General features: G+C 57.5%; 58 protein-coding genes and 1 tRNA gene (2 of these 59 cut by a window edge). 32 read left to right on the top strand and 27 right to left on the bottom strand.

Annotated features, from left to right (window positions below; all coding sequences use genetic code 11):
* The 3 genes in view from ACR0KM_RS03620 to ACR0KM_RS03610 are tightly spaced (at most 12 nt apart) and all read left to right on the top strand, a layout consistent with a single transcriptional unit that may run on beyond the window.
* Window positions 1–683: the 3' portion of an amino acid ABC transporter permease gene (locus ACR0KM_RS03620; RefSeq protein ID WP_480819108.1), read on the top strand. 550 nt of this gene lie to the left of the window's left edge; the window shows 683 of its 1233 coding nt (coding positions 551–1233); the start codon falls outside the window, past its left edge; the stop codon is at window positions 681–683.
* Between the two features lie 3 nt (window positions 684–686).
* The gene (locus ACR0KM_RS03615; RefSeq protein WP_480819109.1) at window positions 687–1985 is read left to right on the top strand and encodes an amino acid ABC transporter permease; all 1299 of its coding nucleotides are present in this window, start codon (window positions 687–689) and stop codon (window positions 1983–1985) included.
* Window positions 1986–1997: 12 nt separating this feature from the next.
* A complete protein-coding gene (locus ACR0KM_RS03610) occupies window positions 1998–2789 on the top strand; it encodes an amino acid ABC transporter ATP-binding protein (RefSeq protein WP_269149813.1) in 792 nt (263 codons plus the stop codon).
* A 156-nt stretch (window positions 2790–2945) separates the two neighbouring features.
* Here the strand turns inward: ACR0KM_RS03610 and ACR0KM_RS03605 are convergent, their stop codons facing one another.
* The 12 genes from ACR0KM_RS03605 to rpmH all read right to left on the bottom strand — a co-directional run bounded on the left by ACR0KM_RS03605 (window position 2946) and on the right by rpmH (window position 12425).
* Complete coding sequence (locus ACR0KM_RS03605; RefSeq protein ID WP_480856539.1) at window positions 2946–3365, bottom strand: hypothetical protein; 420 nt, start codon at window positions 3363–3365, stop codon at window positions 2946–2948.
* A 276-nt stretch (window positions 3366–3641) separates the two neighbouring features.
* Window positions 3642–4139, bottom strand: a complete 498-nt coding sequence (locus ACR0KM_RS03600) for a SixA phosphatase family protein (RefSeq protein ID WP_480856540.1) — start codon at window positions 4137–4139, stop codon at window positions 3642–3644.
* Window positions 4136–4804 carry a ferredoxin gene (locus ACR0KM_RS03595; protein WP_480856542.1) on the bottom strand — a complete coding sequence of 223 codons (669 nt, stop codon included), beginning with the start codon at window positions 4802–4804 and terminating at the stop codon, window positions 4136–4138. Before ACR0KM_RS03595 ends, ACR0KM_RS03600 begins: the two co-directional genes overlap by 4 nt.
* Before the next feature lie 18 nt (window positions 4805–4822).
* A complete protein-coding gene (gene argB / locus ACR0KM_RS03590) occupies window positions 4823–5686 on the bottom strand; it encodes an acetylglutamate kinase (protein ID WP_480856544.1) in 864 nt (287 codons plus the stop codon).
* Between the two features lie 61 nt (window positions 5687–5747).
* Window positions 5748–6401 carry a ribosome biogenesis GTP-binding protein YihA/YsxC gene (gene yihA, locus ACR0KM_RS03585; RefSeq protein WP_480856546.1) on the bottom strand — a complete coding sequence of 218 codons (654 nt, stop codon included), beginning with the start codon at window positions 6399–6401 and terminating at the stop codon, window positions 5748–5750.
* Window positions 6398–7135 (bottom strand): MOSC domain-containing protein, encoded by a 738-nt coding sequence (locus ACR0KM_RS03580; RefSeq protein ID WP_480856548.1) that lies wholly within the window; start codon window positions 7133–7135, stop codon window positions 6398–6400. Before ACR0KM_RS03580 ends, yihA begins: the two co-directional genes overlap by 4 nt.
* On the bottom strand, window positions 7132–8955 hold the full coding sequence (gene yidC, locus ACR0KM_RS03575) for a membrane protein insertase YidC (protein WP_480856549.1): 1824 nt from the start codon (window positions 8953–8955) through the stop codon (window positions 7132–7134). Before yidC ends, ACR0KM_RS03580 begins: the two co-directional genes overlap by 4 nt.
* A 126-nt stretch (window positions 8956–9081) precedes the next feature.
* On the bottom strand, window positions 9082–10623 hold the full coding sequence (locus ACR0KM_RS03570) for a putative bifunctional diguanylate cyclase/phosphodiesterase (protein ID WP_480856551.1): 1542 nt from the start codon (window positions 10621–10623) through the stop codon (window positions 9082–9084).
* 71 nt (window positions 10624–10694) lie between these two features.
* Window positions 10695–11576, bottom strand: a complete 882-nt coding sequence (ttcA, locus tag ACR0KM_RS03565; protein WP_480856553.1) for a tRNA 2-thiocytidine(32) synthetase TtcA — start codon at window positions 11574–11576, stop codon at window positions 10695–10697.
* Window positions 11577–11620: 44 nt separating this feature from the next.
* Window positions 11621–11845, bottom strand: coding sequence for a membrane protein insertion efficiency factor YidD (yidD, locus tag ACR0KM_RS03560; protein ID WP_480532580.1), 225 nt, complete (start codon window positions 11843–11845; stop codon window positions 11621–11623).
* On the bottom strand, window positions 11842–12264 hold the full coding sequence (gene rnpA / locus ACR0KM_RS03555; RefSeq protein ID WP_480856555.1) for a ribonuclease P protein component: 423 nt from the start codon (window positions 12262–12264) through the stop codon (window positions 11842–11844). The genes yidD and rnpA overlap by 4 nt, the downstream gene beginning before the upstream one ends.
* A 26-nt stretch (window positions 12265–12290) precedes the next feature.
* The gene (rpmH, locus tag ACR0KM_RS03550; protein WP_005980833.1) at window positions 12291–12425 is read right to left on the bottom strand and encodes a 50S ribosomal protein L34; all 135 of its coding nucleotides are present in this window, start codon (window positions 12423–12425) and stop codon (window positions 12291–12293) included.
* Window positions 12426–12720: 295 nt separating this feature from the next.
* Between rpmH and ACR0KM_RS03545 the strand changes: the two genes are divergently transcribed.
* The 6 genes from ACR0KM_RS03545 (at window position 12721) to ACR0KM_RS03520 (ending at window position 18079) form a co-directional block, all read left to right on the top strand.
* On the top strand, window positions 12721–13452 hold the full coding sequence (locus ACR0KM_RS03545; RefSeq protein ID WP_480856558.1) for a TVP38/TMEM64 family protein: 732 nt from the start codon (window positions 12721–12723) through the stop codon (window positions 13450–13452).
* A 3-nt stretch (window positions 13453–13455) separates the two neighbouring features.
* Window positions 13456–14874, top strand: a complete 1419-nt coding sequence (locus ACR0KM_RS03540) for a dihydrolipoyl dehydrogenase family protein (protein WP_480856560.1) — start codon at window positions 13456–13458, stop codon at window positions 14872–14874.
* An 18-nt stretch (window positions 14875–14892) separates the two neighbouring features.
* The gene (locus tag ACR0KM_RS03535) at window positions 14893–16275 is read left to right on the top strand and encodes a sensor histidine kinase (RefSeq protein ID WP_480856561.1); all 1383 of its coding nucleotides are present in this window, start codon (window positions 14893–14895) and stop codon (window positions 16273–16275) included.
* Between the two features lie 64 nt (window positions 16276–16339).
* Window positions 16340–16416 (top strand) — tRNA-Arg (locus tag ACR0KM_RS03530).
* Window positions 16417–16717: 301 nt separating this feature from the next.
* Window positions 16718–16927, top strand: coding sequence for a hypothetical protein (locus tag ACR0KM_RS03525; protein ID WP_480819122.1), 210 nt, complete (start codon window positions 16718–16720; stop codon window positions 16925–16927).
* Window positions 16928–17161: 234 nt separating this feature from the next.
* On the top strand, window positions 17162–18079 hold the full coding sequence (locus tag ACR0KM_RS03520) for a class I SAM-dependent methyltransferase (protein WP_480856563.1): 918 nt from the start codon (window positions 17162–17164) through the stop codon (window positions 18077–18079).
* 119 nt (window positions 18080–18198) lie between these two features.
* On the opposite strand, the gene ACR0KM_RS03515 is transcribed toward ACR0KM_RS03520, so the two are convergent.
* From ACR0KM_RS03515 to ACR0KM_RS03505, 3 genes are all read right to left on the bottom strand, one after another.
* On the bottom strand, window positions 18199–21327 hold the full coding sequence (locus tag ACR0KM_RS03515) for an efflux RND transporter permease subunit (RefSeq protein WP_480856565.1): 3129 nt from the start codon (window positions 21325–21327) through the stop codon (window positions 18199–18201).
* A gap of 8 nt (window positions 21328–21335) precedes the next feature.
* Entirely contained in the window at window positions 21336–22439 is a 1104-nt protein-coding gene (locus ACR0KM_RS03510; RefSeq protein ID WP_480856567.1) for an efflux RND transporter periplasmic adaptor subunit, read from the bottom strand.
* 109 nt (window positions 22440–22548) lie between these two features.
* Entirely contained in the window at window positions 22549–23028 is a 480-nt protein-coding gene (locus tag ACR0KM_RS03505) for a hypothetical protein (protein WP_480819126.1), read from the bottom strand.
* Window positions 23029–23150: 122 nt separating this feature from the next.
* Between ACR0KM_RS03505 and ACR0KM_RS03500 the strand changes: the two genes are divergently transcribed.
* Both ACR0KM_RS03500 and ACR0KM_RS03495 read left to right on the top strand, forming a co-directional pair.
* Complete coding sequence (locus ACR0KM_RS03500) at window positions 23151–23783, top strand: hypothetical protein (RefSeq protein ID WP_480856569.1); 633 nt, start codon at window positions 23151–23153, stop codon at window positions 23781–23783.
* Between the two features lie 181 nt (window positions 23784–23964).
* The gene (locus tag ACR0KM_RS03495; RefSeq protein WP_480856571.1) at window positions 23965–24525 is read left to right on the top strand and encodes a hypothetical protein; all 561 of its coding nucleotides are present in this window, start codon (window positions 23965–23967) and stop codon (window positions 24523–24525) included.
* A gap of 123 nt (window positions 24526–24648) precedes the next feature.
* Here the strand turns inward: ACR0KM_RS03495 and ACR0KM_RS03490 are convergent, their stop codons facing one another.
* From ACR0KM_RS03490 to ACR0KM_RS03470, 5 genes are all read right to left on the bottom strand, one after another.
* The gene (locus ACR0KM_RS03490; protein ID WP_480856573.1) at window positions 24649–25644 is read right to left on the bottom strand and encodes a hypothetical protein; all 996 of its coding nucleotides are present in this window, start codon (window positions 25642–25644) and stop codon (window positions 24649–24651) included.
* Window positions 25645–25742: 98 nt separating this feature from the next.
* Window positions 25743–26012, bottom strand: a complete 270-nt coding sequence (locus tag ACR0KM_RS03485) for a hypothetical protein (RefSeq protein ID WP_480819130.1) — start codon at window positions 26010–26012, stop codon at window positions 25743–25745.
* A 449-nt stretch (window positions 26013–26461) separates the two neighbouring features.
* Window positions 26462–26947, bottom strand: a complete 486-nt coding sequence (locus tag ACR0KM_RS03480) for a hypothetical protein (protein WP_480856574.1) — start codon at window positions 26945–26947, stop codon at window positions 26462–26464.
* Window positions 26948–27436: 489 nt separating this feature from the next.
* Window positions 27437–27916, bottom strand: a complete 480-nt coding sequence (locus ACR0KM_RS03475) for a hypothetical protein (protein WP_480819132.1) — start codon at window positions 27914–27916, stop codon at window positions 27437–27439.
* A 392-nt stretch (window positions 27917–28308) separates the two neighbouring features.
* On the bottom strand, window positions 28309–29070 hold the full coding sequence (locus ACR0KM_RS03470) for a helix-turn-helix domain-containing protein (RefSeq protein ID WP_480856575.1): 762 nt from the start codon (window positions 29068–29070) through the stop codon (window positions 28309–28311).
* Between the two features lie 107 nt (window positions 29071–29177).
* On the opposite strand from ACR0KM_RS03470, the gene ACR0KM_RS03465 reads away from it, so the two are divergent.
* The 5 genes from ACR0KM_RS03465 to ACR0KM_RS03445 all read left to right on the top strand — a co-directional run bounded on the left by ACR0KM_RS03465 (window position 29178) and on the right by ACR0KM_RS03445 (window position 35943).
* On the top strand, window positions 29178–29609 hold the full coding sequence (locus tag ACR0KM_RS03465) for a hypothetical protein (RefSeq protein ID WP_480819134.1): 432 nt from the start codon (window positions 29178–29180) through the stop codon (window positions 29607–29609).
* Window positions 29610–29769: 160 nt separating this feature from the next.
* Complete coding sequence (locus ACR0KM_RS03460; protein ID WP_480856577.1) at window positions 29770–30405, top strand: DsbA family oxidoreductase; 636 nt, start codon at window positions 29770–29772, stop codon at window positions 30403–30405.
* An 87-nt stretch (window positions 30406–30492) separates the two neighbouring features.
* Window positions 30493–31389 (top strand): LysR family transcriptional regulator, encoded by an 897-nt coding sequence (locus ACR0KM_RS03455; RefSeq protein ID WP_480856579.1) that lies wholly within the window; start codon window positions 30493–30495, stop codon window positions 31387–31389.
* 142 nt (window positions 31390–31531) lie between these two features.
* Window positions 31532–32731, top strand: a complete 1200-nt coding sequence (locus tag ACR0KM_RS03450) for an efflux RND transporter periplasmic adaptor subunit (RefSeq protein ID WP_480856581.1) — start codon at window positions 31532–31534, stop codon at window positions 32729–32731.
* A gap of 32 nt (window positions 32732–32763) precedes the next feature.
* Window positions 32764–35943 carry an efflux RND transporter permease subunit gene (locus tag ACR0KM_RS03445; RefSeq protein ID WP_480856582.1) on the top strand — a complete coding sequence of 1060 codons (3180 nt, stop codon included), beginning with the start codon at window positions 32764–32766 and terminating at the stop codon, window positions 35941–35943.
* 256 nt (window positions 35944–36199) lie between these two features.
* On the opposite strand, the gene ACR0KM_RS03440 is transcribed toward ACR0KM_RS03445, so the two are convergent.
* Window positions 36200–37399, bottom strand: a complete 1200-nt coding sequence (locus ACR0KM_RS03440) for an ROK family transcriptional regulator (RefSeq protein ID WP_480820043.1) — start codon at window positions 37397–37399, stop codon at window positions 36200–36202.
* 183 nt (window positions 37400–37582) lie between these two features.
* Here ACR0KM_RS03440 and ACR0KM_RS03435 point away from each other — a divergent pair, with 183 nt between their 5' ends.
* The 5 genes from ACR0KM_RS03435 (at window position 37583) to ACR0KM_RS03415 (ending at window position 42008) form a co-directional block, all read left to right on the top strand.
* A complete protein-coding gene (locus ACR0KM_RS03435; RefSeq protein ID WP_480819139.1) occupies window positions 37583–38602 on the top strand; it encodes a substrate-binding domain-containing protein in 1020 nt (339 codons plus the stop codon).
* Between the two features lie 119 nt (window positions 38603–38721).
* Window positions 38722–39792, top strand: a complete 1071-nt coding sequence (locus tag ACR0KM_RS03430; RefSeq protein WP_480819140.1) for an ABC transporter permease — start codon at window positions 38722–38724, stop codon at window positions 39790–39792.
* Complete coding sequence (locus tag ACR0KM_RS03425) at window positions 39792–40574, top strand: ATP-binding cassette domain-containing protein (protein WP_480819141.1); 783 nt, start codon at window positions 39792–39794, stop codon at window positions 40572–40574. Before ACR0KM_RS03430 ends, ACR0KM_RS03425 begins: the two co-directional genes overlap by 1 nt.
* A gap of 223 nt (window positions 40575–40797) precedes the next feature.
* The gene (locus ACR0KM_RS03420; RefSeq protein ID WP_480856583.1) at window positions 40798–41139 is read left to right on the top strand and encodes a copper resistance CopC family protein; all 342 of its coding nucleotides are present in this window, start codon (window positions 40798–40800) and stop codon (window positions 41137–41139) included.
* Window positions 41140–41141: 2 nt separating this feature from the next.
* Window positions 41142–42008 (top strand): copper resistance D family protein, encoded by an 867-nt coding sequence (locus ACR0KM_RS03415; RefSeq protein ID WP_480856584.1) that lies wholly within the window; start codon window positions 41142–41144, stop codon window positions 42006–42008.
* A gap of 168 nt (window positions 42009–42176) precedes the next feature.
* Here the strand turns inward: ACR0KM_RS03415 and ACR0KM_RS03410 are convergent, their stop codons facing one another.
* Window positions 42177–43211: a LacI family DNA-binding transcriptional regulator gene (locus tag ACR0KM_RS03410; RefSeq protein ID WP_480856586.1), complete on the bottom strand. Its 1035-nt coding sequence runs from the start codon at window positions 43209–43211 to the stop codon at window positions 42177–42179.
* A gap of 171 nt (window positions 43212–43382) precedes the next feature.
* Here ACR0KM_RS03410 and ACR0KM_RS03405 point away from each other — a divergent pair, with 171 nt between their 5' ends.
* From ACR0KM_RS03405 to ACR0KM_RS03355, 11 genes are all read left to right on the top strand, one after another.
* Window positions 43383–43574 carry a hypothetical protein gene (locus tag ACR0KM_RS03405; protein ID WP_480819145.1) on the top strand — a complete coding sequence of 64 codons (192 nt, stop codon included), beginning with the start codon at window positions 43383–43385 and terminating at the stop codon, window positions 43572–43574.
* Window positions 43575–43606: 32 nt separating this feature from the next.
* Window positions 43607–44752 (top strand): TRAP transporter substrate-binding protein, encoded by a 1146-nt coding sequence (locus ACR0KM_RS03400; protein WP_480819146.1) that lies wholly within the window; start codon window positions 43607–43609, stop codon window positions 44750–44752.
* 104 nt (window positions 44753–44856) lie between these two features.
* Window positions 44857–45372, top strand: a complete 516-nt coding sequence (locus ACR0KM_RS03395; RefSeq protein ID WP_480819147.1) for a TRAP transporter small permease — start codon at window positions 44857–44859, stop codon at window positions 45370–45372.
* A gap of 15 nt (window positions 45373–45387) precedes the next feature.
* Window positions 45388–46719, top strand: coding sequence for a TRAP transporter large permease (locus ACR0KM_RS03390; protein ID WP_480819148.1), 1332 nt, complete (start codon window positions 45388–45390; stop codon window positions 46717–46719).
* A 37-nt stretch (window positions 46720–46756) separates the two neighbouring features.
* The gene (hisD, locus tag ACR0KM_RS03385; protein WP_480819149.1) at window positions 46757–48064 is read left to right on the top strand and encodes a histidinol dehydrogenase; all 1308 of its coding nucleotides are present in this window, start codon (window positions 46757–46759) and stop codon (window positions 48062–48064) included.
* A gap of 8 nt (window positions 48065–48072) precedes the next feature.
* Window positions 48073–48810, top strand: a complete 738-nt coding sequence (locus ACR0KM_RS03380; RefSeq protein WP_480856588.1) for an SDR family NAD(P)-dependent oxidoreductase — start codon at window positions 48073–48075, stop codon at window positions 48808–48810.
* Window positions 48807–49769, top strand: coding sequence for an alcohol dehydrogenase catalytic domain-containing protein (locus tag ACR0KM_RS03375; protein WP_480856590.1), 963 nt, complete (start codon window positions 48807–48809; stop codon window positions 49767–49769). Before ACR0KM_RS03380 ends, ACR0KM_RS03375 begins: the two co-directional genes overlap by 4 nt.
* A 17-nt stretch (window positions 49770–49786) precedes the next feature.
* Window positions 49787–50092 (top strand): UxaA family hydrolase, encoded by a 306-nt coding sequence (locus tag ACR0KM_RS03370; protein ID WP_480819152.1) that lies wholly within the window; start codon window positions 49787–49789, stop codon window positions 50090–50092.
* 12 nt (window positions 50093–50104) lie between these two features.
* Complete coding sequence (locus ACR0KM_RS03365; protein WP_480856592.1) at window positions 50105–51283, top strand: UxaA family hydrolase; 1179 nt, start codon at window positions 50105–50107, stop codon at window positions 51281–51283.
* Between the two features lie 57 nt (window positions 51284–51340).
* Window positions 51341–52363, top strand: coding sequence for an Ldh family oxidoreductase (locus tag ACR0KM_RS03360; protein WP_480856594.1), 1023 nt, complete (start codon window positions 51341–51343; stop codon window positions 52361–52363).
* Between the two features lie 140 nt (window positions 52364–52503).
* The gene (locus ACR0KM_RS03355) at window positions 52504–52929 is read left to right on the top strand and encodes a universal stress protein (protein ID WP_480856596.1); all 426 of its coding nucleotides are present in this window, start codon (window positions 52504–52506) and stop codon (window positions 52927–52929) included.
* A 148-nt stretch (window positions 52930–53077) separates the two neighbouring features.
* Here the strand turns inward: ACR0KM_RS03355 and rplT are convergent, their stop codons facing one another.
* The 5 genes from rplT to pyk all read right to left on the bottom strand — a co-directional run.
* Window positions 53078–53443 carry a 50S ribosomal protein L20 gene (gene rplT / locus ACR0KM_RS03350; protein ID WP_152457001.1) on the bottom strand — a complete coding sequence of 122 codons (366 nt, stop codon included), beginning with the start codon at window positions 53441–53443 and terminating at the stop codon, window positions 53078–53080.
* Window positions 53444–53457: 14 nt separating this feature from the next.
* Complete coding sequence (rpmI, locus tag ACR0KM_RS03345; RefSeq protein ID WP_010443552.1) at window positions 53458–53658, bottom strand: 50S ribosomal protein L35; 201 nt, start codon at window positions 53656–53658, stop codon at window positions 53458–53460.
* Window positions 53659–53840: 182 nt separating this feature from the next.
* Window positions 53841–55391: an alanine/glycine:cation symporter family protein gene (locus tag ACR0KM_RS03340; protein ID WP_480856598.1), complete on the bottom strand. Its 1551-nt coding sequence runs from the start codon at window positions 55389–55391 to the stop codon at window positions 53841–53843.
* Between the two features lie 14 nt (window positions 55392–55405).
* Window positions 55406–55843, bottom strand: a complete 438-nt coding sequence (locus tag ACR0KM_RS03335) for a universal stress protein (RefSeq protein ID WP_480819157.1) — start codon at window positions 55841–55843, stop codon at window positions 55406–55408.
* Between the two features lie 245 nt (window positions 55844–56088).
* Window positions 56089–56431, bottom strand: the 3' portion of a protein-coding gene (gene pyk, locus ACR0KM_RS03330) for a pyruvate kinase (protein ID WP_480819158.1). Its footprint extends 1103 nt past the window's final position; 343 of the gene's 1446 nt are visible here — the last part of the coding sequence; the start codon falls outside the window, past its right edge; its stop codon occupies window positions 56089–56091.

The raw sequence follows: 56431 nt of genomic DNA, 5'->3' as shown, positions 1-56431 counted from the left end.
TACCGTTTCCGTACTTTACCGGCGGTTTTGGCGGCGTCGCGAATTGGTTGCTGGTAATCGCCGTGTTGGTTGCGTCCTATTTCTCGACGCGGGTTGTGAATAAAAACGCACAGCTAAAGCAAGAGAAAACAGGCGACAGGCCGAATACGTTGCTTTTGAATGCAGCGATCTGGTTCGTGCCGCTGATCATTGTTCTGTTTTTGCTGGGACTTTCCTGGGACCTGCCTGATCCTTTGGCAAACCGCTTCAATCTGCGCGGGGGTCTTCAGATCGGTGCGCCCCTGATCGCGCTATGGTTTGCTCTGTCGATCTACACAGGCGCCTTTATCGCGGAAAACGTCCGCGCGGGTATTCAGGCGATCAGCAAAGGCCAGACCGAGGCGGCCGCTGCGCTGGGTTTACGCCCCGGTCGGATCATGAATCTGGTGATCCTGCCGCAGGCTTTGCGCGTGATCATCCCGCCGCTGATTTCGCAATACCTGAACATCACCAAGAACTCGTCGCTGGCGATTGCTGTGGGATACGCGGACATCACCGCGACCTTGGGCGGCATCACGCTGAACCAGACCGGTCGTGCGATCGAATGTGTTCTGTTGCTGATGCTGTTCTACCTGACGGCCTCGCTGCTGATTTCGCTGGTGATGAACGTCTACAACGCATCCGTCAAGTTGAAGGAGCGCTGAGCCATGAGTGATCAAACGACAAATTCGATCGCCTTCGTGGCAGAAGGTACGATCCCTCCCTCACCGCCCCCGGCAAACGAGGTCGGTGTGGTCAAATGGATGCGCGAGAACCTGTTCTCGGGCGTGACCAACACGATCTTGACGATCCTCTCGCTGATCCTGATCTACCTCATCTTGAAGAATTCGCTGCCGTGGATTCTGAATGGGGTTTGGAATGCCAACTCGCTGGCCGAATGCCGCGAGATACTGGCAGGAAAAACAGGGGCCTGCTTTGCAGTTCTGACCGAACGTTGGCCACAGCTGATCTATGGATTCAAATATCCAACGGATGCCTATTGGCGGCCCAATCTTGCCTTCGTGCTGATGCTGGTTGCTTTTGCTCCGGTCCTGTTCTTCGACCTGCCGCGCAAGATGCTGATCTTTACCGGACTATACCCGTTTATTGCCTTTTGGCTGATCTGGGGCGGCACGATCCTTGCGCCATTGGTTGCTCTGGTGGGTTGTATCGCTGCGGGCGCGGTGTTTCAGAAACTGGGCAAGAACAGCTTTGCCGCCGGGTTCTTCGGTGCGATCATCGTTGCTTTGATCGTGTGGAATATTGGCGCGGCTCTGATCCCTGAAGGTGCGTCGGAAAATGCTTGGCTAAGCTATGTTCCCAGCCGGGATCTGGGCGGCTTCATGTTGAACATGATGCTGGGCGTGACCTGCGTGTCGCTGTCAGTGCCGCTTGGGATCGCTCTGGCGCTTGGTCGTCAGTCGAACATGCCGCTGATCAAATGGGTCTGTGTCATCTTCATCGAATTCATCCGTGGCGTGCCTCTGATCACGCTGCTGTTTGTGGCTTCGGTGATGCTGTCATATTTCTTCCCGCCTGACAGTACGGTCGACCTGTTCCTGCGCGTGGTGATCATGATCACCATGTTCTCGGCCGCTTATATCGCCGAGGTGATCCGCGGCGGTTTGGCTGCGCTTCCACGGGGACAGTACGAGGCTGCAGACAGTCTGGGTCTGGATTACCCGCAGGCGATGCGTCTGATCATCCTGCCGCAGGCTCTGAAGATCTCGATCCCCGGTATCGTGAACGTGGCCGTTGGCCTGTTCAAGGACACCACACTGGTTTCGGTCATTTCGATGTTCGATCTGGTGGGCATGATCCGCGGCCCCATTCTGGCGTCGACCGAATGGCAAGGTATCTACTGGGAGCTGTTTGGCTTTGCCGCGCTTCTGTTCTTCGTCGTCTGTTACGGCATCTCTCAATATTCCCAGTGGCTCGAGCGTCGCCTTGCCACGGATCATCGTTAAGGAGTTCAACATATGTCTGAACTTGCAGTAGAACGCGAAATCGACCGCTCGAAGATGCAGGTGAGCGATGAGGTCGCCATCGAAATCAACGGCATGAACAAGTGGTACGGGTCTTTCCATGTGCTGCGCGACATCAATCTGACCGTCAATCAAGGCGAGCGGATCGTGATCGCGGGGCCCTCAGGATCGGGTAAATCGACTCTGATCCGCTGCCTGAATGCGCTGGAAGAACACCAGCAGGGCACGATCGTGGTGGATGGGACTGAGTTGTCGAATGACCTCAAGAACATCGACAAAATCCGGTCCGAGGTTGGCATGGTGTTCCAGCACTTCAACCTGTTCCCGCATCTGACCATTTTGGAGAACTGCACGCTGGCCCCGATCTGGGTACGCAAGACGCCCAAGAAAGAGGCCGAAGAGCGCGCGATGCATTTCCTTGAAAAGGTGAAAATCCCCGATCAGGCGTTGAAGTACCCGGGACAATTGTCCGGTGGTCAGCAGCAGCGCGTGGCGATTGCCCGCTCGCTTTGCATGATGCCGCGGATCATGTTGTTTGATGAACCGACATCGGCGCTGGATCCCGAGATGATCAAAGAGGTGCTCGACACCATGATCGAACTGGCCGAGGAAGGCATGACCATGCTGTGTGTGACGCACGAGATGGGCTTTGCCCGTCAGGTCGCCAACCGAGTGATCTTTATGGATGCCGGGCAGATCGTTGAACAGAATGAACCCGAAGAGTTCTTCAACAACCCGCAGAGCGAACGGACAAAACTGTTCCTGAGCCAGATTCTGGGTCATTGAACCCGGGAACTTTTGAATAATAGGGTTTTCGGCGATCACGTCGGCATGACGAAATGTAAAGAGCCGCCACTTGTTTGGCGGCTCTTCTCGCAGATTTAAGTGCTTTCGCACCGGTTTGAAGTTAAGTGCAACAAGCTGCTGCTTAGAAAAGCACCTCTACTTGAGTTTCCATGTGTTCTTTCTCGGTTGTCCGTCTTCATAGATACGAAATTCGTTTGTGCTAATGCGTTCAACGCTCCAACACTTCTGACCCCAATCCCCTTTTTCGCACCACTGGTCGCCTTTGACGAACCAATCTCCGGAGTACTTGTCCTTTCCATTCCAAAGGCCATTGAGCTTGCCATTCTTCTTGCTTGTCGCCTTGCTATAAGCTTGTACCCAAGGCGTTTTTCCGTCGTTGTTGGATATCCCGGATATTTGGGCGCCGGGTATGGTCGCAAGAAGCTCTTCTTGGGTCATGAACTCCTGAGCAGACGCCATCGTCGCGGATGTGACACCAAGGGTTACTACCGCAAAAGCCACTCTCGAAATGGCGCGCAGGTTTGTTAAGTTGAAGTAATAAGGCCCAAAAGACATGTAGTAGCCCTTTCTGATAAATTCGAAATTGTAGTCAATGTCCCGTGATCAAAAGACTGGAACGGCTAGTGCGCCGACCGTAGCACATAGCCTACAAATCACCAAAATCCCGGTCTGAGGGGTGCCGTAAACTCAGGCGGTCTCAGGGAGCGCATCTGACTGGCGCGTCGCGTGCTTGCGTTTTTTTGGGCTTCACGCGCGAAGCTTCGGGGCAAGTGCTCGAGAGTTATTGTATCAATCTCTTTGGCACAGATCGTGCTCACTCAGTGCACTGCGTTATTCCAGAAACTCGCGTGGAATGGCAAAGCCTAACACTTCTCCGCGGTGCCATGTTAGCTCTGTCCAGCCTGATATGTCGAACCGGATCACCGTCGTTGCGCAGGTGGGATAATCATGAAACCGGCTATGATCCGGCGCGAGCGCCACGGCGCGGCCTGCAAACTCGCCGATCCCCGGATTGTGCCCCAGCATCAGCACGGTGGATCCGGTTGCGGCTGAAAGCGCGCGCTTCATGTCTGCAGATCCGGCATGATAGAGCGATTTGTCGAAACCAACCTTACCCGCTTGCAAGCCCATACGGTCCCATGTTTCTCGGGTGCGCGCAGAGGTTGAGCTTAGAACCTGATCCGGTAGCCAGCCCTTTTCACGCAACCACAATCCGATCGCACGGGCCGATTTGCGCCCACGCTTGGTCAGGGGACGGTCGTGGTCGGCGAGCATGGGGTCATCCCAACTGGATTTCGCATGGCGGGTCAGGATCAGGGTGCGGGTCATGATGGGTGAAAAGCCTGCATGTGATGGGCGGATTGCTCCGGATCACGCTCGGCCCCGGCGCTGAGCGGACAGGCAAGCCGGGCGAGGCATCCGCCAGTCATGCAGGTTTGGCCGTCTGGCGTATCCAGATGGTCGTGGCATGCCGCCACGTTGTAGAAATCCTCGGTGTTCAGCGCCTCAACCGGGCAAGCCGTCGCGCAGGGGGCCGGGCACGTGATACAAGGCGAGGGGCCAGGGGCTTGCGGGATCCCGACTTCATCAGGAAAATGCAGCGCGCCGCGATACGAAATCAGCATCCCCACGGCATCATGTACCAAAGCGCCGACCGGACTGCTGAAGGCCCGCCCGGATTTCAACGCCCAGTCGATGAAGGGTGCATAGGGCGGACCACCGAAGGGAAAATGGGCCTGGGCACCTAAAGCCCCGGCCAGTTCTCCGATCACGCGGATTGACCAGCGATCGACCGGATCAGGGCCATCCCATTCCGGCGCGGCTTGCAGCACCGGCCAGAATGCTCCGGCGGTGCCCAGCAGGACTAGGGTGCCACCATCCAGTTGTTTGGCCTCGGATATACGGGGATGAAGGGCCCCCATGACGATCAGGCCAACAGACCGGGCCGCCTTGTCAACGCGCGTGAATTCGGGGCTGGCGTTCGTCTGATCCATCTCGCGCCCCTAGTCCAATCAATCCGGTCGGATCAGCGAGCCGGCGCCGTGTTCCGTGAACAGCTCTAACAGAACGGCATTGGGCGCGCGGCCATCCAGAATGACCACCGCACGCACGCCGCTGTGCAGGGCATCCAGCGCGGTTTCGGTCTTGGGGATCATGCCGCCCGCGATGGTGCCTTCCAGCGTCATCTCGCGGATCTGACCGGCCTTGAGCTCGGTCACGACATCTCCGGCGGCGTTCTTGACGCCTGAGACATCGGTGAGCAGCAACAGGCGATCGGCCTTCAGCGCCGAGGCGATCGCTCCCGCAGCGGTATCGCCATTGACGTTGAATGTCTCACCCTCACGGCCGGCACCCAAAGGCGCGATTACGGGGATCACATCATGCGAGAACAGGTCGTGCAGCACTTTCGGGTTCATCTGCGACGGTGAGCCCACAAACCCCAACGAAGGATCGGTCTGATTGCAGACCATCAGGTTGGCGTCTTTGCCGGACAAACCTACAGCCGAGCCACCCTGACCGTTGATCGCCTGCACGATGCGTTTGTTGACCAGGCCAGACAGTACCATCTCGACCACCTCAACAGTGGCTTTGTCGGTCACACGCTTGCCGCCGACAAACTCGGACTGGATGTCTAGCTTGCCCAGCATCGCGTTGATCATCGGACCACCGCCATGAACGATCACCGGGTTCACGCCGACCTGACGCATCAGCACGACATCACGCGCAAAGCTTTCCATCGCCTCGTCGCTGCCCATGGCGTGCCCGCCCAGCTTGATGACGACAATCGCGCCATCATAACGCTGCAGATAGGGCAGGGCGCTGTTGAGTGTGGCGGCGGTGGCGATCCAGTCCCGGTTCATGTCTCTTGTCTTCATGGCTATATGTCCCTCTGGCCACCCGTGTTAGGGCCTTTGGGGGGTGCTGCCAAGGGCCAAGCTATTCCAGATGCGCGATGATCGAGCGCAAGGTCGGAATGCCGTCGCCCTTTTCGGACGAGGTCAGCACGATTTCAGGGAAGGCCGCGGGGTGTTTCGACAGCGCGCCGCGCACCTGATCCAGCACTTTTTCGCGATCCTTGGCTTTGACCTTGTCTGCCTTGGTCAGCACGGCCTGAAAGGTCACGGCGCTGGTATCCAGCAGCTTCATGATCTCGGCATCCACCGGTTTCACCCCATGCCGCGCGTCGATCAGCACGAAGGCCCGGCGCAGAGTCTGGCGACCGCTCAGGTACTGCTTGAGCAGTCGCTGCCATTTTTCCACCACCTTCACTGGCGCATTGGCATAGCCATAGCCGGGCAGGTCGACCAGATACAGCTCGGGGCCTTGGGTGAAAAAGTTGATCTCTTGCGTACGACCCGGCGTGTTCGATGCGCGCGCCAACCCTTTGGTTCCCGTCAGCGCGTTGATCAGGCTGGATTTGCCTACGTTCGAGCGGCCTGCAAAGCAGACCTCCAGTCGATCTGGGGCGGGCAGGCCGTCCATGGCCACGACACCCTTGACGAATTCAGACTCGCCCGCAAAAAGCTTGCGCCCCGTTTCTTTAGCAAACTCGTCTGGCTCTTCCGACAAAGAGAAGGGCAGAGTGGTCATAGCACCTGCACCATATCGCCGGTTCGAATGGTGCCGCCTTCCAGAACTTCAGCATAGACGCCAAAATCCCGATGGTTCCAGGTGCTCAATGCGCCCAGTGTGTCGGCGTCGCGTTCACCTGTTTCGGGGTTGGCGGTTGTCGCAAGGCAGCGCGTAATGCGTTCGCGGATGCGGAATACGGCGTCTCCAATGCGAATATCGCGGCCCAGCCACTCGAACTCTTCCCATAGGGGCAGCCCATCAAGCCAGATGTTGCCGCGCCAGCGTGCGATGGATAGATCGCGCCCTAGCTTCTGTTCGACCGCGCGGTGCGTGGCCATGTTGCACAGGCTGATCGAAGGGAAGTCGCTGTCGGTCATGCCCCGGCCTGGGACGCGGACAATACGGGCCGAGGCCGCGCGGTCAGCAGGCATCAGCGGTTTGACCCAATTCAGAAACGCCTCTTGTTGCGTATCGGGCTGAAAGCTCAGATCAGGTCGGTCTGGATGGCGCAATGTCACCGTATCACCCTGCAACTCAGCCGAGATTGCCATCAGCTGAGGTGCTTTGGCGCCGCGGCTGAAATTGGCACAGGGTGCCCATTCTGACCCGTCGATCTTGGACGCCTCATGCGCAACGGCCCAAACACGATCCCCGGGCATGGTGTGCCCGGGGGTCATGGAGACGTGATCGAGGTGCTCACGCCCATGGCTTTTGATCGGGTGCCTCCAAAGGCTGGTGACCGCTCCGCTCATTTGTCGTCCGTCTTCGGTGTTTTCTTGAAGCCGGATTTGATGTTGCCGAACACATCGGGCGTATAGCCCTGGCTGCGCATGATCAGGTACTGTTGCGTGAACGTGATCGTGTTGTTGGCGATCCAGTAGACCACAAGGCCACTTGCGAAACCGCCCAGCATGAACATGAACACCCATGGCATCCAGGCAAAGATCATGGCCTGTGTTGCATCGGTGGGTGCCGGATTCAGTTTCTGCTGTAGCCACATCGAAATACCAAGCAGAAGCGGCAGGATGCCGATAAAGATCAGCGCCATAAAGCTTTCAGGTTGCGGGCCCGCCCAAGGCAGCCAGCCAAAGAAGTTGAAGATCGAGGTTGGGTCTGGTGCGCTGAGATCCTGAAACGGGCCAAACCATGGGGCCTGGCGCAGTTCGATGGTCACAAATATCACCTTATAGAGCGAGAAGAAGATCGGGATCTGCATCAGGATCGGCAAGCAGCCGGCGGCCGGATTGACCTTTTCTTTCTTGTAAAGCTCCATCATGCCCTGCTGCATCTTCTGGCGATCGTCGCCCGCAGCTTCTTTCAGGGCTTCCATTTGCGGCTGCAGTTCCTTCATCTTCGCCATCGAGACATAGGATTTGAACGCCAGCGGGAACAGGATTGCCTTGATGATTAGGGTCAAGCCGATGATGGACCAGCCCATATTGCCGATCAGCAGGTTGATATTGTGCAGCAGCCAGAAGATCGGCTTGGTCAGGAAAAAGAACCAGCCCCAATCAATACTGTCGATGAACTTCTGCACACCCTCTGACTGATACTCGCGGATTGCGTCCCATTCTTTCGCGCCGGCAAACAGCCGGGTGGTCACCTCTGCTGTTTCTCCCGGTGCGACGGTCAGTGTCGGCAGAACCGTTTCGGTCTGATAAATCTTGCGACGCGAGTCGTATTTTGCGGCGGCCTTGAAGGCCGAACCGGGTTCGGGGATCAGCGTCGTCATCCAGTAGTGGTCGGTGAATCCGATCCAACCGTCTTGCTTGACCTGATAAACTTCGGCCTGGGCACGTTCGTTCGGATCAATATCAAAGTCGCGCACATCGCCATAGTCGACCTCGGAAAGGGTGCCGTCGGCCATGCCGATCACGCCCTCATGCAAGATGAAGAAGTTCTTCAGACCCGGCAGGTCGCCGTCCTCGCCGATGCCATGGCGGGCAAGGATGCCGTAGGGTGCCATGCCAACTTCGGACTGGGTGGCGTTTTCGACCGATTGGGTGACAGTGAACATATAGTCCTGATCGACCGAGATGGTGCGGCGGAAGGTCAGACCGTTCCCGTTTTCCCACGCCAAAGTGATCGGGGCCTCGACACCCAACGCGTCACCCTCTTCCAGTGTCCACAGCGTGTTGGGACCGGGCACATCGGTGCCTGCAAGACCTGAACCCGGGGCCCAGCCATAAAGAGCGTAATAAGCGGATTCTGTGCCAACCGGGGACAGAAGTTCAACGATAGGTGCCCCCTCGTCGATCGAGACTTTGTAGTCTTTCAGGAACAGCTCATCAATGCGGCCACCCGAAAGGGACAGGCTGCCTTTCAGACGCGGTGTGTCGATCTGTACGCGCGGGGCTTGTGTCTCTGGCTGAGCTTCTTCAGCGGCGGTGGTTGCTTCGCCTACCGGGCTGGCGGCGCTGGGCGTCTGAACCGCTTCGCCTTCAAGGGCGGCGATGTCGGCCTCTTCCTGCGTGGCGGTTGGTTCCGGCGGTGGGAACAACACGAACCAGACCAGGATCACCAGAAAGCTGAGCGCGGTTGCGAGGATGAGATTCTTATTCTGATCGTCCATCGGGGACAGCCACCTTAAGCATTGGAACACACCCGGTGGGTTCAACAGAGTGCAGCCCCAAAGGTCAAGCGGAATCGCCCGCCAATTCGCCGCAACTCAGGATTCAAAGCGTTACAAATGGTGATTTCATCCCATTTTGCGACCGATCTTGGGCGTCCCCTTGATCTTGGCGCGATGTGCGATGATCCAGTCCTGCGTTTGCTCATAGGGCATAGGTTTGGCGATGCCGAACCCCTGCACATGATCGCTGCCCAACTGGGCCATCAAAGCATGCTCTCCGGGGGTCTCAACACCTTCGGCGAGGGTTTCCAGATTCAGTCTTTCCGCCAGAGTCAGGATAGCACTGACCAGCTGCTGCTGGCCGGGGTCCTGATCGGCCTTCGCAACAAATGAGCGGTCGATCTTGATGCGCGAGACGTCAAAGCGCTTGATCGAAGCGATCGAGGCATGACCGGTGCCGAAATCGTCCAGGTCAATGCAGCACCCCAGCGCGGCAAGGCTTGTGACATTGCGGGTGATTACGTCATCCGGACGGCGCGAGAACACGGTTTCCAAAACTTCGACCGCAAGCCGGTCCGGTGTCAGGTCGAATTGATCGAGTTCCCATTTCAAACGGTCGACAAGACCGGGATTGCGCAGTTCATCGGATGAGAAATTGATCCCGATCCGTGGTACAACCAGACCCGCCGCATCCCATTTCTGCATGGCGTCAAACGCATGGTGGCGCATCACCTGGCCCAACCTTTCCATCAGGTCGGCCTGTTCGGCGAATGGCAGGAATACCTGCGGACCGAGAACCCCCTTCTTGGGGTGCTCCCAACGGGCCAAGGCCTCGAACCCGGTGATTTTCCCGGTATCCGTCGAGACCTGGGGCTGGAACCAGGGGCAGATCTCTCCATGGTCCAGCGCGGCTTGGAAATCCCGACGCAGGTTTGCACGCACAAGCGAGCGCCGCCGCGTCTCGCTTGAATAGGCACGGATTGTTGAGGGCCCGCTCCGCTGCGCCTCGGACAGGGCCGCAGTGGCGGCTTCGATCCAGTCCGCCGCCTCAGCGGTCGGGAGGTCGGAATGCAGGCAGAAACCAACTGAGCAAGACAGATAGACGCTGGCACCGCTCAGCAAGACCGGTTCTTCTATGGCGCTTTGAATACGCCCGGACATCTGGATGCAAGCCTCCAGGTCAAGCTGAGGGGACGGCTGAAGCCCGATCAGAAACCTGTTCCGATCGATATGCGTGAAGATGTCGTGGCTTCGGATGATCGCAAGGATGCGATCGCCGAATTGCAGGGCGACATGGTTCGCCGCTGCCTGGCCGTGCGTGTCGTGAAGTTCAGCATACTCATCCAGCGCTACCGCGATACAGGCTGCGTTACTGCCGGTGCTTTGAGCGGTCTTGTGCAGGATCTGAATCTCGGTCTGGAAGACATCGTTGGCCACCAGCCCGCAGGGTCGCGCGCCCGCGCTTGTCGCTGTGTGCAACCGGCTGCCCCAAATGCCGGTCGCAGCAAAGACAAGGGGCAGGCCAAGCGCCGCCAAGATCAACGCGCTCTCTCCACCCAGCCAGAAGGCGGCGAGACAGGTCGCGGGTAAAAAGGCAAGTGCCTGTGGCCCTGTCAGGCCGGTCCGCAGCGTTTCAAGTATTCGGTCGACAGAGACAGTATTCCGCATCGGTTTTGACGGCCTTCGGCTTATGCATGGGTCGCGCAGCCCAACCGTAGGAAACCAATCTGAGTCAGTCGTTAACGCAGCAGCGGAATTTCGTCCGAATTTTCGTCTTTTTGACTCGGATTAATGGAAAGTCCTGAAAAATCAAAGAGTTTAGGGTCCAGAAGATGCGAAGGCCTTGCGTTTGTCAGTGCCCGGAACATCACCTGTCGACGCCCGGGGGCATTCTTTTCCCACTGATCAAGGATCTGTTTCACCTGTTGCCGCTGCAGGCCATCCTGACTGCCACAGAGATCGCAGGGAATGATAGGATAGTTCATCGCCCGCGCGAATTTCTCGCAATCCGCTTCGGCCACGTGGGCGAGGGGGCGATAAACAAACAAATCGCCTTCTTCGTTTACCAGTTTCGGGGGCATCGTCGCCAGACGACCGCCATGGAACAGGTTCATGAAAAAGGTTTCAAGGATATCGTCGCGGTGATGGCCCAGCACGACGGCCGAGCAGCCTTCCTCGCGCGCAATGCGATACAGATTGCCGCGACGCAGGCGCGAGCACAGCGCGCAATAGGTGCGGCCTTGCGGGACTTTGTCGACGACAACGGAATAGGTGTCCTGGAATTCTATGCGATGCGGGACGCCCATCTGCTTGAGGAACTCTGGCAGAACCGTGGCCGGAAAGCCCGGCTGGCCTTGATCCAGATTGCAGGCCAAAAGCTCTACCGGAAGCAGGCCGCGCCATTTCAACTCGTACAGAACCGCCAGCAGGGTATAGCTGTCTTTGCCTCCCGACAGACAGACCAGCCAGCGGGGCGTGCAATTGTGGTTCCGATCCACCATGCCGTATTGCTCGATCGCTTTACGGGCCTGGCGTACGATGCGTTTGCGCAGCTTTTTGAACTCGGTGGTCGAGGGCGCGCCAGCAAAGAGCGGATGGATGTCGTCAGCGTCGTCAAACATGGGGCGGGCCTATCGTAGATGGGTGAGCCGGGCAAGGGTCGGGGTTATTCGTCGGGCACAGGATCATAGCCGTCGCCCCCCCAGGGATGGCAGCGCCCAATGCGCCGCGCGGCCAGCCATGTGCCTTTGATAGGGCCATGTTTTTCCAGCGCTTCCAACGCATAGGCCGAGCAGGTCGGCTGATAGCGGCAATTGAAGCCCACCCACGGGCTGAAGATCAGCCGATAGGCCCGCACCGGCAGGGCGAGGATATGGGCAAACAGCGTCATTTTCCGCCATGCAGTTTGCGCAGGGCATAGCGCAGATCGTCTTGCAGCGCATCGAATGGGCGGGCGGCGGTGACTTCGGCGCGCCCGATCAGCACATAGTCCCAGCCGTCGCGGCCTTGCTGGGGCAAAACCGCGCGAGCGGCCTCGCGCAGGCGGCGTTTGGCGCGGTTGCGGGCTACGGCATTGCCGACCTTCTTGGAACAGGTGAACCCGACGCGAATACCCTGCACTTCGTCCGGGCCGCGCTTGCGGGCCTGTACCATCATCGAGGCCGTGCCCTGCCGTTTCGCGCGCGCGACTTTCAGAAAGTCAGACCGGTTCTGCAGCACTGTCAAAGTTTTAGGTGCGCAAACGGACGCCGCCGGGGGCGTCACCCTCGGCTGGCTGTTACCATCCTCAGGGGCCTCCGGCGGCGTCATGTTCATAACCTGGTCGGTGAGGCGGTTTACGCGCTCAGCGACTTGCGGCCACGAGCGCGGCGCGCGTTCAGGATTTTGCGGCCGGCTTTGGTGGCCATGCGCGCGCGGAAACCGTGGCGGCGTTTGCGAACCAGGTTCGAAGGCTGATAGGTGCGTTTCATCGCTCCGTCTCCAATCTATAGCGGTGGGTGCGGCGCGGATTCGCCTGGCCCTAATGTTCGAAGCCCGTCCTCTACTGGGTCACGGGTGCTAAGTCAAACCCCAAGGTGGGTGTTTTGGCGCCTTTTGCAACAATTCTGTAACCGGCGCCAGCAAAAGGTTTCAAATCGCAGGGCTCAGCGCCGGAAACTCTCACATTCCTTGCCATAAAGATCAACGCCGCGTGAGGTCTCTGTTGTGCGGCCCGCAGGCGTCGCATGTTGTATGCAAATGAAACGAACAAAACCGGACAAGCTGATGAGTGATACGGCTCAGGCCCCGCGCAGCGGACTTGCGCGTCATATTCCATTGCTGGTGATTCTCGCTGTTGCGGCAGTGGGCTTCTTCACCTTGGGCGACTACCTGACATTTGAAACCTTGCGAGACAACCGCGAGTCGCTGCTGAACTGGCGAGACAGTCATTACTGGACGATGGCTGCAGCGTTTATCGGGATTTATATCGTGATTGTTGCCTTTTCCCTGCCTGGCGCAGCGGTCGCGTCGATGACCGGAGGGTTCTTGTTCGGCCTGTTCGCGGGAACCGTGTTCAACGTCTTTGCGGCAACCATCGGTGCCTCGGCGATCTTTCTGGCAGCCCGCTGGGGGTTGGGTGAATCACTGACCGCCCGGTTGGAATCGTCCGAGGGGACGGTCAAGAAACTGAAGGACGGGCTGCGCGAGAACGAGATCTCGGTCCTGTTCCTGCTGCGACTTGTGCCTGTGGTGCCGTTCTTCGTGGCCAATCTGGTGCCCGCGCTGGTGGGGGTGAAGTTCCGCAATTTCCTCATCACGACAGCGCTGGGCATCATTCCGGGCGGTATCGTCTATACATGGATTGGGGTCGGGCTGGGCGGCGTGTTCGACCGCGGTGAGACCCCGGATGTTTCGTTGCTGTGGGAGCCGTTTGTCATCGGCCCGATCATCGGCTTGTGTGTCCTGGCCGCTTTGCCGATCGTCATCAAATCCCTCCGTGGTCGAAAGGACGCCTGATCCATGCAAAAGCTGAAGACCGATATCCTGGTGATCGGCGCCGGGTCGGGCGGGTTGTCCGTGGCAGCCGGTGCCAGCCAGATGGGTGCGGACGTCATCTTGCTGGAAGGGCACAAGATGGGCGGAGACTGCCTTAATTTCGGGTGCGTGCCCTCGAAGGCACTGATCGCCAGCGGCAAGGCCGCTTATGGGCAGGCGCATTCGGCGGCGCTGGGCGTGGCGGATGTGGTGCCGCAGGTGGACTATGCTGCGGCCAAGGATCATGTGCATGATGTGATCGCCCAGATCGAACCGATGGACAGTCAGGAGCGTTTCGAAGGGTTCGGCGTCAAAGTTATCCGCGAATATGGCAGCTTTGTTTCCCCCACGCAGGTCAAGGCCGGTGATCACCTGATCACCGCGCGCCGCGTCGTGGTTGCCACCGGGTCGTCACCCCTGGTGCCGCCGCTGCCGGGGCTGGATCAGGTGCCTTACTATACCAATGAGACGATATTCGACCTGCGTGACAAGCCCGAGCATCTGCTGATCATCGGCGGCGGCCCCATCGGGATGGAGATGGCGCAGGCGCATATCAGGCTGGGGTGCAAGGTTACTGTGATCGAAGGGATGGCCGCGCTGGGAAAGGATGACCCCGAGGCGGCCGCGGTGGTGCTGGACAGCCTGCGGGCTGAGGGCGTGGCAATCCATGAACAAGCCATGGTCGCCCAGATCAGGGGCGAGGCCGGGGCGATCGATGTGGTCACTGAAAACGGCGATATCCACTCGGGTACGCACCTGCTGCTGGCGGTGGGGCGCAAGGCAAATATCGACCGGCTGAACCTTCAGGCGGCAGGCATTGATCGCACACGGACGGGTATCAAGGTCGACGACTCGCTGCGGACGTCCAACCGTAAGGTCTATGCCATCGGAGACGTAGCGGGCGGGATGCAATTCACCCATGTTGCAGGATATCAGGCTGGCGTCATCATTCGCTCGGCCCTGTTCGGGTTGCCGTCGAAGGCCAAAACCACGCATATACCTTGGGCCACCTATACCGATCCCGAGCTGGCGCAGGTCGGCCTGACCGAAGCACAGGCGCGCGCGCAGCACGGAGACGCAATCGAAGTTGCCCGCTTTGATTACCACCACAATGACCGCGCCATTTCCCAGCGCAAAACAAAGGGCTTCATTAAGGTCATGGTGTTAAAAGGCCGTCCGGTGGGCGCGACAATCGTGGGGCATCAGGCCGGGGAATTGATCAACTTGTGGTCTCTTGCTCTGGCCAATACCCTCAAAATGGGTCAGATCGCCGCAATGGTTTCGCCCTATCCAACGATTGGAGAGCTTAACAAACGCGTAGCGGGAGCCTATTTCTCGCCAAGGCTGTTTGAGAATCAAACGGTTAAACGGGTGGTCAGGTTTGTCCAGCGCTGGATTCCCTGACCCGAGGAGGAGCGTAAAGTGAACTCGCTGTCGGGCCGATTTCTGATCCTGACGACGGTCTTCGTGATGTTGGCCGAAATCCTGATCTTTGTGCCCTCGATCGCGCGGTTCCGCGAGGATTTCCTGCTGACCCGGCTTGAGCGCGCCCAGATCGCTTCGTTGGCGTTGCTGGCCGATGACATGCTGGCTGATGATCTGGAAGCCGAGTTGCTGGTGAACGCGGGCGTCTACAATGTCGTTCTGCGCCGCGATGAGGTGCGCCAGCTGATGCTGTCGTCGCCGATCCCGGACCGGGTCAACCAGACCTATGATCTGCGCGACGCCAGTGCCTGGGTGTTGATCCGCGATGCGACCTTGCGCTTTTTCACACCCGAGAACGAAGTCATCCGCGTGATCGGCGCCCCGGTAAAAGATGCGGGCTTGCTGATCGAAGTCACCATGGACAGCGATCCCTTGCGCATGGCCATGACGGATTATGGCCTGCGCATTCTGGGTCTTTCTTTTGTCATCTCGATCATTACGGCGTCGCTGCTGTTTTTGGCTGTGCGGGTGGTGCTGGTGCGACCCATCAAGGGGGTGGTGGGATACATGCAACGCTATGCCAGCGCGCCCGAGGATGCGCGCGGCATCATTTCCCCCAACTCCAAAGTAACCGAACTGCGCGAGGCGGAAGAGGCGTTGCAGATGTTGCAAACCGATCTAACCCAAGCGTTGAAGCAACGCGAAAGGCTGGCGCAATTGGGTGGGGCAGTTGCCAAGGTCAGCCATGATTTACGCAACATCCTGACATCGGCCCAGCTGTTCACCGACCGGATTGAGGCCAGCGATGACCCGCTGGTAGCGCGTATGGCGCCTAAACTGGTGAACTCGATCACCCGCGCGGTTTCCTTATGTGAAAGTACATTGGCCTTCGGTCGCGCCGAAGAACCGGCCCCCACGCTGACGATGGTGCCGCTGCATGATGTTGCCGCTGATGTCGTCGCCAGCGAGCAACTGGCGATTGCGGATGCCTGTGTGGAAATCCTCAATGACGTACCCGCCGAGCTTGTTGCCCGCGCCGACCCTGAGCAGATGTTCCGCGTTATCATGAACCTCGTGCGCAATGCCCGGCAGGCGCTGGTGGCAGCAGGCAAACCCGGCCGCATCACTGTTACCGCGTCTGAGCATGATACCAACTGGTGTATCGAGATCAGCGATACCGGCCCCGGCCTGCCGCCCAAAGCGCGCGAGAACCTGTTCACACCGTTTCAGGGCGGTGTCCGCAAGGGCGGCTCGGGTCTTGGGCTGGCTATTTCGCAAGAACTGGTCCGCGGGCACGGCGGAGAGCTGTTTTTGAAAGACACCGGGCCGAACGGAACCACCTTTGAAATAAGGCTTCCCCGAGGCGACGTGACTTTTTGATGATTTTTTGAAGAATCAGCTTGCACGTCCCCAGCCCGAGGTCTAAACAGCGCCTCACCAACGCGGACCGATAGCTCAGCTGGATAGAGTACTTGACTACGAATCAAGGGGTCGGGGGTTCGAATCCTCCTCGGTCCGCCACTGGTTTCCCCCCTAAAACACTGAAAATAAGTAACTTCTTGTTTCTGAGGTTCGAATCCGTCGCGGGATTTAAGCCGATCCCGCAACAAATCCCGCAACATTTGTGTTCAGTAGCCGTTCCTGACTTAGTTCAGAAATCCGTAGTCAATAGACGCTCGGCATCAGAAGGCTTTCCAAGTCAAATCGCAGCTTGAAGTTGAATGCCAGAATTAAGGCACGTTAATAACCGGTACATGCGAGATTAAGCAAAAGACCCGATCTATTCCTTGAACCAAGCGAAAAATCAAAGGGGGAATAGACTATGGCCTACACCGATTATGGCACTGGCAACGGTATCTTATCCAACCTCTTCGCTTCTGCCGATGAAAGGAAGGCGAGGCGTGAAAAGAATGCCGAATACAAAAGGAAAATGCGTGAAATCGACATGATGTCCGAGCGCGAGCTCTTGGACCTTGGTCGTTGTCGACGCGATATGAAAGATATTCTCTATCGCCACTATTTCGCGCGTTAACCAAGAAAGAGTGGTGAAATATACCAAGTTCACGTTCCTGCCTTACGTGATGCTCCACGACTGAGCATTGGCAGAAAGGGACGCTCCTAATTTAGACGTCACATATTCAATTCGACAGCACTCGCGTAGCCGCGTTTGAAATCAGAGCGGATATTTGTTCGCTCAATACTGGGCAACACTGAAAATGTGGCCTTTCTCGAAAGCTGACCGACTGCATAACTCGGAGTCAGAGCAATGTATGACGAAACCAAGACGGAAGCCGGTGACCCACGCGCTTTTTCCCGAGATGATCTGATCGAGATCGGCCTAAAGGCATCGGATCGCAAACTGCGTGATCAGGTACAAACTTGGGAGCGTTACACAGATGAAAAAACGGATGTAGCGTGCGATTTGATGCGCGGTGTCAAGTCACTCTTGCGCGAAAACCCAACAGATAAAGCCCTAAGAACCCTCTCTATAGGCTCAAGTGAAGAACCGCAGTTTCAACTGCTGCATGCGCTGTCCGACGGTGGACTGTGGCTCTATGATCGCGATCCCGAAGCGCTAGAAGCCGTAAGAAACCGCGTCGAGAGAACTCTGCTGAACAATGTTCATTTGGTGCAGGGTGATTTTCTGATTGATTTCACAAACGAAGTAGCCATCACCAACGCTTTGAGCAAGTATTTCGGTGGCGGGTCCTTTGACCTGATTACGCTCCACCATGCGCTGTATTATTGTCCAATCGAAATCTGGCCCCGTTTGGTGAACATGATTTGCACCCAGCTGTTGAACAGGCCGGGTAGAATGCACCTGGCGCTTATGTCATCTTCGACCGAGCGCTCCCATACAACTACCTGGCTTTACAATCGGTTTGCCGAAAAATTTCATGGTACGCGCAACAACCAGAATTTGCTTGATCTTCCATCGCAGATGCGAAGCTTAAATGGCTTGGATACGTTCCGGTTTTCTACTCGCAGCAATGCAGTCCGATGCCGTCCCAAAAGATTTGACGAGTTGATGGCAGTGGTTTGGATGATCATGCTCTATCCGTATGTTCATGATTTCAACGTCGACCAAAAGGTCGAGATAACGGAGTTTGTGCTGGATGAATTCTGGCTGACTGGGCGCGACCTCGTACAGCAGCAAGACTATCTGACGATCAGCACAGTGTAATGCGCTTGGTGTTCGTGCATGGGATGCACAGCCAAGAAATCCCCGGCTACTCAATCAACCTAGTAGCCCCGGCCGGGCGCCGACTTAGGAGAGGTTTACGACACTCCTGGCCCCGCTGGTCACGCCCGGGACCTGTGCTTTCCGATCCGTACCAGATACTCCCTGATCGATTGGAACGCTGCGTATAGCACCGGGATCATGAGCAGGCCGAGCGTGCTGTCGACGATCATCCCGAATAGGACCGGATAGCCAATGGATGTCCGCGCAGCGGCACCCGCGCCACTGGAAAGCACCAGAGGCAACACGCCGACGATGAAACACAGACCTGTCATCGTGACCGGACGGAATCGGATTTCTGCCGCCTTCAGCGCTGCGTCTTTGATGCTGGCTCCGCTCAGACGCTCTTGATTGGCAAATTCGACGACCATAATTGCTTTCTTCGCGGCCAAACCGATCAATAGCACCATGCCGACCTGCGCAAAGATATTGCTGGTCAAGAAGGGGTAATAGGCCAGTGGTATCAACGCACCTAGCAAAGCAAACACCGTCGAGGTCACAATGGACAGCGGCAGGACCCAGCTTTCGTACAGCACAACCAGGAAGAGGTAGGCCAATATCAAGGCGGATAGCATGATGTAAGGAACCAGACCTTGTGATTTGACCTCTTGCTGGGTCACACCAGACCATTCAATGCGGAACCCGTCGGGCAAGGTATCGTCGGCGATCTTCTGCATCGCGTTGATCCCGTCACCCGAACTGACAGATTCCGCGAGCTGGGCGCTGACCGAGGCGGCCGTGAACAGGTTGTATCGCGGGATCGAGTCCGGGGCGAGGACGGGTTCGCTTGTGATGAAGTTCCGCAGTGGCAACGACTCACCCGCGCTGTTTTTGACGTAGATATTGTCCACGTCTTCCAGGGTCTGCCGAAACGGGGCATCAGCCGAGATGATGACCCAATACACACGCTCTGACAGGATGAAGTTGTCCACGAAGTAGGAACTCAGGTTGGCCTGAAGCGCAGTAAAGATATCTGACACGTTTACGCCTAGCGCCTCGGCCCGGTCACGGTCCACCGACAAGCGGTACTGAGGCGTTTGGCCCGAGAAACTGCCATGTGCACGCACGAATTCAGGTGCGGCGTTCAGCGCGGTGACAAAGGCGTTCATCACCGAATCCAGCTGGCCACCATCGCCTTTTTCAAGATCCAGAAGCTCGACCGAAATGCCCCCGGTCGAACCCAGCCCGTGAATGGTCGGGAAGGGGAACACATAGCTTTCAGCCTGGGGCAGAGTGGCGAGTTGTTCGTCCAGTTTCTGCATGATGGCGTTCCAATGCAGATCCGGTGTTTTGCGCTGATCCCAGGGCGTCAGCGTCACGATTGCCATACCTGCATTCGATCGACCACCGGCCAGCATACTTGCACCTGAAACAGTCGTGACCGTGTCTACGCCCGGGGTCTTCTCGATGAGTTCCCCGGCCTCGGCCATAAACGCCTGCGTGCGCTGCAGCGAGGCACCGTCAGGAAGCTGCATCGCTGCAAGCAGTACACCATTGTCTTCCTGCGGGATCAGGCCGGTCGGCACGGTCTTGAACAAGTAAGCCGTGGCACCGACGCATGCTGCGAATACGATCAGCGACACGACCATATAGCGCAGCATCAGGGACACAAGTTTCACGTAAAGCCGCCTGATCGCGCCCACAACCGCGGGGACAAAGCGCAGGGGTCCGATCGGTTTGGTTCCCGACTTCAGGACCATCGCGCACAACACCGGCGCCAAGGTCAGAGCATTCACAGCGGACAGAACGAACGCAAAGATAATGGTTGCGGCGAACTGGTAATAGATGGTTCCGGTCACGCCGGGAAAGAAACACACCGGGACAAAAACCGCGCCGAGAACAAAGGTCGTCGCGATAATTGGCCGGTTCACCTGCGCCATTGCCTTGAGCGTGGCTTCACGCGGACCAAGGTCTTCTTCGCTGGCGATGCGCTCGGCGTTTTCGACAATGATGATCGCATCGTCGACGACCAGGGTAATCGCCAGCACCAGGGCGAACAATGTGATCATGTTGGCGCTGAACCCGATGGTATAAATCAACGCGACCGCCCCCAGCAGCGACACAGGGATCGCGATGGCGGGCACGATGGTGGCCCTGAAGCTGGCCAGGAAGAAGAATGTCACCGCGATCACCAAACCGGCGGTCAAAGCGAGCGTTTTCAGGATGTCCTCGATTGAAACGCGAACGGCATCGGTGGCGTCATAAGTGATCTCATACGAGACGCCGTCTGGGAACTTCTTCGAAAGCTCACCCATCAGGCTTTGAATGCTATCCGAAATCTCCAGCGCGTTAGCCGTGCTTTCCTGATGCACGGCAATCGCAGCAGTGTCTTTCCCGTCCAGCTGAGAAGACCCGGAGTACGTGGCCGAGCCCAGCTCGATACGCGCGACATCCTCAAGCCGTGTAACCGATCCGTCGTCGCCAGTTGCGACGATGATCCGCCCGAACTCATCGGCGTCCCTCAGCAACCCCTCGGCTCGCAGCTTGAACTGAAAGTCGGTACGTGCATCGCCAAACGGAGGGGCACCAACCTGCCCGGCCGCGGCCGCAACATTCTGGTTTTCAATCGCATCGGCAATCTCGGCCGCAGTAATGTTCAGCGCGGCCATGCGTACCGGGTCAATCCAAACCCGCATGCTGTATTCCAGCTGACCAAATTGCGAGACCCCGCCCACCCCAGGCAAGCGCTGCAATGGATCATGCAGGAAGTTGGCGGCATAATTGCTCAGATACAGCTCGTCCCGCGACCCGTCGGGAGAGGTGAGGTTGATCACAAGGATCATGTTGCCCGATTGTTTGGTGACTTCGATACCTTGCTGTTGAACCACGGCGGGCAGCGCCGAGCTTGCCAGTGCGATCCTGTTCTGAACCTCGACCGCCGCGACGTTGGGATCAGTCCCCAATTCGAAAGATACGCTTAGGTCATAACTGCCATCGTTCGAGCTGGTGGATTGCATGTACAACATGCCTTCGATGCCGTTCACGCGCTCTTCGATCGGGGTGGCTATGGCTTCCTGGATCACCTGTGCATCGGCACCGGGATAGTTTGCCGAAACATAGACCTGAGGTGGGGTGATGTTCGGGTATTCCGAGATCGGTATCAGGCGTACACAGACTGCGCCAAACAGCACCATCAGGATAGCGATTACAGCGGCAAAATGCGGACGGTTGATGAAATAATGAGAGATCAAGCCCGTCCCTAACCTTGGCTATCAACCGCTTTCACGACCAACCCATCGTGAATTTTCTGCAACCCCTGCACAACAACGCGATCCCCTTCTTTCAGGCCCTTCGTCACTTGCGTTTGGGTGGCTGTCTGAACGCCAATCTCAATATCGGTGCGATGAACCGTGTCTTTATCGTCCACCGAGAATACAAAATACCCTTTGTTGTCGAACTGGACGGAATTGCGCGGCACAGTCAGCACTTTGGCGTCTTCTGACCCGCTCAGGCCAACGACAACAAATTGGCCCGGGATCAGCAGGCCATCCGGGTTGGCAAACGTGGCTCTGAGTTCGACTGTATCCGTATCCTGGCCGACATTGGGGCCGACGTAGGTCACCTTGCCTGCTGTCGCATAGGCCTGACCATCGGCCAGTGTGATCTGGGTCGTCAGCTTGATATCTGTCGGGGTGATCGACCCGTTCCGACGCTCGCGCAGCAGCACCGGCTCGCTGACGAAAAAGCTGACCAGTATCGGGTCAATGCTGGTGACGGTCGCCAGCACACCGCTATCAGAGCTAACGAGGTTGCCAGCATCCACGGCAGACAGTCCGATACGCCCATCCAGGGGGCTGGTGATTTCTGTGTATCCAAGATCAATCTGCGCAATTTTCAAAGCGGCTGCGGCCTCATCCACCGCAGCCTGCCCCTCGGCAAAGGTCGCGCTGGCGGTATCCAGAACGGATTGAGCTATATCGCCCTTGTCAAAGAGGGCCTGTTGCCGGTCCAGCTCGGTCTTGTCGCTGGCAGCAGCAGCTTGCGCGCTTTTCAACGCCGCCTGCGCACTGGCGACGCTGGCCTCATAGCTTTGCTTTTCGATCCTGAAAAGGACGTCGCCCTCGGAAACCACGCCGCCTTCGGCAAAATTCACTTCTTGCAGCACGCCTTCGACGCGGGCCTGTAGATCAACGCTTTGATCCGCTACCACGCGCCCGACAAATTCATCCTGTTTCTGGACCTCATTCATCGATGCAGTCGCAACGACAACACTGGGCGGCGTCGGAGAGGATGATTGCGCCATAGCCGCATTCGCTAGCCCGAATGTAACGAGGGACAAAAGTATCAGGTTTGTGCGTTTCATCCCGCGCTCGACAATCTGGAAGCGAAATCTCATACGTCTACTATTCATTGCGGTTTACCAAGGCGCAACGCAAATCTGGGTGCGCTTTGGAAGTGCTGTAACCCGGCACTCATCCTGTTCCAGGCAATCCGCCAAACGGACCTGAGTAAGGTTCGGACCACCAACCGTCGATGACCATCACGGCGTTTGACATCATTCCGACCGGCTCACCTTCAATAATTGAGTAGGTATATTCTAGCGTGTCGCCAACGGATTTGGGTGCCGAGATCTCAACGATCACAACATGCGCTTTTCCATCTATTTCACCAGACAGCGCTGCGTTCGGAGGGTTTACCGCAAAGCTGTCTTTGCCGAATTTCCAAACATCCAGAAAATGATCCACCGAAATCACGCCCGCGTCGCGATAGGGGCGATCGGCGAACACCGAGACCGCATCATCGACCCCATGCAGCACCAGTTTTCCATCAGCCAATTCGACTGTGTTTGCGGTTTCGACGAACAGATAGCTTTTGTTGGCGGCGTTATCCGCCAGCGCCGTGGACGCAACCAGAGCGCCTAACCCGATGAATAAGAATGGGGCCGCTTTCATACCAATTCCTTTTTTATGTCTGACGTGTTTCTCGCGTTCATTCTGCGGCGAACATTTGGGCCTATGTGCCACAACTCAACCTTAGTGCTAAATTAATAATCGTTAACCCCGTCTTGTAATGTATGCGTGACAGACAATTTATTGGGGTAAGCGGCACTGCCAATACACTACCACCTAAGCTCATTACTTTTTTCGTCGGAAACAGCCACAGTTCAATAAAGGGGCACGTCATGAAGCGCTTGTTCAATTCCATAGCGACAGTCATTTTGGTCGCTGGATCAGCTGGCGTTGCAGCCGCACAATCGGCGGAAAAGGACGATGGCGAAGCCTTGTTTGTTCAGCATGCGGCCTCGGCCACATTATCAGACGGGGTTTTGACGCTGAGCGATATCGACTCTCACATGATTGCATTCACTGACCGCCCGATGCGCGCCGCTGCTTCAATTCCAACGGCAAACCTGATTGAAGTCTGGACCAAAGGCCAAGACAGTTTCGCCGATGATCCGCCGAACGCTGTTTTGGTCGGCCAAGCAAATGGCGAACCGACCTCGGTTGTTGTCGAGCTGACAAATCCCAAGCTCAGCGATGGCACGCTGGTTTTTGACTACAAGGTTCTTGAAGGGCAGGATTCCATCGTGCTGGAGGACAGTTATTTCGTCATTGATGAAACCCCATGGGGCGACGTGCTTTGGTCGATCGACATGATTGACGGGAATCCGAACGACGCGCAGGCCCTCGAGGCGACAAATGAGTGAGCGTTTCTGACGACGCGCACGTTAAGTCGCCACGCTCATCAAATGAACGCAGTCCAGGTTGAAAAAGTAGAGGCGAAAGCAGTCTCGATAAGTCTAGAGTTGAGCAACGCCGCCCGACACACCCCTTGGAATACGCGACGCAAAATCGAATTTCTACCGATCTGAAAAGAATGGAGAACCAATGACACACATACTGAAAGTGCTTCACGCTTCACTCGCTACCTTGGCTATCGGAGCGGCCCCCTCTTTTGCGGCGAACGACGAAGACCCGGCGAAGGAAACTTATCTATTTGTTCAGCATTCCGACACGGCGACGATGGAGGATGGTATTCTGACCCTTCTGGATGCGGATCCGCATATGGTGATTTTTGCAGACCGGCCTTATCGCGCTGCAGCAACCGTACCCAGTGCCGATATGATAAAAGGCTGGGGGGAAGGTCACGACAGCTTTGCCAGCGATCCACCGAACGCAGCGCTCATCGGGCAATCGGACGGGAAACCGGTATCAGTCGTTGTCGAATTGACTGAGCCCAAGCTAATCGATGGGAATCTGACCTTTAGATATACTGTTTTGGAAGGTGCAGAGACGCAGTCGTTGCAAGACAGTTATGTCGTAATCGACTCCAGCCCTTCCTACTTCTTCAAAGGCTGGGCGGACTTGGGTTCTCTTGTGACCGGAAACTCATCATCCTTGGTCCCGTTCGAGCAGGACATCGGTGCTGCACCACAAGTCAAAAACTGATAAAGCCAGATCGCATGATCTTTGGTGCTTGGCGCTACCCAATTCCAAAGCCTTGATGTTTTGAAAAGGGGTAGCCCGGCACCATCTTGTGGCCACGGCAAGTCCCGCGCAATACCGATTGGCTCAGTCCTTGGGAGAGACCGCAAGCTTCCGATCAGTCATCTCACCGGAATAGTCGACAACCGTAGGGACCTGAGAGCAATACCAAAGTGGTGGTGATACCATCCCGTCTGCTGTCTGGGCCTGCGGGGTCGGCAAAGACGGGAAGAGCTTGGAAAATCCGGCCGCCGGGAATGTGACTGACGAACACATCGCCAACGCATGAAGAACGGTTGTGACCCGTGCATGTTCAACGACCTGACCAAAAGTTCTCGCATTCGGCAAACTCATGGCATTTGCGAGTTCCTGACCGAACAGCGGTGCTGAAATGTCTATGTTGAAATTCGATGCTTGCTCACTTCCGGCTGATGTAAGGACATAGTCGATCCTTTCACTATCCGAGGCCAGTTGGTGAAAGGATTCAAAAACCAAGTTGCTCGAGCAGGAATCTAGAATAAGGGCGACGCGCCCCGGAATCGTCTCCAGTGCGCTCACGAGCTCGCCCGCAGGAAGCCAGTCCTTCTGGGCGATCGCCAGTACCGGCACGGTGGGCTCTTCCTTGGTCCAGAAGACCAACAAATCCTCGCCGGGGTTTGACACTCGATTATTGACATCCCGGATCGTCTGATCGGGGTTGTAGTAATCCGCCCACTGATAGAACGCGTCCCCGTGCAGGATAAGATACACGATCAAACGGTCCTCGGGTTTTATCTTGGCACTCAGATCGTCAATGTTTTTCAGAACATTAACGCCGGTCGAGTGTTCGTCGACAAGTGAAACGACGTTGTCAGCGCTGATCCCGAGACCCGATTTGAAATTCGTCACAATCGAGTCGACACCGTTCCTGCAGGCCTCGACCGGAATATGGGTCCGATAGGGCGGACAAACCCCGATCGCCAACAGATAGGTTTCACCGTCCTCAGCCTCGGCCGATGTTGCGTCGGATTGCTGCGCCTGAACCGGTCCCGCGATGAATGCGAAACATAGCAATACCGCATGAACCAAGCGTATGATCGACATAATCCGCCCTCGCAGTTGAATAACGCAACAGTACCCGCGCATTGGGAAAGCATCACCGGGGCTGAATGGCCGATTGACGCTATTTCCCCGGGGGTGGCTCAGTTGTTATCGGTCGTGGTTTCAGCACCATTGGTGGTCGGATTTGAACTTGCGACCTCTTGCACTGTTCCACCAATGGCCGAGCATGCCTCGTCGGTCTGCGCTATCACTGCGACGTCCGGACTTGCGTCCCCGCTATCTGTCGCCGCAGTCGATTTCACCATGCAAACAACCGGGCGTGGGGCTGCAGCCGCTTGTCCGGCATCCTGACTGGCTGCTGGTGCCTGAGGCTGTGGATAAGGCAGCACCGGGGCGTAGACGGGAACCATCCTGTATCCAACAATCGGCGGGCCATATGAGTGCAGCGGCGCGCCTAGCGCAACGGGCCCTGTAACCGGCCATCCAGAAGCTGCCCCGCCCCATCCATACTGAGTTTCCCCAACGCTTGGGCCGATCGTACCCCAGCTTGGCACGCCGGCCGTATAAAATGGCCAACCGGGCAACCCGCCCCATCCGTATTGCGTTTCGCCAACGCTTGGGCCCGCGTTGCTATACCCGGGCAGCCCACCCCAGCCATACTGCGTCTCGCCCTCCGTAGGACCCGCGATGGCCTGTGGTGCCGTGGCACCTACCAGAAGCCCCGTGATTGCAACGCATGTCAGTCGCTTCAAAGTAAGGTACATTTGCAAACTCTCTTAATGGTTGATCGGTTGTATCAAGTTCTGGCGAAACCGCATTCGCTTGTGATGTTAGCGTTGTGGCGACTCATAACCCGTATTTAGCCGCCAATGTCACTCCAATTACCCGTCATCAGGCAGTACGACGTTCCGGTGATACAGATGTCGTCGATGATCAGTGCTGCGTTTTGCATCTCTCCAACCTCGGGGCCGGCCAGCTGTTTGACGGTGAAGCTGAGCGTGTCATTCTCGTGTTTTGGCTCCCTCAACTCTAGGACGAGTCCAACTTCAGCGCCATCGACTACGCCTGTCAGTGCGGCGTTGGGTGGATCGGAGGCCAGATCGTCAGATCCCTTGGACCAGTTCTCCATCATATCTGACAACGAAAGGGTTTTTGTGTCACGATAGGGGCGATCTGAAAACGCTAGAACCGACCCGTCTATCCCGCTGAGCGTAAGAACGTCTCCTGCGATCTGCGCAGTTTGGGCAAGCTCAACGATCAGAAAACTCTCAGGTTTTTGATCCTGAGCCAGTACAGAGCTTCCGGCAATTACAGTAAACACTGCTGCAAGTACGGTTGATTTCATTAGTTCGTTTCTCCGTCAAATCGGGGCCACAGCCAATGTGCGGGGCCTCAGGGTTTGTGGTATGCAAATCGCAAAGAACGACTATTAACGTCGATTGGTAACTTCCTTTGCGTCAACTAGCAATTGTTCCAACATTAATTTTGCTTTGGAAAGCTCAGACGCCATCAAACTGATGTGCGTTTGATAGGCGCGTCGGTTCAAAATGGTGCAGGATGGCGGTGATTTGCAGCGCGCGTCGCAATGGCCCGGCGACCAAATCTGTGTCTTGATTGGTCAAGCCGAGGCCGCATGACAGGGCCGCTCAAAGTCAAAACCACGTCGAACAGACGTGGTTTTGACGCTCGGCCTGCGCACAATCGAAAGTTGCTTTGTGGGCGCGTACGTTAGATCCTGCTGCAATACCATCCTGAGTATCGCCCCAGCACCGGCATCGCTTTTTCCCCAAAGCGGGTAATTCTGCACTCCGCTACTTCGGAGTTTTGGCGGGGATCAATTGTTGCAGTCTTCACCCCACGAAGCCCAACATTGAAACGTATAATAAATAGAGTCGACAACCAGCGAGACGGACTCGAGCTGTGTTACATCTGTTCCATGCAACGCCTCGTAGTCAAAGGTCAGAGCATCATTCTCTAGCTTAGGATTGCTGAGGGTGACAATCATACCAACTTGCTTGCCAGCGCTCATACCGGACAAGGCTGCGTTGGGCGGATCAGACGCAAAGCTGTTTTCGCCGTGGCCCCAGTTCTCCACGATCGATTCAACAGACATATTCATCGCGTCGCGATAAGGTCGGTCTGTGAACAGAGTGATCTGATCATCAATCCCGGTCAGGACCAATTGACCGTTTTCGAGCGTGGCGTTTTCGGCAACTTCCATCAAAAGCCAACTCTTCGCGTCTTCGGCCGCAACCTGTACGGGGCACAATGCGATGCCCATTCCGATCCCTGCAAGAAACAAGCGAGTTTTCACGTTAGTCTCCTATACGAATTCTTGTTTATGAAGCTGTCAGTTATGTTCCTTCATAGTTTATGGGGCACATCGCTTTGCAACTGCAAGTTACGAATTCTTAAACTCCCACTGCAAGAGTACGCTCCGACTGCAGCCCTTTTGAGTTGTGCGACATTTGGAGGGGCTGAAATTGAACGAGCGCCCAGCCGCAAAACCAAGTCTCTAAGAAAGAAGAATTTGCGATCATTTAGCCAGATTAACAGCAGCAGGCAGCGCAGTTCTACAAGAACACTCTCAGGGATCACTTTTCTCAAACCTATTCGCCCGGGCCAGGTGACTGCTTTGTAGACCCCGATAGAATCCGCCGGGCGATGCCCAGAGCACCCATGAGCCATGTTAATCGCCTCAAAAGCCTACGACCCTGCGGCGGCATGCATCTGTTCAAATGCGGTTTGGGTCGCCGTGTCGCTTGGAAAATACAGTTCGACTTTCAAACCATCGAGCAGAAGGTCTTCCGGTGTCCCGAACTGAGAAATGGTCGCGAACATCGACAGGCGCAAATCACCGTGCTTTAGAACAGTCGGGATGACCGGCCCGGGCGTGATAGATTTTGGCTGCGGAACGCCCAGCAAGTATTCGATCACGGCTTCGAATTCGGGCACGCCACCCGAAGCCGCGTTCTCCGTCCGAAGTCGCGTCGCTACGCTATGGGCGACCTCTGCCCAGTTCTCGACGTACTCCGGCAGCGCGCTCATCATCATCAGATCCAACATGCTGTCTCCGACACCGATGCCAAACAGGTCGAAGAGCGCAAGCGCTGTCGTGTTCGCCTCTCGGATCGTCCACAACCGATCAACGGCCAACCCTGGATAGGGCGCGTGCCGCTCCAACTGCCATTGAACCGCGCGGCGTATCGGGGCCATTTCAGAGGTGTTCCAATCGCGACCTTGATAGCGAATGGCAAAGCCTGCGTTTGTCAGCATCTGATTGCGGGCATCAAGCGGAAGTTTCAGCGCCTCACCCAACCGTATGACCATCTCGCGGCTGGGATTGGCGCGCCCAGTTTCCAGGAATGATAGATGCCGCGTGGAAATCTGCGCCTCCATGGCCAGGTCAAGCTGACTGAGACGGCGCGACGCGCGCCAGGTTTTCAGTGCGTTTGCAAATTCGGTCATTCCATAGTGTTAACCGACACCACGACTAAGTGCACTTACCTCTGAGGTAATTGCAGCAGTTACGGGACCGCCGATAGTGTCCAGACGAAACATTGAATAGGGTCACCATGAACACACACGCTGTACACAAGTTCTGGCTGAAGATTTCGGCGATTGTCATCGGTTTTTTTGGGCCGGCGCTGATACTTGGTACAATCCCGGCTACGAATGAGCCAGCCAGGCTCGGCCTTGATATCCTGACCTGGCCCATCGACGGCTTCCCGGACTACCAGTCAGAGGAAATCCGTTTTCTGTCGGCGCTCGCAGGCGGATTCCTGATTGGTTGGGCGGTGATGGTCTGGACGCTTTCGACAATGGCCTACGATCACGCGCCGGAAGCGGTGCGAAAGTCGCTGGTTTATGGTGCTTGTGCATGGTTTGCCGCTGACAGTTTTGGCTCGGTTGCCTCCGGACACTGGCAGAACGTTCTTTGGAACACTCTTATTCTGCTTTTGGCTGTTGGTCCGATGTGGCGGCCCGCCGAAGCTTCTTCCCGCTAATCAGCGCACGTCGCCATTTTCTGTTAATTTGGTCTCTAACGAATTGCGCAGGATTAGTCGTTGCGTTCAGTGCAACGGTAATCGCGACTTTTTACCAATTCTGATCTGACGCGCCCAACCCAACCTTGCATGTCATAACCACAGCGCAAGAGGTGATACCATGTCAGAGCTTCATCCTATCGTTATCGACATCTGGTCAGACTACGTCTGTCCTTACTGCTATCTCGAATTACCGGTGCTTGACGCATTGAGGGCCGAAAGCGAGCACCCGATTACCGTGAACTGGCACGCGTTTGAACTGCGTCCCTACCCAAACCCAACGCTCGACCCCGACGGTGGCTACTTGCGCGATGTCTGGGGCCGCTCTGTCTATCCGCTGGCGGAAGAGCGTGGGCTGCCCCTGAAACTGCCGCCGGTTCAGCCCTATAGCAAGGATGCGTTGGCCGCTGCCGAATACGTCAAAGAAACCCCGCATTTCGACAGGTTCCATAGGGCGATGTTCAAGGCTTTCTTCGAAGACGGGCGGGACATTGGATCGCGCGAAGTGATCGAAGATGTGGCGAGGCGGGTAGGTCTCGACCCTGTGGCGATATCTGACGCCATCGACCACGGTGATTACGGGGCGCGGGTGGATGGCTCGCTGCGCCAAGGTCTTGCCCTCGGTGTCCAGGGCGTCCCGTCGATTTTTCTGACAGACACTGTCACAGGGCGGAAGCTGCGGTTACCGGGTGCTGCGAACCTTGCCACCTTCAAAGCAGGCTTGGCTCAACTGAACGCGTCCGATCAGGCCGCATGACCAATGAGGCCTCGGCGCGCCTTTGCACACAGGGTTGCTGTTATCAGTTGTTGACAAAGGATGCGCGACTGACGGCAATTAGCGGTCATGGATAACCTGTCGGACCTCAAACTGTTTGTCCGCGTCGCTTTGACAGAAAGCTTCGCAGCGGCGGCGCGTATTGAAGGAATGACCAGTTCTGCCGTCTCAAAAGCTGTTCAGCGTGTCGAGGCCGACGTCGGCGCAAAGCTGTTCTCGCGTACCACGCGCTCGGTCGCGCTGACCGTGGAAGGTGAACGGCTACTGGAGGGTGCGCGAAAGCTGCTGGATGATGCCGAGAGTCTGAAAACCGAATTCACGGATAGTTTGGACGAGCCCAGGGGAAAACTGGTAGTTTCGGCGTCTGCCGTTTTTGGGCGGATGTGGCTGACGCAGCGGGTGTTGTCGTTCATGTGCCGCTACAAGCATGTCGAGGTGGAGCTTCGCTTTGAGGACCGGATTGTCGATCTGGCTTCCGAGGGGATTGATGTCGCCATTCGTATCGGTGAACTGGGTGACAGTGCCAATCTGGTCGCACGAAAGCTGTTCGATGATGTCATCCACACTGTCGCGGCACCGTCTTATGTAAAACGCTACGGGCACCCACAGCGAATACCTGATCTGGAAGCACATCGGGGCATACATTATCGCGCTCAGAACACAGGACGGTTGTTTCCTTTCATATTCGAGTGTGAAGGCAATGTGGTGCGCCGGACGCTTGATCCGGTCCTGATCGGAAATGATATCGACGCGATCCACCAAGCTGCAGAGGCCGGTCTTGGGATTGCACAACTACCGACTTACTTGATCCTTGAATCCTTGGAAAAAGGCCGGTTGGTGGAAGTGATGCAGGAGGTCCGGATGGACAGATTTCCCTACTCCATCGTCTATCTCGACCGCAGACTCGTCGCCCCGCGCGTCAGGGCGTTCGTGGATTTCCTCGTGTCAAACCCTCCAAGCTTTTGAAGATAATAGATTATCTGGCGTCGCTTCAATTGCGTCCTGACGGGAAATAGTGATGGTCCTGCCAACTGGCTACACGAGCGGGTACTAAAAGCGACATTCTACCCACAACCCCGGGCTATTGCCCAATGGTGAGGATAGAATGATGTCATACAAAGGTTCCCTATTTTCCGGTATCGCGATCGGCGCCGCTGTTGCCGCCGGTCTTTGGTACGGAGCGAGCAAATTTGAACTTCCCAGTTTTGTAGCTGCGGCGCAGGCCTCCGCACCCGCTGCAGCACCTGTTGCGCCGACGGTTGAGGTTTTTCTGGCGGAAAGACGTGATGTGGATGCTTGGGACGAGTTCACTGGCCGGTTCCAAGCGGTGGACGAAGTTTTGGTCCGCGCCCGCGTGTCCGGACACCTGGACAACGTGCATTTTAAGTCCGGCCAGATCATTCAGAAGGGCGATTTGCTTTTCTCGATTGACCCGCGTCCTTATCGGGCGATCTTGTCAGACGCTCAGGCCGGCCTGACCGAAGCCGAAGCAGCTGCCGAGCTTAGTCGGGCCGAACTTGCGCGGGCTGAAAGCCTGCGCGAACAAGGCCATATCAGTCAGTCCGTTCTGGACACGCGGAGACAGAACGCGGCGATTGCGAAGGCCAGTGTAGCCTCGGCCAAGGCAGCGATCGAACGCGCACAGCTGGACCTTGAATTCACGCAAATTCATGCGCCGGTCACGGGGCGGATATCCGACGATTTTGTAAGCGAAGGTAATTTGGTTTCTGCGGGCTCTACCTCAACCCCACTGACAACGATCGTTTCCATCGATCCGATTCATTTCGTCTTTGACGTGACCGAACAGCAATATCTTGACTATATGCGCCTTCACGACGAGGCAGGTTTTCGCGGCGTTGCCGGTGATCTGCCGGTCGAGATCAAGCTCACCGGGGCCGCGGATTTCGAGTATCCCGGCCAGATCGATTTTGTCGACAACCGGCTGGATGCAAGCACTGGGACCCTGAGGGGCCATGCGGTGCTGAACAACACTGATGGCCTTCTGGTGCCCGGAATGTTCGGGCGTATGCGGATGGCCGCCGAGACAGATGCGCAAGGCATTGTCATCCCAGAACAGGCAATCAACTCGGATCAGGCCGCCAAGTTCGTCTGGGTTGTCGATGCTGACAATGCGGTCAGCCGCCGCGATGTCGTTCTTCATGATCGTCATGATGGATTGCGTGTTGTCGAGGGTCTGGATGCGGGTGAGCAGGTGGTTGTCAGCGGGCTGCATATGATTGCCGCTGGTGCGAAAGTGCAGGTTCACCAGACATCACAGACAGAAACGACCAAGGTCGCGTCGCGCTGAGCGCGAGGCAAAATTCAGGTGAGGACATTCCAATGAAACTGCCCCATTTCTTTATTGACCGACCAATATTTGCGATTGTGATTTCCGCATTTATCACCATCGTCGGAGCTCTGAGCTATTTCACGCTGCCGGTCGCGCAGTACCCCGAGGTTGCACCTCCGACGGTGCAGGTGCGCGCGCAGTACCCCGGTGCTTCTGCAGAGACGATTGCGCAAACGGTTGCAACACCGCTTGAACAGCAGATCAACGGCGTGGAAGGGATGCTCTATCTGTCGTCGCAAGCGACCGGGGACGGGAATCTGACAATCACCGTCACGTTTGAACTGGGCACTGATCTGGATGCAGCACAGGTTCTGGTTCAGAACCGGGTCGCGATTGCCGAGCCGCGCCTGCCGGAAACCGTACGCCGCCTTGGTGTGATCACGCAAAAGGCGTCTCCGGATTTGTTGCTGGTTGTGCATATGTTCTCGCCGGATGCCTCACGCGATGCACTGTACATCACCAACGCGGCGCAACGCGTGCGCGATGAGCTGACGCGGCTTGGTGGTGTCGGCGACGTGACCCTGTTCGGTGCGCGGGATTACTCCATGCGCATCTGGCTGGATCCCGAACGCATCGCCGCGCTCGATATGACCCCGGGCGAAGTGATCTCGGCCCTGCGGAGCCAGAACGCACAGGTCGCATCCGGCCTTCTGAACCAGCAACCGACGCCGGATGCTGCGGATTTTGAGGTATCGGTGCAAACGGCGGGCCGTTTGACCGACGTATCCGAGTTCGAACGGATCATCGTGAAACGCTGGGATGAAGGCCGGATCGTACGCCTGTCCGACATCGCGCGCATCGAACTGGGTGCTGCGAACTATACGACACGTGCCTATCTCAATAAGGATGCCGCTGTCGCGATGGTAGTGAACCAGCGTCCCGGCACCAATGCACTTGCAACCGCCGCCGATGTGCTTGAAACGGTCGAGCGGTTGAGCCAGGACTTTCCCGAAGGTCTGGCCTATGACGTGATCTATAACCCGACCGAATACATTCAGGCGTCGATTGATGCGGTTGTCAAAACCATGATCGAAGCCGTCGTTTTGGTTGTGGCAGTGATCCTGCTGTTCTTGGGCACATGGCGTGCCGCTGTGACACCCATTCTTGCAATCCCTGTATCGTTGGTTGGCACATTCGCGGTCATGTCGGCACTGGGGTATTCGATCAACAACCTGTCGCTGTTCGGGCTGGTCCTTGCGGTGGGTATCGTTGTTGACGATGCGATCATCGTAGTCGAAGGGATTGACAAACACATCCGCAACGGCGCGTCGCCGCGCGACGCAGCACGTAAGACGATGACCGAAGTCTCTGGTGCACTGGTTGCGACCTCTCTGGTCCTCGCAGCGGTGTTTATCCCGACAGCAGCCGTTGCCGGTATTTCGGGCGAGTTCTATCGTCAGTTCGCCGTCACAATCACCGCTGCCACTGCGATATCTCTGCTGGTGTCGCTGACCCTGTCGCCGTCGCTGGCCGCGATGCTGCTGAAGCCTCATGCTGAACAGAAGCCCGGCCTGCTGGTGCGTCCGGTGGTCTTTGCATTGTCCAAGTTTGACGCTGGCTTTAATCGCGCGTCCAACGGCTATGCCTGGGCCACCCGCCGGTTGGTTCGTGTGCCAGCCATCATGCTGAGCCTGTTTGCCGGCCTTCTGTTGCTGACGGATGCGCAATTCTCGAAGGTTCCGGGTGGCTTCGTTCCTGAGCAGGATCAGGGGTATTACATCACAGTCGTCCAACTGCCTCCGGGTGCATCGCTGGAACGTACGGACAAGGTCGTTCGCCACGCGGTTGATGAATTGCTTGAGATCAAAGGCGTGGAAAACGCCGCTGTCTTCTCTGGCTTCAACGGTGCGACCTTCACCACTGAATCCAACACCGGCGTGATTTTCTTTGCCACCGCACCGTTTGAAAATCGTAAGGCACAGGGCGTAAAGGCCGAAGAAGTTCTGGCCGAAGCCCGCCAGCGCATGGCAAGTATCGACGATGCGGCGATCTTTGTCATCGCGCCCCCGCCAGTGCGCGGAATCGGGACCGGTGGCGGATTCAAGATGATGCTGCAGGACACGGGCAATGTCGGTCCGGTTGCGCTGGAACAAGCCGCGCGTGCCTTGTCTGCTGAGGCCAACGCAGATCCCGGACTGGTCGCTGTCTTCTCGCTCTATTCCACCGGCAACCCACGTGTCTGGGCCGAGATCGATCGTGAACGCGCCGAGATGCTGAACGTGCCGGTTGCCAATATCAACGAAGCGTTGGAGGTCTATCTTGGGTCGTCTTATGTGAATGACTTCAACCTGTTTGGCCGCACCTATACCGTGGTTGCACAAGCGGATGCCCAGTTCCGCGAAACCGCCGAGGATGTCGCGCGTTTACGTACCCGGTCTGACGATGGTGCCATGGTGCCTCTTGGAGCTGTGGCAAGCTTTGAGGATACAACTGGCCCGCTACGCCAGCCGCGCTACAACCTCTTCCCCGCGGCCGCCGTGCAAGGCCAGACGATGCCGGGTGTGTCCTCAGCGGAAGCTCTGGAGCGCATGGAGAAACTGGCCGACCAGATTCTGCCCGCCGGTATCAGCTATGAATGGACCGAGCTGAGCTATCAGGAGAAGAATACAGACGACGCCGCGCTGCTTGTGTTTGGTTTCGCCGTACTCTTCGTGTTCCTTGTTCTGGCCGCACAGTATGAAAGCTGGGCTTTGCCGGCAGCCGTTATCCTGATCGTGCCGATGGTACTTCTGTCTGCGATCACCGGGGTATGGATTGCCGGGCTGGATAACAACATACTTGTTCAGATTGGGTTTGTCGTGCTCGTTGCACTGGCCTCAAAGAACGCGATCCTGATTGTCGAGTTCGCGCGCCAGGCCGAGGATCAGGGTTTGGATCGCTGGCAGGCTGCGGTTCAGGCGGCTCAAACCCGGCTGCGTCCGATCATCATGACCTCGCTCGCATTCATTCTGGGCGTTGTGCCGCTGATGGTCGCAACCGGTGCAGGCGCTGAGATGCGCCAGGCGCTTGGTGTCTCGGTCTTCTCGGGCATGTTGGGCGTCACGGTGTTCGGACTGCTGTTCACACCGATGTTCTATGTTGCGTTGCGCGCGGTCGAAGAGCGTCTCTTTCGCAAAAAGGCAACACCGGATGTGACGATAAAAGAGGCGTTGAAATATCAAAGCGTCTGACCCTCACCTTCAGATGCCTTGATCAGGCCCGCCACATCGTGTGGCGGGCCTAGTCTGTTTGGCACACCTGTCTGGTTGCAGGCCAAAACTTGGTCCGGCAAGCAACACGCCGCATCACTGCGCGTAGAAATTTCGGTCATAGCGGCCAAGGGCAAATATTTACGCGGGGCGCTGTCCTCAGTGAGCGCGCAGACACCGTCGTAGGGGGTATCGGTATCGCGAGATGCCTGGGTGGCGCAAACTGGAATGAGGTCGTCTACATCCCAGAAAGACCCGCATTCGTGTTCAAAAGAAACTGACGGAAAATCGGGCTGCTCGCGGCTCCGATACCTCGCGCGTTTTCTCCAATCGCGGCTGCTTCCACAACAGGAGGAATCAAACCGCGTTTGTCCTGGTTTGCCAAATACCGGCGCACGCGGGCGACAAGCTCGTCCCGAACGTCGGTCGGGAAAGCCCCGTCGATGAAAATAGCCTCGAAGTCGATGACGGCGCAGATCGACAGCGCCGCCTTTGCCAGTTCCTGTGCGGTGGTTCCGATCCACGGCTCGACATAACGTGAGATGCTGCTCCAATCCTGCGGCTTGTTCCAGAGAATCCTGGGATCAACACCGGCTTCGATTAACCTATCCTCAAGCAGGAACAACGAGGCGGTGTCGATCAATTGCTGGCTTTCACCCAGAGGACCGGTTGTACGCATGGCACCCAGAGCACCCGCATTGCCTTGGTTGCCTTCAAATACGGTGCCGTTCAGTGCGACACCGCCACCGATCATCGAACCGATAAAGAAATAGAAATAGTCACGGTATTCGGCCCCGCGGCCATACAGATGCTCGGCACGACACGCGGCGGTTGCGTCATTCACAACAAAAACCGGTAGGTCAGTGAATTTGGCAACTTCCGAGAAGAAGTTGACATTTCTCCATGAGCTGAACTTTCTTGCAGCAATTCCCGTAAGGTCGTGCCATTTCCAAAGCTCGAACGGGGTACCGATCCCGATACCGCAGACTCGGTCGCGCAACCTTTGGGGCTCGCGGGCCAAAAGCGTTTCCAAACCGGTTTCGAGAAATCCGAAAATCACATCGGGCAGGGGATAGTCGTAGGCCGTTGTCAGCTGGTGGCGGGGCTTGCCCGTAAAGTCAATCAACAGAAGATCGGCACTGCGCCGTCCGATTTTCATCCCCACAGACAGGATGCCTTCGGGGTTGAGTTCCATCGGAACCGAGGGCTTGCCAACTTTTCCACGCAAAGGGGTTCCGCGTTTGAGAATCTGGTCTTTTTCGAGCTTGCGTAAAATGATCGATACTGTCTGCGGAGACAGCCCCGTCAGCCGTGCGACATCTGCGCCTGCTGTAGGTCCATGTCGTTGTAAAACGGTCAAAATCAGACGTTCGTTGTGGTCACGAACACCGCTTTGACTGACCCCGCCGGTCAGGATTTTGAGCGCCTCTTTCTCCATAACTCTGAACATAAACGCGTTGTTTTCTTATGAAAAGACGCTCGGGAAAATTAATAAATAAACTTTATTTATTTATTGACACAGAGACCAGAATCACGGTTTCTTGAACAGGACCTTCATTGGAGGATGGAGGCACGTCTTGCGGGCACGCTGGCGAGGCGAAATCTATTTTGGGAGGACAACATGAGAAATCTACTCACGCTTGCCGCATCAGCGACGGTGCTGACGATGGCGGCTGCATCTGCTCAGGCGGCCGGAGAAACCGTATGTCTGATCACCAAGACAGACACCAATCCTTTCTTTGTCAAAATGAAGGAAGGCGCGACTGCCAAAGCAGAAGAGTTGGGCATGACGCTCAAGGCGTTCGCTGGCAAGGTTGATGGCGACCATGAAACGCAGGTCCAGGCCATCGAAACCTGCATTCTCGATGGCGCCAAGGGTATTTTGCTGACGGCCTCTGACACAAGCTCGATCGTGCCTGCCGTTCAGCAGGCGCGGGACGCAGGCGTGTTGGTCATTGCGCTGGATACGCCGCTCAGCCCGATTGACTCTGCCGACGCAACTTTTGCGACGGACAACTACAAGGCGGGTTTGCTGATCGGCCAATGGGCCAAAGCCAAGATGGGCGATGCAGCGGCCGACGCAAAAATTGCCACCCTTGATCTGAACGTCAGCCAGCCGACGGTGGATGTTCTGCGCAATCAGGGCTTTCTGGATGGTTTCGGCGTAGACCTGGCGGACCCGAATGTCATTGGTGATGAAACCGATGCGCGTCTGGTTGGCAGCGATGTCACAGATGGCAACGAGGAAGGCGGCCGTCGTGCGATGGAAAACCTTCTGGCCAAGGACCCCTCGATCAATGTTGTGCACACGATCAACGAACCCGCTGCAGCAGGGGCCTACGAGGCGCTGAAATCCATCGGGCGTGAGAACGACGTCCTGATCGTTTCGGTCGATGGGGGTTGCCCCGGCGTTCAAAACGTCGAAGCCGGAGTGATCGGAGCCACAAGCCAGCAATATCCGCTGTTGATGGCATCGCTAGGGGTTGAAGCCGTGAAGAAGTGGGCCGACGAGGGCGTGAAGCCTGAAAACACGCCCGGCAAGGACTTCTATGACACGGGTGTTGCGCTTATCACCGACCAGCCCGTTGATGGTGTAGAGTCGCTTTCGGTCGCAGAAGGTCTTGATCTCTGCTGGGGCTGATACCGCCCTTTCATGGTGAGGCGTATCAGAGCGCCTCATCATTCCGTTCACCAGCAAACTGAAACTTCCTGTACACTGATTTCGTGGGGGCTATTGCAGGCCACGAAAAAGGGGGAGATATGTCCGAAGCAAACCAAAGCGCCCAGGAATTCGAAGCCGCCGCCAGCAAAACGGAAACAGTGGCAGAGTTTGAGGATCATCGGCGTGGTGTTCTGGGGAAGTTGCAGCATCTTCTCCATGTCAATCCGTCCTTCGTTCCGCTGATCGTCCTGATTGGGGCGATAGCGATCTTTGGCCTTCTGCTGGGTTCAAAATTCTTCTCACCCTTCGCGATGACCCTGATCCTGCAACAGGTTCAGATTGTCGGCATCGTGGCCGCAGCGCAAAGCCTGGTCATTCTGACCGCAGGCATCGATCTGAGCGTTGGTGCGATCATGGTTTTTTCGTCCGTGATCATGGGCCAGTTCACATTCCGATACGGTATCCCGGTCCCCGTTGCGGTGATGTGTGGACTTGCAATGGGAACCCTGATCGGTGCCCTCAACGGCTGGCTTGTCAGCCGCGTGAAACTTCCGCCGTTTATCGTCACGCTTGGGATGTGGCAGATCGTGCTGGCCACAAATTTCCTGTACTCTGCGAATGAGACCATTCGCAGTCAGGATATCGAGGCCAACGCGCCGTTCCTTCAGTTCTTTGGCACCAAATTCAGTGTCGGCGGCGCGACCTTTACAGTCGGCGTCATCTTTATGCTCGTTTTGATTTTTGTGCTGGCCTACGCGCTCAAACACACGGCCTGGGGCCGGCATGTCTATGCCGTGGGTGACGACCCCGAGGCCGCCGAACTGTCGGGTGTCAATGTCCACAGAACGCTGATGTCGGTCTATATGCTCTCGGGTTTGATCTGTGCGTTTGCGGGATGGGCTCTGATTGGGCGCATCGGATCGGTGTCACCGACATCGGGCCAGTTGGCCAATATCGAAAGCATCACCGCAGTGGTGATCGGTGGTATCTCATTGTTTGGCGGGCGGGGGTCCATTCTGGGGTCGCTGTTCGGGGCGCTGATCGTCGGCGTGTTCACCCTGGGGCTGAGATTGCTGGGCGCGGATGCGCAGTGGACCTTCCTGCTGATCGGTCTTCTCATCATCGCAGCGGTCGCGGTCGACCAGTGGATCAGAAAGGTATCGGGCTAATGTCAGACACAACACCAGTCGTCCAGGGCCGCGGGATCGTGAAGCGCTATGGCCACGTCACCGCAATCGATCATTCCGACTTTGAGCTGCGGCAAGGTGAAATCCTTGCGGTGATCGGGGACAACGGCGCAGGCAAATCTTCCATCGTCAAGGCGATCTGCGGTGCCACGATTCCGGACGAAGGCGAAATCCTGATCGAGGGGGAAAAGGTAAACTTCTCCTCTCCTATCGACGCGCGGAATATGGGTATCGAGATTGTCTATCAGCAACTGGCAATGTCGCCGGCGCTGTCGATTGCAGACAATATGTTCATGGGTCGCGAAATCCGAAAGCCGGGTTTCATGGGGCGGTATCTGCGTCAACTCGACCGTCCCGCTATGGAGAAATTCGCGCGCGAAAAACTGACTGAACTTGGGTTGATGACGGTGCAGTCGATCAATCAGGCTGTCGAGACGCTGTCAGGTGGTCAACGGCAGGGTGTCGCGGTTGCGCGTGCCGCGGCCTTTGCGACCAAGTTCATCATCATGGACGAACCGACCGCCGCATTGGGCGTAAAAGAAAGTCGCAAGGTGCTGGAGCTTATCCAGGATGTGCGCGCCCGAGGCATACCGATCATCCTGATCAGCCATAACATGCCGCATGTATTTGAGGTTGCCGACCGTATTCACGTGCATCGGCTGGGCAAACGGCTTTGCACGATTGATCCCAAAGACTACACGATGTCGGATGCAGTGGCTTTCATGACCGGGGCCAAAGAGCCCCCGAAAGAAGACGCCGCCTGATCCGGCGAAATCAAGAATGTGCTGGCGGTTTGATCGGTCCTTGGCCACCCGGCTGGGAAAAGGTCAGTCCGGATATCGTTTTGTTTTCTGTACGATGCACCTGCGCCTGCGACGGAAGTAAGTTGATCCCGCCTCGGTGAGGGTCAGCTCGAGGTGACGTTGCTCTGGCGATCGCGTAGATTCGTGATATCCACGCGCAATAGAGTGAACTGAGGATTGACCCATGAAAAAAGTTGTAGCGCTCGTCCTCATGGGCCTGCTTCCCGCTGGCGCACTGGCGCATTCAAAGGTGCAGGAGACGACGCCGGCGCATGGCGCGACAATTGATGCGGCACCTGCTGAAATCGGCCTTACTTTTGACAAGGGCATCAGGTTGACGCGGGTAGAAATGGCGCATGACAACAGCCCTGCAGTCAGCCTGGAATTGGGTGAGCAGACGGGTTTCGATCGGGTGTTTGCGGTTCCCTTGCCGACCGCCGAAACCGGCCTCTACGTCATCGAATGGCGTGGATTGGGTGAGGATGGCCATGTGATGCAAGGTGAGTTTTCCTTTACTGTGGAATGAGCATGCCAGACATCTGGGAAGTTGCGGCACTCCTCGCCAAGCTCATGCTTTATTTCGGGTTTGTGGGAGCGGCCGGGCTTGTTCTCGTCAATTGCCTGTATTCGGATCTTGTCAAACCGGTGCGTCTGATGATGAAGCGCCAGGCGATGACCCTCGCTTGTCTCGCTATTGTGGCTGCGATAACCGGCTTCATGCTTGGCGCGGCGGCCTTGACGGGCAGCGTGGAGGGTCTGGTCGACCCTGAGATGCTTGGTCTGCTTTGGCAGACTTCCGCAGGCCATGCGCTGGTGTACAGGCTGGCCGGGGCGGTTTTGATTCTTGTCGGGCTGTCTTTGCCGCGCGTCGGTAATTGGATCGCGTTGCCGGGCGGAGCGCTGGCTTTGTGGTCATTTGCGCAGATCGGGCATGTTCTTCAGATGGACTATCTTTATGTCCAACTCTTGTTGTTTTTGCATCTGCTCTGCATAGCCTTTTGGCTCGGAATATTCAGCCCGCTGCGGGCGTTGGCGCTGCGGCCCGAGTGCATTGAAGACGCGGCTGCGCTGGGGCATCGGTTTGGGCAAGCCGCTGCGCTGGCGGTTCCAGTTTTGATTGCTGCGGGTCTGTGGATGTCCTGGCTGCTTGTAGGTACGGTGCAGGGTTTGGTTTCTACGGGCTACGGACGCGCGCTGCTGGTCAAAGTCCTGCTTGTCGGGTGCCTGTTGACGTTGGCGGCCGCAAATAAACTGCGATTTGTTCCGGCCCTGCGAAATCGAGACGCCAAAGCGGGCCACCACCTTGCCCGATCTATCGAGGTCGAGGTCATCGTCGGACTGGCGGTTCTGGCCACAACCGCGACACTCACAACCATGCTGACACCTCCAAACTGAGGTCGTCTTTCTTGAAAGATTCGCGCACCAAACCACAAGACTCGGCTGAGATGAGGGCCGAGCTGCCGGACCAGCCGGTCATTGCGCAAGTGGGGGCGGAGTGACTGATTGTGATGCGGTTCAAGATGCAGCTTGTGCAAAGGATGATCAGCCGCAAAGCAATCACTGTTAAGTCGGCGGAACCGGCCCCAGCGACTGGCGTAACCGGATTTCAGTTGGCAGTTCGACGCTCTGACCTTTCAGGCCATCTGTGATCATTTGAATAAGCATACCCGCAGCGCGGCGTCCCATCTCGCGATGGGGGACATGAACGGTTGTCAGGGCTGGTTCGGCAAGCATGGCAATCTCGATGTCGTCAAAACCGGTGATCGATATGTCCTTTGGAACCTTCAGGCCCATTTCGCGCGCTGCGCGCAACGCGCCGACAGCCAAAACGTCGTTCACGCACATCACTGCCGTCGTCTGCGGCGCCGCTGTCATAAGCTCGCGAAATGCGATCTCGCCGGTTTCGATGCCGTAGGCGGTCTCGATCAGAAATACGGAATCCGGATCCTGGCCCGCTTCGATCTTGGCATCACGTATACCGTGCAAGCGCCCGCGCGCGCGATCGTTCGACCGGGTCGGAGCGGAGATGCAACCGATATGCTGATGCCCCTGTGCGATGACTTGCCGGGCGAGGGCTTGCATGGCCGCCCGGTTGTCAAAGCCGATCGCTGTCCGCGATTCCTCGGGGTTGAAAGACCAGGCGATCAAGGTTGGCACGCGCCGCTTTTCAAGAAAATCGTAGATCTCTGGTTCACGATCGTACCCGATCAGCAGAAGGCCGTCGGCCCCCCTTGCCACCAAAGCGCGCACCTGTTGTTCCTCAAGCTCGGCATCATAGGCCGATGATGCAACCAGCAGCGTTTTACCTTGTCGGACAAGTTCTTCCTGAAAAGCCTGCAGCCCACGCGCAAATACGGCGTTTTCCATCGTCGGTATCACAGCGGCGATCGTATTCGTCTGCCGCGCCGCAAGGGCCCTTGCGCCGAAATTTGGCGCATAGCCAAGCTCGCTGACGGCGGCCAGAACGCGGGCACGGGTGTCCGGCCCGACCCGCTCGGGCGAATTCAGACACCGTGATACGGTTGCGGTGGATACCTTCGCATGACGCGCAACATCTGCGAGCGTGGGGACCGGGTTTTCGTTTCCGCTTTGAAGCATGGTTTTTCTTATCATTTGGGGCGGGCACCTAGCCCAGGTTGCGTGCAAGCAAAAGGGCGAAGTCAAAGGCCAGCTTAGCATAGATATAATGTAAGCGCTTGCATCACAAAATGTAAGCGCTTACATTTGCTGCGACTCGGTGCCGTACATTGGGCGGGTCAGGGAGGGTGCATGCCGTACTTGATAGCAGGGATATTGCTGGTTGCCTTTGTCGCGAATGTGGTGATCGGGGCGGTCTGGAAAGCGCCTCTGGTCAACAACGTCTGGGAAATGCTGATCTTGTTCGCGGCGGCCATCGCCTTCTCGGTCGGCATTCTACGCAGCGAAGCAAAAGAAATTTCGGAGGAAAAACCAAAGGAATAAATCCGAAAAAAAGTCCAACGGGAGGATAACACATGGACAAGACCAAACAGGAGCTGGCTTCGGCTGAGCGTCGGAATTTTCTGAAACTTGCGGGCACCGGGTCGTTCACGGCGGCCATGGTTGCGGGTGCTGCGGGCACATTGTGGTCCAGCGAGGCCGCAGCGCAAACAGCGGCAGAAGAACGTGATCGCGAAAATGCCGCGGAATTCAAGATGACGCTGGCCACCGCATATGTTCTGGGCGCATCGCGGAGCTATCCGATCATGCAGCTGGATCTTAAAGAAAATATCCAGAACATGACGAATGGCAAAGTCTATGTGAAGCTTGCTCCGGGCGGACAGCTTGGCGCGGGCGGGGCCTTGGCGCAGGCGGTCCAGGGCGGCACGATTCAGTGCGCGCAGCACTCGCTGGCCAATTTCGCGCCGTTCGCAAGTGTCGTGGACCTTATCAATCTTCCCTATTTCTGCGGCTCGAACCAGCGGTTTACAAACCTGACCTCGTCCGAGGCCTGGAAGTCGGAAGTCGATCCAAAAATCGCGGCATCCGGGTTTAAGGCGCTGATGTACATCGTGATCGACCCGCGTGTCGTTGCGGTTCGCAAAGGTGGCAATGCGATCATCACGCCCGGTGATATGTCCGGCGTCAAATTCCGTGTACCGGGATCAAAAATGCTGCAGCAGTACTACGGGATGGTCGGTGCAAACCCGACGCCTGTGGCCTGGGGTGAGACCCCGTCGGCCATCCGCCAGGGTGTTGCAGACGCACTTGATCCCTCGGTCGGCGCGCTGCAAGTCTTTGGTTTCGGAGAGATTCTGAGCCACGTGACCTTCACGCAGGCGGTGCCGGACAGCCAGGTCTATTCGATCAACCTTGAATGGTTCGACAGCCTGCCAACGGATGTGAAGGAAGGTATCGAGTTTGCGGGTGATGTCACCCAGCAGCAAAACCTGTCCAAGGTACCCTCGGCGCGCGCCTATGCGATGTCGCAGCTGATTGCCAACGGTGTCGAATTCCACTCGCTGAGCGAAGATCAGTTGGCCGAGTGGCAAGAGGTCGGCGGGTACCAGCGCAGCGAATGGGATGGTTTCAAAACCGAATTGGCCGGGTCCATGGAGACCTTCGCCAAGCTGGAAGAAGCCGCAGGGACACGCGCGAAATACTACGTGCATGACGCCTGATGGCGTCTCTGGGCCGACGCCTTGTGCGTCGGCTCACCCAATTCTTGTTTTACCAAAAAACCCACTAGAACACGTCGCCTCTGCGCGACGGCAGTGAGGATGCCATGTCTCAGCTCTTTAGGGCGATTGATAAGAACGCCGAACGTTGGCTGCTATTAGTCTTCTACGTCATGCTTGTTGGCACGATGTTCATCGAAGTGGTCCGGCGCGAGCTCTTTGCCTACTCATCCATCTGGGGCGAAGAAATCGTCCGGTATGCGTTTATCTATCTTGCATGGATCGGGGCAGCCGCCGCAGTGAAAGAGCGCGGGCATATCCGAATTGATGTTCTGATGCACTACGTGCCGCACACCGTCAAAACGCTGCTCTACATATTCGGCGACATCGTCATGTTCATTGTGGCGCTTGTTGCGATCTACTGGTCTTGGGAGACCGTCCACGTGTCCTGGAAGTTCGGGTCCGTCACGCACGGTCTGCGGATCAGTCAGGTCTTTTTCCTCATGGCGGTGCCGTTCGGCTTCGCGCTGGTCATCTTCCGGCTGGTGCAGTCCTTCCTCCGCGATGTTGCCGACCTTCGAGCGGGCCGTCCCGTCTACGAAGGCGACAAGCTGTTTGATTAAGGGAGGGATCGAGCCATGATGTGGCAACAACTCGGCGGTCAAACGCTGGAACTTGGCTGGGATTTCTACGCCTCTGTCATTCTCTTCGTCGTCCTTGTGGCGCTGGCCGTCCCGGTCTGGGCCGCCATCGGCGCCGCGTCGATCACCATGCTGCTCATGTCCGGCGCATTGCCGCTGAGCCTTGTGGGTGAAAAACTGTTCTCGGGCATTGACGCCTTCGCGCTGACAGCCGTTCCGCTGTTCATCCTGACCGGGGATGTGCTTGTCCGAACGGGGCTCAGTCGCAAATTTCTGGACGTAGCCGAGGCGCTGACCTGTTGGGCCAAGGGTGGGTTTGGCTCGGCCACTGTGCTTGTCTGCGGCATGTTCGCGGCGATCTCCGGCTCGGATGCGGCGGGCGCTGCCGCGGTTGGTCGCATGACCATCGACCGCTTGGTCGAAAGCGGTTATCCGCGCCCCTATGCTTGCGCCTTGGTTGCCGCAGGGGCCTGTACCGGCATCCTGATCCCGCCCTCCATCGCCTATATCATCATCGGGCTTGTGCTGGGCATTGCGGTGTCGACCCTGTTCCTTGCAGCGTTGATCCCCGGCCTTCTGATCCTGACCGCGATCTTGATCACCAATGTGGTGATGAACCGGCTCAACCTCTGGGAAGGTGGTGGCATGATGACCGCCGCTGAATGGCGCGCGAACCTGTGGAAGACGGTCAAGTCCGGCTGGTATGCATTCCTTGTGCCGGGGATCATCTTTTACGGCATCTTTTCGGGCAAACTGACCCCGACCGAGGCCGGCGCGGTGGCCGTGGTTGTCACCATCGTCATCGGATTTATCCTGGGCACGCTAAAGCTGTCCGACTTCCCGGCGATGCTGGTCAGTTCGGCCAAGGTCAACGGTGTGATCCTTCCGATCATCGCGTTCTCCATCCCGCTGGCCGAGGCTCTGGCCATTATCGGCGTGCCACAGGGCTTTGTCGGCGCTCTGACCTCGGTCAGCACCAACGAATACGTTCTGATCGGCATGATGGTTCTGATCCTGATCATCGCGGGCTGCGTCATGGAAACGACACCCAACATCGTGATACTGGCGCCGATCCTGTACCCGTTGGCGCAAGAAATCGAAATGAACCAGATTCAGTTCTGCATCATGATGATCACGGCGCTTGGGGTTGGGTTCATCACCCCACCGCTGGGGCTAAATCTGTTCGTTGTCTCGGGAATTACGGGCGAGTCGATCCTCAAGATCGCTTACCGCGCCATCCCCTTCGTCTTCTTCATGCTGATCGTGACACTGATGATCGCCTATATTCCGGCGTTCTCGACCTCACTTTTGCCTGATGTCTATCGTTAAGCCGCCGAAAGACGCGGTAGGAAAAAGGAGTCACTTCATGACCCGTGAGTACCTCAAGAAAGCCACGCTGACCGCGCGTAGCGGCGCCTCGGATGTCAGCGAAATCGTTCAGGGGATTCTGAACGACATCGAAGCGGGGGGCGATGCCAAAGCGCTGGAATACGCCGCCAAATTTGACAAGTACGAAGGCAATGTCATCCTCAGCGACGCAGAAATCCAGGCCGCGATCGATGCGGTCCCGGAAAAGCTGAAGCGCGATATCGAGTTCAGCCACGGCAATGTCAAACGTTTTGCCGAGGCGCAAAAGGCATCCATGACCGACATCGCGGTGGAGGTTGTGCCGGGTCTGACAGCCGGGCAGAAGATGATCCCTGTAGATGCTGCAGGCTGTTACGTGCCGGGCGGTCGGTATAGCCACATCGCCAGTGCGATCATGACGGTGACGACGGCCAAGGTGGCGGGATGCAAGCACATCGTGGCGTGTTCGCCCCCGCGTCCTGATGTTGGTATCGCGCCTGCGATCGTCTACGCGGCGCATATCTGTGGCGCAGACAAGATCATGGCCATGGGCGGTGTACAGGGGGTTGCGGCGATGACCTTCGGGCTGTTTGGTCTGCCAAAGGCAAACATCCTTGTGGGCCCCGGCAACCAGTTTGTGGCCGAAGCCAAACGCATCCTGTTTGGACGCGTTGGCATCGACATGATCGCGGGGCCGACCGACAGTCTCGTCCTTGCGGATGCCACCGCTGACCCGATGGTTGTCGCGACCGATCTGGTTGGACAGGCCGAACATGGCTACAACTCGCCGGTCTGGCTGGTGACAGACAATCGTGATTTGGCCGAAGAGGTCATGCGTCTGGTGCCGGTTCTGATCGACGATCTGCCCGAGGTGAACCGTGAAAACGCGACCGCAGCATGGCGCGACTATGCCGAGGTCATCCTGTGTGCAGACCGTGAAGAGATGGCTGCGACATCTGATCAATACGCCCCGGAACACCTGACGGTGATGGCAGACGATCTTGATTGGTGGCTGGATCGGCTGACCTGCTACGGGTCGTTGTTTCTGGGCGAAGAGACTACGGTGGCCTTCGGTGACAAAGCCTCGGGCACCAATCACGTGCTGCCGACCAGCCGCGCCGCGACCTATACCGGCGGTCTGAGCGTGCATAAATACATGAAAATCGTGACCTGGCAGCGCTCGACTGCGGACGCGATGAAACCAATCGCCCAGGCCACGGCCCGCATCTCGCGCCTGGAAGGGATGGAGGCGCATGCGCGTACCGCGGATATTCGACTGGCCAAGTTTTTCCCCGGCGAAAACTTTGATCTGACAGCCGAAGACTGAGTCTGCTCGTGGCCTATCACCCTGATCTTACGGGACATGTCGCGTTGGTGACCGGGGCCAGTTCAGGCCTCGGACGTCGCGCAGCCCACGTTCTGTCGCAGGCTGGTGCCAAGGTTGTTGGCGTCGCCCGGCGTGCTCAGGCGTTGGCAGAGTTGGATCAGGTCCACGCCTTACCTTGGGATCTTTCGGATCGTGATGGCCTGGCCGAGCTGGCGGTTGTTGCGGCACAGCCATTTGGCGCGCCGGATATTGTCGTGCATGCCGCCGGGATCAACACGCGCGAAGCTGCGGATGATGTCTCGCCCGAGGGATGGGATATCACGATCGGGCTGAATCTTGCGGTACCCTTCTTTTTGTCGCAGCATCTTGTCGCCGGAATGAAGGCAAAGGGATGGGGGCGGATCGTCAATTTTGCCTCGCTCCAGTCCAGCCGGGCCTTTCCGGGGGGACTCAGCTATGGGGCATCGAAGGGTGGTGTCGCGCAACTGACCCGGGCGATGGCCGAAAGCTGGTCCTCAAGCGGTATATGTGTGAATGCCATTGGTCCGGGGTTTTTCCGAACCGAACTGACGGCCGCTGTGTTCGACGACCCCGCGCGCGCGGCTCGCAACGCGGCCCAGACCTGCATCGGGCGGAACGGTGAACCTGAAGATCTTGATGGACCTTTACTTTTCTTATGCTCGGATGCTTGCGCTTATGTGACCGGGCAGGTTCTGATGGTTGACGGGGGGTTCACCGCGAAATGAAAGCGCTGGTCTATACCGATGTCGAAACGCTGGACTACCGCAGTTTTGCGGATCCCGAGCCGCGCCCGGACGAGGTTCTGGTGCGCATCGACAGTGTTGGAATTTGCGGATCGGACATGCACGCCTATCTGGGCCATGACGAGCGGCGTCCGGCCCCGTTGATCCTTGGCCATGAAGGGGCTGGAGTGACCTCGGATGGTCGGCGCGTCACGATCAACCCGTTGGTTACGGACCCCAACAGCGCTGCCAGCCGGTCGGGTCGCGAAAATCTGTGCCCCTCGCGTCAGATTATCTCGATGCCGCCGCGTGAGGGCGCTTTCGCCGAATACGTCGCCATACCGGATCGAAATCTGGTTGAAGTGCCTGCGCATATCACGCTGGAGCAGGCCGCGCTGGCCGAACCGATTGCGGTCAGCTGGCATGCGGTGCGGCTTGGGCTTGCAGCCTTGCATCCCGCAGATGACCGGCGCGCCCATGTGATCGGTGGCGGCGCGATCGGCTTGGCCGCGGCGCTGGCGCTGCGTGCGATGGGGGTTGAGCGGGTGAGCCTGTCGGAACCCAACGCAGACCGCGCCGGCTATCTGCGCGATGTCTGTGGCATCGAGGTGGTGGAGGCCCCGGAACAGGACATCCCATTGGTGATCGATGCGGTGGGTTTTGCCGCCACCCGGGCGGTTGCATCCGCACTCGTTAGCCCCGGTGGGGTCATCTTGCATATTGGCCTTGGCAGTTCCGATGGCGGGCTGGATATCCGGCGTATCACGTTGCAGGAAATCACCCTGATCGGTACCTATACCTATACCGCACAGGATTTCCGCGACACGTGCAGCGCCATGTTCGATGGCCGTCTTGGATCGCTCGACTGGGTGGAAACCCGCACCCTGTCCGAGGGGGCCGCCGCCTTTGCAGACATTCGCGCAGGCCGAACGCTTGCGCCGAAAACAATCCTTAAACCATAGCGAAATCGGAGACGTTGATGTCAAATCCAGCCCCAAACGAAATACCGCACCTTTTGGTGCATGAAGAGGAAGACAATGTCGGTGTGGTGGTCGTCGAAGGTCTGACCGCAGGCACGGACATGCTGTGCTGTATCACCCACGATAACTCGACCTTCCGCCTGACCGCAGGCGCAGACGTTCCGATCGGGCACAAGATTGCCCTCAAGGACCTCAAAGACGGGGATACCGCGATTAAATATGGCGAGGATATTGGCAAAATCATCGCCGACATCCCCCAGGGCGGGCATGTCCACACCCACAATTGCAAGACCAAGCGTTGGTAAGGGATCAATAGCATGAGCAAATATTCAAACATGACCGTCATGGGCTACCGGCGTGAAAATGGCCGGGTTGGTGTGCGCAACCACGTGCTGATCCTGCCGGTTGACGATATCTCGAATGCCGCCTGCGAAGCGGTGGCCAACAACGTCAAAGGCACGCTGGCAATTCCACACGCCTATGGCCGCCTGCAGTTCGGCGAAGACCTCGAGTTGCATTTTCGGACAATGATTGGCACGGGCGCCAACCCCAACGTGCATTCGGTGGTGGTGATCGGGATTGAACCCGGTTGGACCAAGCGCATTGCCGATGGCATTCGCGAGACGGGCAAGGACGTGGCCGAGTTCTCGATCGAACAAAACGGTGACTTTGAAACCATTCGCCGGGCGTCGTGGGCGGCCAAGGACTTTGTCCACAAGGCCACTGAAATCCAGCGCGAAGAATGCTCGATCAACGAGCTGTGGATATCCACAAAATGCGGTGAAAGCGACACGACAACGGGTCTGGGGTCCTGTCCGACCGTCGGCAATATGTACGACAAGCTGTTGCCCGAGGGGATTACCGGCTTCTTTGGCGAAACTTCAGAGATCACCGGGGCGGAACACATCTGCCAGAAGCGCGCCATCAACGAAGAGGTGGGCGAGCGCTGGTACAAGATGTGGAAGGCCTATCAGGACGATGTGATTTTCGCGCATCAGACCGATGATCTGAGCGACAGCCAGCCAACCAAAGGTAACATCGAAGGCGGGTTGACCACCATCGAGGAAAAAGCGCTGGGCAATCTCGAAAAGATCGGCCGGACCTCGCAATATATCGACATTCTCGAACCCGCCGAGCAGCCGCAATCGGGCAAAGGGCTTTACTTTATGGACAGTTCTTCGGCGGCGGCGGAATGCGTTACGTTGATGGCGGCGGGCGGGGCCGTAATCCATACCTTCCCGACAGGGCAGGGCAATGTGGTCGGCAATCCCATTGTTCCGGTTATCAAGATCACGGCGAACCCGCGCACCGTGCGCACCATGGGCGAGCACGTGGATGTCGATGTTTCGGGCATTCTGCGCCGCGAGCAGACGATTGATCAGGCCGGAGACGCGCTGATAGACATGATCCGCCGGACCGCGAACGGCCGCAATACAGCGGCTGAAGCATTGGGGCATCGGGAGTTCTCGATGACCAAGCTGTATCGCAGCGCATAAACTCCAAGAGGCGGCGGCTGGTGCAGCGGCCGCCTTTCGGATGAAACCGGGGCTTAGATGGCTGATACGATCCACCTGACGCTTGCAGAGGCGATCTCTCTGCTGACTGCTGTTTTCGAGAGAGCGGGCGTTTCCAATGCTGTCGCGACAAGCGTCGCGCGCGCATTGGTGGCTGCGGAAAGCGAAGGGCAGGTTGGTCACGGCTTTAGCCGTGTGGCCGATTATGTGGCGCAACTGGGCAGTGGAAAGATCAACGCAGATGCCAAACCAGTCGTCGCGCAGCCTGCACCCGCAGCGGTGCATGTGATGGCGGATCACGGCTTTGCTTATCCGGCCTTGGAGGCAGCGCTCGAGGCGGGAATCCCCCTTGCGCGTGACATGGGCATTGCTGTCATGACCATCGGCAACTCTCATCACTGTGGGGCGCTGTCGGTGCAGGTCGAACAGATCGCCGAGGCGGGCCTGATCGGCCTGATGTTTGCCAATACGCCTAAGGCGATCGCGCCTTGGGGTGCCAAAGAGCCCATCTTCGGGACCAATCCGATTGCCTTCGCAACGCCGGTCGCGGACGGCCCGCCACTGGTTATTGATTTGTCCTTGTCCGTCGTGGCACGCGGCAAGGTTATGGCGGCGAAGAAGGCGAACACCTCTATCCCGGCAGGCTGGGCGTTGAACGCCGCAGGGCACCCCACCACAGATCCCGAGGCCGCGCTGGGTGGCACAATGCTGCCAATTGGTGACGCCAAGGGCACTGCGCTGGCGCTTATGGTCGAAATTCTGGCCGCCGCACTGACAGGAAGCGCGTTCAGCCGCGAGGCGGGTTCGTTCTTCAACGCGGATGGAGACGCGCCAGATGTGGGTCAAACCCTGATCGCCATCAATCCGGGTGCGCGGTCTGGGTTCGCTGGCCGGGTGGCTGACCTGCTTGGACAGATCAGCGCGCTGGATGGCGCACGTCTGCCGGGCGAGCGCCGCCGCCGTGCCATCGCGTTGGCTGATAAGGACGGGTTGCGCGTTCCGGCGCATCTTTACAGGCAAGCCCTGCATCTGGCTGACCCCGCCGATCCGGCGAGTTTGTGAGATATATGATGAGCCATCAGCCCTACACCCTTGCGCAGATTGCCCGTGGACAGGATGCGCCGCGATTGGATCCAGTTGTCAGGCGGGCATCCATGGGACCGCCCTCAGACGACACCTCTTCCCAGTAAGGAGCACCTTATATGTTCAAATCCGTACTGATACCCGTTGCCATCGATCACGAAGAACTGGTCGGCGAAAAGATCGCTACCGCCCGAAACCTGTTGGCCGCAGGGGGGAAGATCACGCTTTTGACCGTGCTTGAACAAATTCCCGGGTTCACCGCGGAATTTGTGACCGTGAAGTCTGAAAATCACCTGACCGACAAGATCATGACAAAGCTTAGATCGCTTGCAGCGGATACCACAGATATCGATTGTCAGGTTGAGACCGGAAAACCCGGTATGCGCATCACCGAGGTTGCGCGTGAAATCGGCGCTGACCTGATTATCGTCGGCGCTCATCATCCGTCGGCCATTGACTACTTTCTTGGTTCGACAGCCGCGCGTGTCTCTCGCAGGGCTTCGTGTTCGGTTCTCATCCAGCGTCCGCAGACCTCTGGCACGTGACAGAACGTGGCGTGTAGCCCCGTGTCTGTGCGCGTCGGTCGTTGTTGAAAGAAGCCTTTGCAAAACGACCAAATCCATCGGCGCCAATAGCAAAAAAGGCCGCTCTGACGAGAGCGGCCTTTCTGTTCACTGTCTCTCTGGATCAGGATCAGGCGGTCAAAGCAGCCTGAGCTTTGGCGACGATTGCACCGAACGCTTCCGGTTCGTGTACAGCCAGATCAGCCAGAACTTTGCGGTCCACTTCGATACCGGCCAGGTTCAGGCCGTTGATGAAGCGGGAATATGTCAGGGCCTCGTCATGGCTGCGCACAGCCGCGTTGATGCGCTGGATCCACAGCGCGCGGAAGTTGCGCTTGCGGTTCTTGCGGTCGCGGGTTGCATACTGGTTGGCCTTGTCTACGGCCTGACGGGCAACTTTGAAGGTGCTCTTGCGGCGGCCATAGTAACCTTTGGCGGCCTTTATGACCTTCTTGTGACGGGCGTGAGTTACGGTTCCACCTTTAACGCGGGACATCTCTTAATCTCCTCTTAGCGGTCGTAGGGCATGTAGCCCTTGACGATCTTGGCGTCGGGGGCGGACAGGGTGGTGTTGCCACGGGCGTCGCGGATGAATTTCTTGGTCCGCTTGATCATGCCGTGCCGTTTGCCGGCCTGGCCAGCAAGGACCTTACCGGTCGCAGTCACCTTGAAGCGCTTCTTGGCGCTCGACTTCGTCTTCATCTTAGGCATTTCCGTCTCCTATTCTCGGGTTCGGTTTCAGACGCGACTCGGCATGCCATCTCGGCCGGTCACGCAACAGATGCGCCGTTTACGCAAGTTCGGTCATACTGGCAAGGGGGTTTCGACCAGAATCTGCGGAATCCGCAACGGTCATGCACCGGGGCAGCTGCGGGCCGCCCCGGTGAAAGCGTTTAGTGATCGAACTTGCGGATCTCGCCGCTTTTCAGCCGTTCCGCGTAGGATGCCAGCTCCTGACGTACCACTTTCATCAGGAAGTAGAGCGCGAAGACGTTCACAACCGCCATGGCAAAGATCGCCGCGTCCGAGAAGTCGATGACCGGGCCAAGGTTGGCCGCCGCGCCAATCACCACGAAGACGCAGAAGATGATCTTGAACACCAGCTCCTTGGTGTGGCCTTCGCCGAACAGGTAGGTCCAGGCCTTGAGGCCGTAGTAGGACCAACTGATCATGGTTGAGAAGGCAAACAGGACCACGGCAATCGCCAGCACATAGGGGAACCAGCTGAAGGCGCTTGCGAAGGCGGCTGAGGTCAGGCTGACGCCCGAGTTGCCGTCAACGGTTGCAATCGCGTTGCCCGCTTCGTTCAGCATGTAGTTGCCGGTGTCCGGGTCGATGATCAGCTGCTGGGTGATGATGATCACCAGCGCGGTCATGGTACAGATCACGACCGTGTCGATGAACGGCTCAAGCAGCGAGACAAAGCCCTCGGTGATCGGTTCCTTGGTCCGCACGGCCGAGTGTGCAATCGCCGCAGACCCAACGCCTGCTTCGTTCGAGAACGCCGCACGGCGGAAGCCCTGGATCAGCGCACCGACCATGCCACCAGCAACGCCGAGGCCGGTGAAGGCACCTGCGAAGATCTGACCAAAGGCCCAACCGATCTGGTCTGCGTGCATGATGATGATGATCAGCGCGGCCAGCACATACATCACACCCATGAACGGCACGACCTTCTCGGTCACGCTGGCGATGGATTTCAGGCCGCCCACGATCACCGCGAACACGATGCCCGCAAAGACCAGACCTGTGATCCAGCCCGGATAGTCTCCGACGATGCCCGCGATCTGCTGGTGTGCCTGATTGGCCTGGAACATATTGCCCCCGCCCAACGCGCCGAGAATACAGAAGATCGAGAACAGAACGGCCAGAATCTTGCCACCCGGCAAGCCCAGCTCACTGAACCCTTTGGACATATAATACATCGGGCCACCCGAAACGGTGCCGTCTTCGTATTCGTTGCGGTACTTCACGCCCAGCGTACATTCGGTGAATTTCGACGCCATGCCCAGCAGGCCCGCGACGATCATCCAGAAGGTTGCGCCCGGTCCGCCGATACCGACGGCGACCGCCACACCGGCGATGTTCCCAAGGCCAACCGTACCTGACAGGGCCGTTGCAAGCGCCTGAAAGTGGCTGACCTCACCCGCATCATTGGGGTCAGAATAGTCACCTTTGACCAGGCTGATCGCATGGCTGAAGAACCGCAGCTGCACGAAGGCAAAATACAGTGTGAACACCGTGGCCGCGATCACCAGCCAACCCACGATCCATGGGAAGCCGGTTCCCGGAAATGGTGCGAAGATAAAGCTGACAAAGGGGCCGGTGAAATCGGCAAAGGCCTGATTGATCTTTTCGTCCAGCCCGACGGTTTCCTGTGCCATTGCAGGGCCCGCGGCCAGAGTGGTCAGAGCGGCAAGGCCCAGTTTGTTGTGCATATTCATTCTTGTCCCTCCCCTCAGTTCACGACCGTAACCGGAACATCGGCATGCATGACCAGATTCTGGGTCGAGCTGCCGAACAGGCGTTTCTTGAATCCGTCTGCCGAGGCCCGACCGACAACGATCTGCGACCCGCCGTTTTCGACGGTGATCTTGTTCAGCGTTTCAGCCACATCGCCATGACGCACGATGCCATGCGCCTCGAACCCGGCGGCTTTCAGCGCCTCGACCGCAGGCGCGATGATGCGCGTCGTGGCCAGTTCAACCTCTTCCTCGCGCCGCTTGTGACGCAGGGCGTTTTCCTCAGGGGTCTGGAAAGTGAAAGGGGACCATTCGATGACGTAAACCACCAGCAATTCGCATGTTCCGATCCGCTCGGCCATGTCCTTGGCAAAGGCGATCGCGCGCTCTCCGGTTTCTGTCCCGTCCAGTCCTATGACAATTTTCGTTGTCATCTCGTTCCTCCGTTATTGTTGATTTGGCCGGGGCCCTCGCCCCCGGCGGGGCAGCCGGAACCTGGAACTTGTTTGAGTGGACTGCCCCAGGGTCAAGTATCCCGGAAAAACACGGAAAAACAGAGAGATAATTGCAGGATACAACCGGCAAACACCTAACACCCTGTAAAACAAAGCAACTTTTTGCCTAAATTATAGGCAAGATGTAAGGTCTCAAGGTGAAATATCGCTGGCCGCGCCGTGTCTTAGCCCGGATCGGTGTTGTAGATCAGTCGCTCGTCACAGGGCGCAATACGCAGAATATTGGTCGTGCCGGGTACGTTGAAGGGCACACCGGCGGTGACCACGATCTGGTCGGCCTCGGATGCGAACCCGCCGGCCCGCGCGGCCCGCGCAGCGCTGACCACAGCGCCTTTGAATCGCTCCAACTCGGGCGTCATGACGCAATGGCATCCCCAGCTGAGGCACAGCCGGCGTGCCGTGCCGGTGGCGGGGGTCATGGCGATGATTGGCACGCCAGGACGTTCGCGCGCGGTCAGCAACGCAGTGGTGCCGCTTTGGGTGAAACAGCAGATCGCCTTGATGTCG

The sequence above is a fragment of the Ruegeria sp. G10 genome (assembly GCF_056533645.1).
Note: the sequence above shows the minus strand (reverse complement) of the source record. Positions and strands in the feature narration are given on the sequence as shown.

Bases quoted from the DNA above. Each gene is read 5' to 3' on its own strand.
- ACR0KM_RS03615 (WP_480819109.1), top strand. From the start codon at position 687: ATGAGTGATCAAACGACAAATTCGATCGCCTTCGTGGCAGAAGGTACG.
- ACR0KM_RS03610 (WP_269149813.1), top strand. From the start codon at position 1,998: ATGTCTGAACTTGCAGTAGAACGCGAAATCGACCGCTCGAAGATGCAG.
- ACR0KM_RS03605 (WP_480856539.1), bottom strand. From the start codon at position 3,365: ATGTCTTTTGGGCCTTATTACTTCAACTTAACAAACCTGCGCGCCATT.
- ACR0KM_RS03600 (WP_480856540.1), bottom strand. From the start codon at position 4,139: ATGACCCGCACCCTGATCCTGACCCGCCATGCGAAATCCAGTTGGGAT.
- ACR0KM_RS03595 (WP_480856542.1), bottom strand. From the start codon at position 4,804: ATGGATCAGACGAACGCCAGCCCCGAATTCACGCGCGTTGACAAGGCG.
- argB (WP_480856544.1), bottom strand. From the start codon at position 5,686: ATGAAGACAAGAGACATGAACCGGGACTGGATCGCCACCGCCGCCACA.
- yihA (WP_480856546.1), bottom strand. From the start codon at position 6,401: ATGACCACTCTGCCCTTCTCTTTGTCGGAAGAGCCAGACGAGTTTGCT.
- ACR0KM_RS03580 (WP_480856548.1), bottom strand. From the start codon at position 7,135: ATGAGCGGAGCGGTCACCAGCCTTTGGAGGCACCCGATCAAAAGCCAT.
- yidC (WP_480856549.1), bottom strand. From the start codon at position 8,955: ATGGACGATCAGAATAAGAATCTCATCCTCGCAACCGCGCTCAGCTTT.
- ACR0KM_RS03570 (WP_480856551.1), bottom strand. From the start codon at position 10,623: ATGCGGAATACTGTCTCTGTCGACCGAATACTTGAAACGCTGCGGACC.
- ttcA (WP_480856553.1), bottom strand. From the start codon at position 11,576: ATGTTTGACGACGCTGACGACATCCATCCGCTCTTTGCTGGCGCGCCC.
- yidD (WP_480532580.1), bottom strand. From the start codon at position 11,845: ATGACGCTGTTTGCCCATATCCTCGCCCTGCCGGTGCGGGCCTATCGG.
- rnpA (WP_480856555.1), bottom strand. From the start codon at position 12,264: ATGACGCCGCCGGAGGCCCCTGAGGATGGTAACAGCCAGCCGAGGGTG.
- rpmH (WP_005980833.1), bottom strand. From the start codon at position 12,425: ATGAAACGCACCTATCAGCCTTCGAACCTGGTTCGCAAACGCCGCCAC.
- ACR0KM_RS03545 (WP_480856558.1), top strand. From the start codon at position 12,721: ATGAGTGATACGGCTCAGGCCCCGCGCAGCGGACTTGCGCGTCATATT.
- ACR0KM_RS03540 (WP_480856560.1), top strand. From the start codon at position 13,456: ATGCAAAAGCTGAAGACCGATATCCTGGTGATCGGCGCCGGGTCGGGC.
- ACR0KM_RS03525 (WP_480819122.1), top strand. From the start codon at position 16,718: ATGGCCTACACCGATTATGGCACTGGCAACGGTATCTTATCCAACCTC.
- ACR0KM_RS03520 (WP_480856563.1), top strand. From the start codon at position 17,162: ATGTATGACGAAACCAAGACGGAAGCCGGTGACCCACGCGCTTTTTCC.
- ACR0KM_RS03510 (WP_480856567.1), bottom strand. From the start codon at position 22,439: ATGAAACGCACAAACCTGATACTTTTGTCCCTCGTTACATTCGGGCTA.
- ACR0KM_RS03505 (WP_480819126.1), bottom strand. From the start codon at position 23,028: ATGAAAGCGGCCCCATTCTTATTCATCGGGTTAGGCGCTCTGGTTGCG.
- ACR0KM_RS03500 (WP_480856569.1), top strand. From the start codon at position 23,151: ATGCGTGACAGACAATTTATTGGGGTAAGCGGCACTGCCAATACACTA.
- ACR0KM_RS03495 (WP_480856571.1), top strand. From the start codon at position 23,965: ATGACACACATACTGAAAGTGCTTCACGCTTCACTCGCTACCTTGGCT.
- ACR0KM_RS03490 (WP_480856573.1), bottom strand. From the start codon at position 25,644: ATGTCGATCATACGCTTGGTTCATGCGGTATTGCTATGTTTCGCATTC.
- ACR0KM_RS03485 (WP_480819130.1), bottom strand. From the start codon at position 26,012: ATGGTTCCCGTCTACGCCCCGGTGCTGCCTTATCCACAGCCTCAGGCA.
- ACR0KM_RS03480 (WP_480856574.1), bottom strand. From the start codon at position 26,947: ATGAAATCAACCGTACTTGCAGCAGTGTTTACTGTAATTGCCGGAAGC.
- ACR0KM_RS03470 (WP_480856575.1), bottom strand. From the start codon at position 29,070: ATGACCGAATTTGCAAACGCACTGAAAACCTGGCGCGCGTCGCGCCGT.
- ACR0KM_RS03465 (WP_480819134.1), top strand. From the start codon at position 29,178: ATGAACACACACGCTGTACACAAGTTCTGGCTGAAGATTTCGGCGATT.
- ACR0KM_RS03460 (WP_480856577.1), top strand. From the start codon at position 29,770: ATGTCAGAGCTTCATCCTATCGTTATCGACATCTGGTCAGACTACGTC.
- ACR0KM_RS03455 (WP_480856579.1), top strand. From the start codon at position 30,493: ATGGATAACCTGTCGGACCTCAAACTGTTTGTCCGCGTCGCTTTGACA.
- ACR0KM_RS03450 (WP_480856581.1), top strand. From the start codon at position 31,532: ATGTCATACAAAGGTTCCCTATTTTCCGGTATCGCGATCGGCGCCGCT.
- ACR0KM_RS03445 (WP_480856582.1), top strand. From the start codon at position 32,764: ATGAAACTGCCCCATTTCTTTATTGACCGACCAATATTTGCGATTGTG.
- ACR0KM_RS03440 (WP_480820043.1), bottom strand. From the start codon at position 37,399: ATGGAGAAAGAGGCGCTCAAAATCCTGACCGGCGGGGTCAGTCAAAGC.
- ACR0KM_RS03435 (WP_480819139.1), top strand. From the start codon at position 37,583: ATGAGAAATCTACTCACGCTTGCCGCATCAGCGACGGTGCTGACGATG.
- ACR0KM_RS03430 (WP_480819140.1), top strand. From the start codon at position 38,722: ATGTCCGAAGCAAACCAAAGCGCCCAGGAATTCGAAGCCGCCGCCAGC.
- ACR0KM_RS03425 (WP_480819141.1), top strand. From the start codon at position 39,792: ATGTCAGACACAACACCAGTCGTCCAGGGCCGCGGGATCGTGAAGCGC.
- ACR0KM_RS03420 (WP_480856583.1), top strand. From the start codon at position 40,798: ATGAAAAAAGTTGTAGCGCTCGTCCTCATGGGCCTGCTTCCCGCTGGC.
- ACR0KM_RS03415 (WP_480856584.1), top strand. From the start codon at position 41,142: ATGCCAGACATCTGGGAAGTTGCGGCACTCCTCGCCAAGCTCATGCTT.
- ACR0KM_RS03410 (WP_480856586.1), bottom strand. From the start codon at position 43,211: ATGCTTCAAAGCGGAAACGAAAACCCGGTCCCCACGCTCGCAGATGTT.
- ACR0KM_RS03405 (WP_480819145.1), top strand. From the start codon at position 43,383: ATGCCGTACTTGATAGCAGGGATATTGCTGGTTGCCTTTGTCGCGAAT.
- ACR0KM_RS03400 (WP_480819146.1), top strand. From the start codon at position 43,607: ATGGACAAGACCAAACAGGAGCTGGCTTCGGCTGAGCGTCGGAATTTT.
- ACR0KM_RS03395 (WP_480819147.1), top strand. From the start codon at position 44,857: ATGTCTCAGCTCTTTAGGGCGATTGATAAGAACGCCGAACGTTGGCTG.
- ACR0KM_RS03390 (WP_480819148.1), top strand. From the start codon at position 45,388: ATGATGTGGCAACAACTCGGCGGTCAAACGCTGGAACTTGGCTGGGAT.
- hisD (WP_480819149.1), top strand. From the start codon at position 46,757: ATGACCCGTGAGTACCTCAAGAAAGCCACGCTGACCGCGCGTAGCGGC.
- ACR0KM_RS03375 (WP_480856590.1), top strand. From the start codon at position 48,807: ATGAAAGCGCTGGTCTATACCGATGTCGAAACGCTGGACTACCGCAGT.
- ACR0KM_RS03370 (WP_480819152.1), top strand. From the start codon at position 49,787: ATGTCAAATCCAGCCCCAAACGAAATACCGCACCTTTTGGTGCATGAA.
- ACR0KM_RS03365 (WP_480856592.1), top strand. From the start codon at position 50,105: ATGAGCAAATATTCAAACATGACCGTCATGGGCTACCGGCGTGAAAAT.
- ACR0KM_RS03360 (WP_480856594.1), top strand. From the start codon at position 51,341: ATGGCTGATACGATCCACCTGACGCTTGCAGAGGCGATCTCTCTGCTG.
- ACR0KM_RS03355 (WP_480856596.1), top strand. From the start codon at position 52,504: ATGTTCAAATCCGTACTGATACCCGTTGCCATCGATCACGAAGAACTG.
- rplT (WP_152457001.1), bottom strand. From the start codon at position 53,443: ATGTCCCGCGTTAAAGGTGGAACCGTAACTCACGCCCGTCACAAGAAG.
- rpmI (WP_010443552.1), bottom strand. From the start codon at position 53,658: ATGCCTAAGATGAAGACGAAGTCGAGCGCCAAGAAGCGCTTCAAGGTG.
- ACR0KM_RS03340 (WP_480856598.1), bottom strand. From the start codon at position 55,391: ATGAATATGCACAACAAACTGGGCCTTGCCGCTCTGACCACTCTGGCC.
- ACR0KM_RS03335 (WP_480819157.1), bottom strand. From the start codon at position 55,843: ATGACAACGAAAATTGTCATAGGACTGGACGGGACAGAAACCGGAGAG.